Raw genomic sequence first — 48,337 nt, 5'->3', positions numbered from 1 at the left:
TGCCGCGATTGACAAATGGATCATCTTCTACAACAGTATCCGGCGGCACTCCGCCATCGGGATGCTCAGTCCCGACAACTTCGAGCAGTCACTCCGCATGGCTGCCTGAACCCTCGTAAGCCCCTGTTCACCATTCGGGGTGAACCTCATACACCGACCAACATCGCCTGCTAGTCTTCCCTTATGCGACCGCTCCCCTATTCGGGGATGACGCACGTATCTGGTTCCGAGGAACCAAACCCGTTCCACAGCACGGGTTTGAGGGTCTCAATCCCCCCTCGGACACTTGATCGTCGCACTTGTGCGACACGCAACGTACCTGTGGTCAAAGGTACTCCAACACTCTGATTCAGAGTTGTCGTCACACCCCCATCGCTGCCGGTGGGGGTGTTTGTCGTGAGCGGCCCCATCATCACGCCGCTCGCACTCCCAGCGATATCCCAGCGGCAAACCACCGCATCGCCCGCACCGCGCCGCAGGCTGCCACTGGCATCCGTGCCGACACCACGCACCAGCGCCGCCGTATACGGGCTAGCCGCCGTGGATCGTCGCGGACGCGTCGCCGACCACGCCATCCTGCGCGCACTCGGATGGACAGCCGGCACACGCCTCGACATCACGGAAAACTGCGGACTGCTTGTCATCCGCTCCAGCGCCGCGCACGGCATGTTCAGTGTGACCAACCAAGGCCACCTCCGCTTGCCCGCACCCGTCCGGCACTACAGCGGCCTCGTTCCCGGCGACCGCGTGCTCCTGGCTGCCGATCCCGCGCGGGACCTGCTCGTCGTGCACCCGCCCGCGGCGCTCGACGACCTGCTCGCCCAGCGCCATGCCGAGCTCCTCGGCGGTGAACTCGCGTGACGACACAGACCCACGCCGCGTCCCCGGCGGATCTGGACGCGGCTCGTCTGCTGCTGTCCCGGATGGGGCTCTCCGTCGAAGACCTCATCGCCGCGCCGACACAACGGCCGCAGCTACCGACGTTCGCCGAGTACATCCCGATCGTCTCCGCCGCCGTCACCGACGGCACCCGCCGCGTCTACGGCTCCTACTGGGACCGCATTCTCGAACACTGGGGCTACCGCCGTCTCGACGAGCCGACCCCGTCCGAGATCAAGCAGCTCGTCGAACACGTGAAAGTCAACGTCGTCCCCCGGCGCAACGCCAGAGGCGGACGCAGCGCGGGCGAACACCTCATCGCGGCCTTGCGCTGCCTCTACCGCCACGCCGAAGACGACGAACTCATCGACCACGCCAACAACCCGGCCGCCAAAGTCGCCAAACCCCGCCGCCTGCCCTCCACCCGACGCGCCGTCGCCGACACCCGGCTCGACGAGATCAACCAGACCGCCGCCACCACCGGCAACGACCCCGCACTCGACAGCCTCATCCTGCGCCTGCACACCGAAACCGCCTGCCGCCGCGGCGGCGCACTCGCCCTGCGCCCCCAAGACCTCGACCCCACTCAATGCCTGATCTTCCTCCGCGAAAAAGGCGAAACGGTCCGCTGGCAACCCGTGTCCCCGACCCTCATGGCCCCCCTGCAGCGGCACGCCGCAGACCGGCACGCACCCCACACCGGACAGCTGCTGCGCTACACCAACGGCAGGCCGATCACCGGCCGCCGCTACGACCATCTCTGGACACGCCTCGGCAAACACCTCCCCTGGGTGGCAACACAACAGATCTCGGTCCACTGGCTCCGCCACACCACCCTCACCTGGGTCGAACGCAACTTCGGCTACGCCGTCGCCCGCGCCTTCGCCGGACACACCGACAGCACCAGCGACGCCGGAACCACCACCACCTACGTCCGCGCCACCATCCAAGAAGTCGCCGCCGCACTCGCGGCCCTCACCGGAGAGCCACACCCACTCAGCTGACGCACCGATACAGATCACCGAGAATCCACCGCTCGGCTTGGATTCCAACCAAGAACCCTCCGGTTAACAGCCGACTGTGGCCCTGGGTCGTCCTCAGTCGATCTAGCTGCAATGTTTGCATTCGCTCACGCTCTGAATCGGCGTCGATCGGCGTCATTCGGCGTGGTTTATGGACCATAAATGCACCCTCGATGATGATCATGGACGCCGCCACGAACCCGTGACGGACCTCCAGATCGGCCACGAAGGTGGAGCCTGCCCCCAGGCAGCAAACTCCGTCTGCTGACCCCCTAACTGCCAGCGAGGTTCAACCGAGCCCCTGACCTGCGAAAACAGAGAATCCGCAGGAAAACCGCTGCCGTTCAATGCACGTGGATGCCGCCATCTGCGACTTGGCCTGTGCCACCAATGGAACCCCATCCGGCACCGCAACCCCCTTCAACCCCAGCTACGACGCCACCCGACCCGAAACGGTTCCGACGCGAGCACCCTCGCTTATGGCTTCTTCATCGGATCGAGACGCTTCGCCGAGAACCCAGCTGACTGGCCCCGCCTAGGCCGATCGGCGGATATCAAGGCCGAGCCGTAGTCCAACCTTGAGCGGGGGAACACGAAGAGGAGGCCCAGCACCCTCGGCGAGGCGCTCTTCAACTGCTGGGACTAAGCAACGTCCGAGCTCAGCACAAAGATGTGATCCCGCCCGCTCGTGCATGGACATGCGTCCCGGCGCCCGTCCAGACTTCCCGGCCATGTCTCTCAGACTGGAAAACGTAACGTCCGACAACGTCCAAGGCGCTTGCGAGCTGAAAGTCGAGCCATGGCAGGAGAAATTCGTCGCACCGGTCGCGCTGTCTCTCGCCGAGGCGTACGCCCGACCTGAGGCCGCATGGCCCCGGCTGGTCTACAACGACGATCAACTCGTCGGGTTCATCATGGGCGGCTTCGATCCGAACTGTCCGATCGACTACTTCCGTTGTGGCATCTGGCGACTGAACATCGCGGCCGGCCATCAGCGCACCGGCTATGGTCGGTTCGCCGTCGAGGAACTCTGCGCCGAGGCCCGCCGCCGAGGTCATACCAGAGCCACTGTCCTCTGGGTGCCAGGCCCCGGCAGCCCCGAACCGTTCTACTTGCGGATGGGCTTCACTCCGACCGGACAGATCTTCAATGGCCAGACGGTTGCCGAGTACTTCCTCGGCTGACCCACACGGCCGCTCTCAGCTCGCAAGGGAAACGTCTATCAGGTCGCGCGCCCTCTCATGCCGATGAGCGGACGTTCGGCACCACCGTCGGCAGGTTCAGCAGTTGACCGACCTCGCTGGACGACGCTCCCCCACGCTTTCCTCGCCGCGGCCGCCGCCCACTCCCGCGGCACCCCGTCAGTTGAGGGCCTGATCCCGTTGACACGCAACGAAATCAGGCACCTCTACTACAAACTCGTCCTCGAACCCACCCGCGCCCTCATCGACGTCCTGGGCTGGTCAGCCTGGCGACGCCGCCACCAACATCGCGCTCGCCAATGCCACTACCAGAGACGACCAACGACCAGCACTCGATCACGAGCTACAGCTGGAGTACTAGCCCTCACGGAACGAACCAGGGCCCGGCGGTACTTTCTGAAGCCTTCAAGGAACCGCCGGGAGCGGCAGGTCAGGGGTAATACGATTTCACGCATACCGGCGGGGTAGCCCGGTAGTAACCGGAGCCGCCGCCGCCGTCCCTCCAGAAGACCGCGCACCAGAGGTCACCGAACGAGCTGTCCTGGTATCCGGCCCAGTCATGCGTACGGTCTTTCCATTCCCCGTCCAGGCTGTTCCTGATGGTGCCGTGCGGGCCGAACAGCTCCCAGTGGCCAATTCCCGTTCGGCCGGAGGAACGGACGTTCATCCTGATGACGTCGCTCGGAGGGACACCGCTCCCGTTCCCCGAGAAGGTCACGCACACCTTGTGGGAAAAGGCAACCGAGGGATAGTTGGCCTCCTGGCAGCGCTCGTCGGGGTCTGCCGCGGAGGCGGAGGCGGGGCCGGTGACGATTCCGGCCAGGACGGTTCCTGCGGCCAAGGCCATCGCGGCGGCCATACGGCGTTTCATGCTGTTGTACTTCCTTTCGGAGAGGGTGTACGGAGTTCCTCGGCGCATGCGTGCCGGGCTCAGGTGTAGACCGGGCTACAGGCCATGTCCATGTAGCCGCCCCCTTCGAAGAGAACCGCGCACACGCGCGATGCGTCGCGAGGCATCATGACCGGGACCTCGAATACGGCTTCCTCGCTGCGCCGGTTACCGCCCCACGAGCGTTCCCTTTTGAACATCTCCTTGTTCTGCGCGTCCAGGACCCGGACTTCGATGCGCGGGTTGCCCACACCCCAGACGGGGGCATCGAAGTCCCCCGTGATGGTGTTGAGGTACTTGGTCGTCTGGGCGTCCCATTCAACGCACAGCAACCCCGTTTTGTTCTGAATGGTGGTGCAGCCCGCGCCCCTCGCGGCGAGGGCGGGCGTGGCGGACGCCAGGGTGGCCAGAACGGCTCCCGCTCCCGCTAGGGCGAGACCGCGTCGGGTCAGCCGGTTCCTCCACGTCTTCCGATTCTGCTTTTCCTGCAATGACATGCTGCACCTTTCGGATTTCGGTCAGAAAGACCGTCGGTAAATACTGTGGTCTGAGCTCGCTTCCAGCGTATGAGTTACGGATCAACCTCTCTATCCGTTAGCCGCAGAGTGCTCCGCGCGTATCGGACAGCCAGGCCGGCCCAGATCCGTTACCCCGGCGGATGTGACGCCGGAAACGGTCCCGGGTTTGCGGGTCGGTTTCTGAAGCCGTTCTGGGTGTGCCTCGATCCGGTGGGCGAAGAATGTTCTTGAATCGGCTCAGTATTGCGGCACCGCTCGACCGCTGAAGAAACCTCGACAAGCATCGCGCGACGCGTCAAAAGCCGAAACCCGACGTTGATCCCCCATCGCGAACCCCAATGCTCTCGACTAATGCGACGTACATTATCAGGTAGATGTCCATCCCAGCGACGGTTTCAACCTGGGCTGAAACCGATCAGATCGAGCTCCGATGATTGCGTCTCGCCCGAGTGCCGACTCAGCTACGTCGCACGGTCACGCCTGACGCTACGAACCAGACGTCGCCTGACTCATGTCCGTGCTGCTGACCCTGACCTAGCCTGCGCTGAATATCGCGAGAGCTGAGTGGATGAGCCAGTCCGGCGGGCGCGCTGCGGCGGGCGCGCCGGATCGATGCTCGCCGAGCATGCGGAGGCGAGCATCGACGCCCCCAACTAGCCCCGCAGCGCGGCAAGACCCGCCGAGATGATCAAGAGCTCCGGCGGCTAAGACCGCATCTCATTTGGTTGCGTTGCTGTGTGAGCGATGTCTTGATCAGCGATGGCCGCTGGAGGCACGCACCAGCCTGCTGGCCTCGATCGCTGTGCGGTAGGGGAGTTTCATCGGCCCACAGGGTGACCTGGCACCGTACGCACTCGGCTGGACCACCGGGGCAGACCCACACGTCGCTCGCCTGTCAGTCGGGATCGGCGCCGGTAACCTCGGCGGCGGAACCTTCCACGCCGTCATCTTCGACAACGCGGACGGGCATGCGTTCTCGCTGACCGACGAACCGTTCAAACGCGTGCCGCAGGGCGGCCCAGACCTGACCTCGGACCAGGCACGCGCCGATGAGGACCTGCCGTTCATCTGGTGGGTCACCGACCACGTCATGCAGCGCGATCGGACACTTGCACCACGCCATCGACGAAGACCCACGCCTGATCGACTTCCTCGACCTGCCACCCGGCGGCAGTGCGACACGGATCGGCGCCGGAGATCCCTGGAGTTGTCCGCTTCTAGACCATCAACAGCGCTTTCCCGAAAGACATGCTCGCTCATGCCGACGAGAGGTAATCGCGGTCACGAACCGATCCCGGGGCTCACGACTTGTTGCCCCCCTTCTGCCGGCCGCTGGCCAGCCGACTCGTGCCATGCCAGGTCCGCGCCGAGTGCCCGCGTGAACCTGGCGATCGTGTCACGGGTGGTGGGGTCGCTGACACGACCGGGGAGCCACGCGCAGGCGATGTAGGCGGCAACCACGTCGGCGGTGGCGCAGACGGCGGCCAGGCATTCCTCGATCCGGGTGAGGGAGGGGCCGAGGCTGGAGGGGAAGCGGGCGCCGGGGATCTGGGCGCCGTCGATGACGTCGATGTCAAGGTGGAGGTAGACCGGGGCGGGGCCGAGCTCGCCGAGGGCGGAAGTGATGGCGGCCGGGTCGGCGGGGACGCGGCGGACCTGGCTGGTGTCGAGGGCGTCGCGCTCGGCGGGGTCGAGGTCGCGGGCGTCGGCGAGGATGACGCTCGTGTCCGGGATGGGCCGCAGGCCGAGGGGGTCGTCGAAGAGGCCGGGTGCCCGGCCGGTCAGCATGGCCAGCGCCATGCCGCCGATGTAGCCGCTGGCCGTGATGGCAGGGGTGTTGAAGTCGCCATGGGCGTCGAGCCACACCACAGCCAGGTCCTGGTGGCGGCGCTGGATCCCGGCCACCGCTGCGCGGGCAGTGGGGCAGTCGCCGGAGAGGACCAGGGGCCTGGCGGCCTGCGCCACCGCGTCGGCGGCTGCCTGGTGCAGCCGGTTCATGCGGACGGCAACCGGGCCTTCGGGGAGTGGCGGGGGAATGACCTGGGTCGCGGTGACCGGGATGGGGAAGGCCGGGATGTGCTCATCCAGGTGCCAAGGCGTGACGATCAGATCCCAGGCGCGGCCGGTGTTGTGGTCAGTCATGCCGTGCCTCTGTTTCTTTGCGATGAGTGAGTTGGCGGCGCTGGGCGAGCAGGTCGAGCAGCCGTTGCAGCTCGGCGGCGCCGGCGTGCAGGTGCGCGGTGAGTTCTGCCCTGGCCTGTTCCGGGCTGCCGTGCAGCGCGTCCAGTAGCTGGCGGTGGTCGTCGGCGGTGCGGCCGAGTTCACGGCTAGCCTGCTCGGCCAGCGCCAGGGCGAGGCGCTGCTCTTGCTGGAGCTGTCCGTAGAAGCGCTGGAGTCGAGGGCTGCCGGTGGCCGCGACCAGGGTGGCGTGGAAGAGCCGGTCACCGTCGAGCACGGCGGCGGTGTCGCCGCGGTCGAAGGCGCGTTCGATCTGGTCAACCAGGTCGGCGAGGTTCGCGTAGACCGCCGGGTCCCGGTGTGCGGTGAGAGCGTCGGCCGCGGCCAGTTCCACGGCGGCGCGGGCCGCGTAGATGTCGACGACATCCGGCCCGGTGATGGCTGCGACGACAATGCCGCGGTTCATCTGGTAGCGGACCAGGCCCTCGGCTTCGAGGGTCCGCGCGGCCTCGCGCACGGTACTGCGGGACACGCCGAGCTCGGTGGCGAGGGCTGCCTCACGCAGCGGCATGCCCGGCAGCAGCCGACCGGACAAAATAGCCTGCCGGACGGCATCGACGGCCTGCCCGGTGGTGCTCTGCCGTTGGATGCTCGCGCCAAGGCCGGTGATCGGGTTCGTCACGGTCACCGGCCTCCCAGTGGCACATCCCGGCCGGCGCCGTGCACATCGGCGAACCGTCCGACGCCAGCGCTGTCAAAGACCCGGACCACCCAGCCTCCTATCTTGACGCCTCGGCCTGCGGTGAGCAAGATTGTCATATTGTCCGGCAATCTGGCAAGACGCGACACCGCATTGGTGGCCTAGTTTGATCATCGCGATCGCCGCCCAGGAGAGGAAAGCCCATGTCGAGCACTCAGCGGCCGGTCGTGCGAATGTGGCAGGGTTCGGTGCCCGTTGGCGAGGCGGAACCCTTCCACCGGCACTTGCTGGCCAAAGCGGTCGCCGAGATGCGTGATATCGAAGGCTTTCTCGACGCGACAGTTCTGCACCAGCCGGACGGAGACCGCGTCCGAATCACATTGCTCACCACCTGGGCCGACCGCGAGGCCGTGCGGCGCTACGCCGGGGACGACACCGACGCGGCCCGCGACTACCCCGGTGACGATCACTTCGGCCTCGTACCGGATCCACACGTCACCCACTTCGAACTCGCGTACCGGCTCACGGAGCAGGCCTTTCCAGCGACCACCAACTGAAAGCGGACATCACGCCGATGGCCATCGAGATCATCCAGCCAGACGGACTGGACAAACCAGAGACCTACAGCCACGTCGTCATCGCGACGGGCAGCCGCATGGTGTTCGTCGCCGGACAGATGTCCGACGACCCCGATGGCAACCTGATCCACCCCGGGGATCTGGCGGCGCAGGCCCAGCAGGTCTTCGCCAACCTCGGTCGGGCCCTCACCGCCGCGGGCGCGCGACCGGATCAGGTCACCAAGATCACGATCTACGTGGTCGGGCACCGCAGGGAGTACCTGCCCGTCATCGAGCGGGCCAGGGTTGGCCTTTTCGGCGACCACAAACCCGCCGACGTCCTGCTTGGGGTGGAGACTCTCGCCGCGCCCGGCTACCTGATCGAAGTGGACGCGATAGCGGTGGTCTAGTGGCGCGCCTGCGGTCCCCTGTCCGGATCTAATCGGCGGATTCCGGGTCGTCTGGGATTGGTGGTTTTGTTCGTCAGCATCACGAGAAGAAGATCAACTCCACACACAGTGCATACATCCGAGACAGACGGCACTGCAACACAGTTACGGGACACGGCCACCCGCATGGAGACCTATCGAGACACGGCAGCAAAGCAGAGAGAAGGCAGTAGACGCACGCCGACTTGACCCACGCCTGCACCCCGAACGTGTCTTGCAGGAATCGCTGCGTTCGGGCGCGATCCCAGCCCCACTCGCGCAGCGGGTATTCGCCGGTGCGCAGCGCGGTGTTGTACCGGGCGTCGCGATCGGCGCGGCGGCTCTCCCCCAGCTCGTAACCCATGACATGCCGGTAGGGCTGGCCTCGGGTGAGCTCGGCGATGACGGTGTCGAGCGGCCAGGCCTTGAAGTGCTGGGAGCTTCTCTGCACCAAGCAAGCCGACACGCCGGCATAGCTCTGAGGCTGTGAGCAGGCATAGCCGTCAGCCTGGCTGTAAGCACTCGTCTTACTCCAGAACGATCATCTGGTTCGGGATCGTAGCCCCTTGCGGTCGAACATCCGCTATTGTCGATGACCGCGCGCTGAAGATCGCTGAAGCTGTCCAGCTGCGACGAGTGGGTTCGAGCTTTGTCGGGCGGCGGGTTCTCGTGGTGGTGGTGTGGGCACCTGCCTGAACGACGTTTCAGCGGAGCGGGTCGGGGCGTGGGCAGATTGGCGTGCTGCTGGCCGTCGCGGCCGTGCTGTTCGCATTGGCGGCACGCGGCGGTTCGACGTCGCCGACGACCAAGTGCTGCGATGGCAGGTGGGGCATGCATATCGTACCCGGTCAAGCCGGTGTGTCCGCGACGGCAGGCGTCGTGGGCCGACACGCAACAACCACCGACCACAGTCTCAAGCCAGGCCGTCACCCACGCGAAAGATCCGGGCTAACAGTCCTGCTCAGACGGAGTCGCCTCGGTTCCGTTAGCGAGCTCCTCACTCTCGCGCAGCCAGAGATCATCGTTTATCTTAATCACAAGCGCAACCAGTAGTTTGAGCGCGGTGATGTAGGTCCGGTAGTGCTCCTCTTCATCCGCGACGTCAAGAATTGCGCCATGCAGGTACCTGTTGCGCAGGTTCAGGCCATCGCTGAAGTCCTGATGATTGAGGCAGTAGTTGAAGTAGTTTGCTTCAGGCTTAGACAACAGCGACTCGGCCCGCACAAGCCAACCCTTTGTGACCATCTCATCGATTGCTTCGCGCGCACCTTTGCGGTGATGGTAGTAACTTGCCGCTTCCAACTCGTAGAGATCGCGCAGCACCACGAACTGGTCGGCACTTGCTAGCCGGATATGGCCTCCAGCGTTCTCGGCCACGCCGTGCGCGATTAGGTAGTCGACTTGATCCTTCTGGTAGTCATGGAAGTCATCATAAAAAACATCGTGCTCGATGAGTAGCCCCGCCCCAGCCCACGAGAGTCCTCATTGGACCGCTCAGATCACACGCGACCCTCCTCCAAGCCACCTGTAGAGATGTCCAGCGTGTACTGGAGGAGGTCCTCGCTCAGGACCAAGAATCAGACAATGATCAAGAACCCGAAGAGGGCAGGTACCAGCGTGAAGTTGCTCCCGCACAGCCTCGCTGTCAGGCCGCTCGAAAGCCGCCTGCAATTGGGCGGCTCGCGCAGCGGCGTCACGCAACAGCGGAACCGGTCCGTCCTAGACCGCGGGAGGTTGCGGCGACACGATCACCGTCAAGTTGGGCTGCGGCTGATTGTCGCGTTGGCTGATGACGAACAAGCGATTGGTGTTGCCGGCCCAGGAAAGGCCGCGTGGCGCGACCACCTCACCCGATCCGAGCGCGAAGGTCTTGGCGGGCATGCTGGTTCCGACCTTGTAAAGCAGCACATCGTTGTTGTCGCCGGTGATGGCACCGGTCGCGATGTACGTGTTCGCTCCGTTGAGTGCGACGGAGTTCGGTCGCGGGCGCACGCTGTAGGCCCCGCTGCGTGCGAGGTCGACGGATGAGAAGGCGTCCACGCGATCGCGGGAGCCTGCGGCGCTGTAGAGAGCGGTTCCGTCCGAGGTCAGATCGAGGTCGGTCAGGCTGGAGCCGACGACATCCCCGTTCGCACCGGCGGTGAGTACCCCGCCGGTGGGGTTGTAGACCTGGATCATTGAGGAACTCAGCGCGAGCTGTCCGGCCACCAGCGGCCCGGTCTCCGTGCCAGCGGAGCTCAGCAGCGGCGCTCGCTGGAACCGGACGTTGCCCTGCTGGTTCCCGACCGGAACAGGCGTGGCGGCGGCCGAGTCGAGTTTGCCGATCTTGCCGGTGAAGGTGCCGTCGCAGCCGTAGCCGTACCAGAGCACGGGCCCGGTGCGTGCCAGATGCGTCGGGCAGCTTTGCGGACCGGTCGGGTAGCGGGTGATCTCGGCCAGCGTGACGGTGTCGATCACCGAGATGGCGTCGCCTGCGGCGAGCGCGGTGTAGAGCTTGGTGCCGTCGGCGGAGAGTTCGAGGCCGGTGGCGCCGAGTTCGTTGTCGATGATCTTGGTGACCGAGCCGGAGAAGTTGGTAACCAGAATCGAGTTCGCCGCCGGGCCGCCGGTGATGAACACCTGCTGACGGGCCTCGTCGACGGCTATGTCGCCGTAGCTGGGCAGCGGCAGTGCGGCTTCTGTCGCTGCGTATGCCTGACTGGCAGTCGATAGCTCAGCAGCGGTAATCGCCAATGCCACCGACAACGACAGCCGAGAAAGCCATTCGATCATTCTCACTGGATGTCTCCCTCAGAGCTATTTTCCGTCAAGTTGATCAATCTTCTTCAGGTCGCGTTTCAACGAATTTCTGAAATAGTTCAAGGGCTAAATTGAGCGACGACTTATCGCACGAGCACGCGTATTGACGACCGTCCGATTCCGACCAAATCCAACGCCCCAAACCTGGCTCGGTCTTACTTTTCGGCAGGAGTTTCCGCTCAAATGCTGTTCCCGTCAGATCTATTTCGAACCACCATCCAGGGTTGTCCAGGGTTCCAAGACGTATGCCGTACTCATGTTCCCAATCTCCGTCGCATTGGCTCTCATACCAGGCCTGCAGGAACTGGAACGGGTCACCATCGTTTACGGGCATCCTTGCGGCTTCTCCCAGGTCTCAGGTTTGCGTGCGGGGCCGTCGTTGGGCATGTTGATGTGTGGCGTATCGATCTTCGCGCCGTCCGGGTTGGTGTGCTCAGGGCCGTACCGGTCGAAACGCTTCTGCAGGACGATAGGGCGCTTGTCGCGGGGATCAGCCGGCGGTCCCCATTCGGCATACTTCTTGACTTCTCCGGTGTCCCCCTGACGCTGAAAGGTCGTGTGCGGCCAACCTTCGGCATTGGGATCCGGGTACTGCCTCGGCGGACGGCCGTTGTGCACCAAGATCGCAGTCGCGTCGACGAGCACATAGAAGGTGTGAACGCCGGCAACCGTGAGATTGTGAACTTGCTGCCGCTGGGTCCAGCCTCGGACCGAGGCAACCAGAAGTCGTCGGCCGGTGGCGCTCCGCAGCAGGTCGCCTGGGTGCAAGTCCGCCGCGACGATCCAGCGTCCACGATCGTCAACCCAGAACGGGTGGTTGTCGGTGGTTACGACGGTACCGGTAGCCGCACCTGCCTCACCGTCTGTGTCGATGGTGATTTCAACGAGGCTCTTGCTGCCTGTACTGGTGTAAGCGGCAGTAACAGGCTGGGCCTCGAAAGTTCCCGCTCCCGGAGTCGGGTTCGTGGCGGCCACGAGGTCACCGGCTTTGACGTCTTCGATGGGCTTGGTCGTGCCATCGGCCATCACCACCCGAGTGCCGGGTACGAAGCTGTTCAAGAGGCAACGGGGAGCCTTGCCGGTCGCGCTGGTGCCACCGCCGTTGGCGGCGGGGCCGCCTCCCTGGCCTGCCCCCGAAGGGGCGCCTTTGCCTGGCGGCGCGGTGGTGGCCGTGCCGCCAGGTCCTTTTGGCGCAGGCGTTGGCGTTGGTGCGGTTTTTGCGTCGTTGAGGCCCTTGGCGGCGGCCTGGCTGGCGATCTTCTCCTCGCGGATCGCCGCGCTGGCGGCCTTGGTGGCCCCGTTGATCGTCTGAACGGCCTCCGCGCCCTTGACCGCGGCCTTGCCCAGCTTGACCGCACTCGCCACCACGGCGGCTCCAGGAACGGCGGAAGCGAACGACATCACGGAGTTCGCGACGTCGCCCTCGGCCGCGTACCAGGCGCCGTTGATCACCGCGGCCGCCGAGCCGACGACCGGGATGTTGCTGGCGACGTCGAGGATCAGGTGGCCGACGTCGGCGTGCTGCTCGATGAAGCCGACCGCGTCGTCGAACCAGCCGTGCCCGTCGAGCTCCACTTGTGACAGTGGGTTGCCCGCGCCGAAGGTGTAACGGTTGCTGGTCCACGGGTCGACGCTCATGCCCAGGTCGAACAGGGAGCCGTTGTAGAGGTCGAGGGTCAGGAATCGGTTGGTGCCTGGGGAATAGTCGCGGAAGCCCATGTCGTAGGAGTCCGACGACTTGTCGTGACGCGCGGTGTTGAACCGGTAGGAGTTCTTCTCGGGCTTGTCGGGGTTGGCGGGCTCGGTCTTGTCGTCGCCGGTGGACTGCTTGAGGTCTTCCTCGCCGTATGCGGTGTAGCCGTAGGTCGACTTGGTGTTGCCGTTCTTGTCGGTGACCTGTTCGACGTCGGAGCGGGTGTTGAAGCCCATGTAGACGTCCTCGGCGGAGCCGTTTCCGTCGTCGCCGAAGCGGATCTGGCCGAGCATTTCCCCGTCTGGGGAGTACTGGTAGATCTTGCTGAGCTTGTTCTTGACGTCCTCGGTCAGTACCTGCTGGGTCAGGCCGAGGTAGTGCGTGTTGGTGACCCGTTTGTCCCCGGTCGCGTCCTCGGTCTTGCTGGTCTGCCGGTCGAGCGGGTCGTAGGTGTACAGCGTCGTCTTGGCGGGCTGGCCGTCGTCATCCTTGTCTTTGACCAGCTTGGTCTTGCGGTCGAATCCGTCGTAGGTGTAGCGCTCGGTCGTCTCGCCGTTCTGGCTGACGTGATCGAGACGGCCATAGGCGTCGTAGTCGTAGTCGGACTCGGTGCCGTCGCGTTTGCTGCTCTGCAGGCGGTTTCGGTCGTATTCGAACGTCGTGTGGACGCCGTCGACGGTCTGGTCGTAGACGTTACCGTTGTCGTCATTGCGGTATTGCTCGGTGGCGCCGCCCGCAGAGCCGGACTTGGTGACCTTCCGGATACGGTCGCGCGGATCGTAGGTGTAGTTCTTGGTGAACGACATCGAGCCGCCGTTGTCGGCGTTCTGCATGGTGCCGGTGTCGCGGGTCTTGTTCGAGTTGGCGTCGTAGGTGAGCTGGTGGTCGGCGACCACGGTCGAGGAGTTCTTCTTCTTTTCGGTCTGCCGTTTGAGCAGGCCGTCGAGGTAGTAGGTGGCCTCGAGGACGTTGCCGTTGCCCTTAACCTGGCGGGTGACGTGGGCCTGCTTGTCGTAGCTGAAGGTGGTGGTCTTGCCGGACTCGCCGTCGTTGCGCTTGTTGACGATCGAGGACACCAGGTCGCGACTGTCGTAGGTGTAGGTGGCGGAATGGCCGTCCATCCGCGTGCTGATGATGTTGTCGTTCTCGTCGTAACCGTAGGTCGTGGTGTGCAGGACCTTCCCGGCTTTCGACTCCTTGATCGAGTCGGCCAGATCGACCTCGTCGTAGCCGATGTCCCACGTGTCGGCCGGGGCGCCCGGCGACGAGTCGGCCATTTTCGTCATGTTGTCGTTGGGGTCGTAGGACATCGTGAACGTCTTGTTCTCGGTGTCGGGCTCCCCCGTGGTGTCGCGGACAAGCTTCACCGCGTCCGCGGTGACCGTGCCGTTGCTCTCGCCGGCGAGCACGATCTCCCTTGTGTCGCCTTCGGTGAAGGCGAACTTGCCGAGGCTGACCCAGCGGCCCTGGTTCTTGCTCTGGTCGATCACGACCTCGGCGTTGCCGCCGTCGTGCTTGATGTAGTACGTCGCGTTGGTCGCGGTGCCTTCCGGATACCAGACCTGCACGTCGTACCGCCCGCTGCGCGGGATCGAGGCCTTCCAGGTGAAGTAGTCCTCTTCACCCTTGGTAGTGATCGTCGAGTACTGGGTGCCCTGATAGCCCTTGGGCGACTGGGCGACGCTCCAGCCGTCGTCGGCGTAGGTGCGGCGCGCGTCGGCGTTGTCGACGAGCACGGACGCCGCGCCGACCGGGACGCCGGTGTCGGACCGGCTGCGTTGCTTGCCGCTCGGGTAGTACGTCCAGGTCTGCGTCCGGGCGGACGCGCCGCCGGAACCGCTGACACTGCGGACGGTCTGCTGGCCGGTCTCGTTGTAGTCGTAGCTGGTGTCGATGTCGAACGCGTCGTTCGAACTGCGTATCCAGCCGTTGTCGTAGTAACTCTGCCGCGTGACGGTGCGGGCACCGGAGCCGTGTGACGGGGGTGCGCTGATCTCGGTGACCCGGCCGAGTTCGTCGTAGGTGTAGATGGTGCCGACCGCGGCCTTGGCGTCCGCGTCAGCGGGGTCGTAGGGCAGGATCTCGGCACGCTTGCGGTTGAGCTCGTCGTAGATCGTCTCGGCGACGAAGTCGTCGGCGACATTGGGCGTGTCGGCGCCGCGCGGGTTGGTCGTGCGGGTTTTGTTGCCGACCTGGTCGTACTCGTAGCGGGTGGTGAAGTACTGGACCGAACCGCTCTTGTCGTGCGGCGAGCGCACCTCGGTCTGCTTGGCGCGCTCGTCGAGCGTGATGAGGGTTTCGTTGCCGTCCTCGTCGGTATTGCCGACCACGTTGCCGTCTCGGTCGTACCGGGTGCGCGTCGAGTTGCCGAGCGGGTCGATCGTCGAGATGACCTGGTGGTTCTGGTCGAAGACCCACTTGGTGGCGTAGTCGTTGAGGTCCGGCGTCCGATTGGCGCGCGGGTCGTACTTCGTGACCATGTTGCCGACGTCGTCGAACGCGGCGATGATCCGGTCACCGTTGACGTCCTTGGTCTCGACCCGCTGGTTCACCTCGTCGTAGCGGAGCGACTCAGTGAAGTCGTTCGGGTCCTGCGCCGTCAGGTTACCCTTCGGCTTGGTCATCCCGATGACGTTGCCGACCGCGTCGTACGACAGCGTGGTGAGTTTCTCGGGACCGTCCGGCGTGTCCTTGGGCGCGTAGACGGCGACCGTGCGGTCCATCTCGTCATAGACGGTGCGGGTGACCGAGCCGCGCGCGTCGGTCGCCGTGATGACGTTGTCGTTGGCGTCGTACCGCGGACCCGGCGTGGTGATGTAGACGCCCGCCGCCTCGTCCTTGGGCAGTTTGCTGTCCAGCGGGCGCTTGAAGATGTCATAGCTCGTCGTGCCGACCTTACCGCGTGCGTCCATTGTGGACACCGGGTTGCCGACGGCGTCGTACCGGTAGCGTGTGGTGCAGCCCAGCGCGTCGACGATCATGTTCGGGTAGCCGACCGCGTCATAGTCCCCGTAGACGGTCGCGTGGCCGTTGGCGTCGACCTGGTTGATCAGGTGACCGAGTTCGTCGTAGGAGTACCGCGACGTGTAGTCATTCGGGTCCGGGGTGGCGGTGCCCTTGGGGTCGGTGACTGCGACCAGGTTGCCGTTCTCGTCGTAGACGAACTGCCAGCGCCTGCCTTCGGGGGTGGTCTTGCCGGTCAAATCGGCGACATAGCCGTCGAGAGCGTAGCGGTAGGTGAGGACGGTCGGCGGGGTGTTCTGCCGGACGGCCTCGGCGTCGCGGATCTCCAACGGGAACCCGGTTTTCGGGTCGTAGAACCAGGCTTTCGTGGCGCCGTTGTTCTCGGTCAGCCGGACGACATTGTTGTCGGCATCCCAGACCAGCGTCGTGGTGCGATTGAGCGCATCGGTCGACGCGGTCAACCGCCCGTAGCCATCGAGCCGGAACCGGCTGGCATGCCCGTTCCCGTCGGTGACCACGGAGCTGATATCCGGCCCGGCAGCGCCGTCGGGGTCGCTGTAGTCGAAACCGGTCGCCGCGTTCCGGCGGTCGGTGATGACTCGCGCCTTACCGAAGCGCAGGGCATCGGCCTGGTCGGTGAAGTAGTCGATGCCGGTCGAGCGCCCCAGCGGGTCGACCGTGCGGATCAGCTTGTTCACCGTCGTGCCGGTGGTGCCGTAGAAGAACTGGTACGTCTTCTGGTCGGGCGTGCCGACGGCGTCGTCGATCTCGCGAAGCGCCCCGTTGTCGCCGTAGACGAGGTTCACCACCCGTCCGGAGACGTCGGTGATCGACTTGAGCTGATTGACGATCGCGGGCACGGCCAGCTTCGCGACGGGGTGCTTCTTGTCGCCTTCGACGACAGCGGCGGGCAGGCCTTCCTGGTAGTAGTCGAACGTCAGCGTGCGGCGGCCGGCGGCATCGGTGACGGCACGCAGTACGCCGCTGTTGCGGTTCCCGATGATCACCCGGCCGTAGGCGAACGACATCGTGTTGCCGTTCTTGTCGACTGTGGCGGTGTGGTAGCCGTCGGTGTCGAAGAAGAAGTCGGTGCGCTCGGGTGCGGTGAACACCCATTTGCGGTCGTTCGGGTTGTCCGGGAGGTACCGCAGGTAGAGGTTCACCCCGGCAGGCGAGTCATAGACCCAGTTGGCGGGATCGGTGCTGCCTCGCTTGTCCAGGTCCCAGCGGTGACTGGTGCCGTCACCGTCGGTCAGCACCACGGTCTGGGCCCAGCCGGAGCCCGCCGCGCCGTCGAACGCGAGCGGGGTACCCAGCCGGTTCAGCGTGGACGCGGCGATCGACCAGCCAGGTCCGCCGTAAGCGTTCGAGGTGTCCTTGCTGTTGTAGTTCAGCCGCACGAAACTCGAGGGGCCCCGGCTGGGGTTGGTGAACACGTCGTGGCCCCACACCGCGTTACCGGAGAACTGGTTCACCGACGCGGTGCCGCCGCCCCCGGTTTTCACCGAGGAATAGGAGTAGAAGCTCTCCAGCCCGAGCTGGTCGGACGTCGGGGTCTCCACCCGCACGTCCTGATCGAGCGTCGGCACCTGTGCCGTATCGGCCAGCCAGGTCTTGGCCGCGGTGTCGTAGATGTCCCAGCGCAGCGAGAACTGCTCGCGCTCATTGCTGATGTCACCCAGCGCCGGCGCCTGGATCAGGCCGTCCAGTGTGACCGAGGCGCCGGGCGCGAGATCGGCGGGAAGCCGCGTCTCCTTGCGGTTTGCGGCCGTAGTGGCGTCCTCGCCGTTCGGCCGCGTCCAGTGGTACGACAGCACTTTCGTCGCGGCGGGAAACGCCGCCGCGGTGGTATTGGTCAGCGTGACGGCCGAGTGGTAGGCGTTGCTCGGGATCATGCGCCGGGCGGTCTCCGGCGCGGCGTAGGCGGCCGAATCGGTGGCTCTTGCCTTGCGCGCGGCCGCTTTCATCGCCTCCGGCGCCGGCGCTCCGCCCGAGGGCGCGGCAGCCAAGGCCGCGGTAGCGGCACACCGCGGCGACGGCGGTGGCACGAGCGGGGTTGCCGCCGCGGTCGCGGCCATCGCGGGCGGCGTGATTACCGAGAGACCCGCGGTTACCAGCACCGGCAGCAAGACTCGTGCCACGCCCCGTACCCACTGACGACGAATGTCGAACATGCTGCCTCGCCTTTGTCCGCAAATGCCATGACGTACTTTCACCGGCCCCAGCCGGGCGAAATTAGAGCAGTCATTCCGGGGGACCGGTCCCATAGCTGTTCGACAACGATGACCGGTTACGGCCGATGGCATGCATGATGAGCCGGTCAGCGGGAACTAGAATGGCATCAAGCGCTTCGAGGGCATCGGTTCGGCGATGCCGAACCATGTTCTGACGACTGCGTCTTCCACGCGATCGCTACGTGACCCTGCGTCTACGTCCCCGGTCTCTCCGGGCACACGGCCGTTCGGCCGCACCGAGCCGACCTCTCGACCGTCGCGGACCTGATACGCACAGCTCGCCGCCCCCTGGGTCCGCTCCCCCGCTTCGTCGATGAGCAAGGCGTCGCGCGACGGGTAAACCCCGCCGATCGGCACCACACCGTTGATACACTCCGCTGGCGATCGTCCGGGAACCCAGCGGTAGCCGCTGCACGCGATGATGAGCTCCGTCGGCCCGTCCAGGTTCTCCACGACGGAGTTCGGCGCGGCACCCTGCCACGCCTCGGCGTCCGCGAAATGAGACCGGGACGAGCGGCTCAGTCGCCGTCGGCGGCTGAGCCGCTCTGAGGCTGGCGATGATGCGTCCGGCGGCGTGGGGGCAGCTGTGGTGGCCGCGCGGCTGCAATCTCACCGCCCAGACCGGGCCGGTCCGCTGCTGTGCCACTCTCGTGCCGATCGTGTGGGCGAATTTCGCTGGTGCGGCCGGGCATACTGAAAGTCATGCACGAACATCGGGATTCGGACACGGCCGTTGGGGATGCGCTGGTCGCCCGGCTGGTCAACCTCGAACCGATCAAGCCAGAACGCGCGCAGGCGCACACCGAGGCGCGCCAAGCGCTCCGCCAGCACGCGCACGCGGTCATGTCCGATCCGGCCGGGCTGACCTGGCTGACCACCCTGGCGGCCCACCCGAACAGGCTGGTCCGCGTCATCGCGGTCAGCGTCCTCGGTTCCGGCCGCGAGTCCGCCCATCAGCCCATCCTCGTGCAGGCCCTGTCCGACCCGGACGCCCACGTCGTGTACGCCGCACTGGAAGGCCTCACCGCACAGTCCACGGACGAGGTGTTCGACCTGCTGGTCACGCTGATGAACGAGACGGACCCCGATCGGGCCTGGATCAGCCGCTACGCCGCCCAGCGCATCGCCGAGACGGCTGGACGTCCTGGCCGACGCACTGGGGCAGGTACACGACAGCGCCACACACGACATCACCCGCGCACTGAGCCGGGCAGGCGACCCGCGGGTCGGGCCGGTGCTGATCGAACACCTCCGCCACCGCCGCCCAGGCCGCTTCGCGGCCGCGGAAATGCTCGGCAACCTGCGCGTCGCCGAGGCGACCGGCCCGCTCATCGATGTCCTGCGCGAGTCCGACGGCCTCCAGTCGCTGCCCGTGATGGAAGCGCTCGGCAAGCTCGAAGCGCTGGAGGCCGCGCCGTCGATCGTGGCGCTGCTCGGCCACAGTTCGCACTATGTTCGCCATGGCGCACTGCTGGCACTGAACCGGATCGGCGGGCCGTTGGCGACTCCCGCCGCTCTCAAAGCCGCCGACGACGTCCACCCCGTCGTACGTACATGGGCCTTCCGAGTGCTGGCCAAGCACGGCGATCACCGCGCTCTCGGCCGATTGGCCGCCGCCTGCGACGGCTGGCACGTCCACGCCGCCCTCACCGGCCTGGTTCGCCTGGCCGACGACTCACTCGCGCCTACCTTGGCGCAGGTGCTGGTAACCACCGAGGAGGGGCGTGTCCGCAAACTCGCCGGACGAATCCTCGCCCGCATCGACCCACGGCATCACCTGCCCACCTACGATCCCGACCCGCTCGTCCGCCGCGTCATCGTCTGGGTCATCGGCCAACGACCCGACCCGGCCAACATACGGACGCCCAGCCGACTGTCCTCGGTGGACAATTAGCTCAGCTCACCGGTTTGTCAGAATCAGCGTGGTGTACACGGCCGACTCGGACAAGCAGCCCACTCTCACCCTCGCGAGGAAATGCCACGGACTTGAGACTGATCATGGCAACAATGCCGTGAGACGGCCAAGAACGCCCAAGTCACGCAAGACCGGCATGTCACGCGCTGCGAACCCCACAGCCGCGACTATCTACCAGGAAATGTCCGCTATGCCGCGATGACAAGATCGACATGTCAAGACCGGCGAGAACCTACATCGACGCTGTAGGGTCTCAAATCTCGCTGCGCTTTCTCATTTAGAACTGCACTTGAGCTGCACTTTATGCAATGGAAGTGAGACTGGGCCGACCGGGTGGAGTCACCCTCGGCGGCTCACCCGCAGCCGGTTCCGCGCCGATGTGTAGGTCGTGGCGTCGACCCGAGCGGCAGGCAGCGCCTCGAGCGCGGTGTTGTTGGATGTTCCGCCGCCGGGCTCGATACTTTGTGAGCCGGCGCCCGCTCGGTGCCGACTCACCGGTGGATGGCTGCTGGGACCAACGCGTCTGCTGCTCGCCGACTTCGACGCCGTGGTCCGGCGGACCACGCCACTGCCGTTCCTAATCCGGACCGTGATCGCCAGCGTCGAGCGCAAGCACGTTCCGGACTTCCTGCTGATCACCGACTCGGGTCCGGTCGTGGTGGACGTCAAGCCTTTCGGCTCGGTCCTTCCGGATCAGTCGAGGACGGCCACGACCAGTCCGGCCAGCAGCAGCACCGCCGCGGCGATGCCGGCCAGGATGAACAGGCCCTGGCCGTCGCCGCCATCGCTGCCGGCCGAGCCGATGGTGACACCGACATGAGACACGGCCGGAACGCGCAGGCAACGTCAACGCCGCCGCCGCGGCACTTCGCAACTGGGTGCTCAACCTCCACAAAGGACTCGACGGCATCGGCATCCAGGCCGCCCACATCGCCATCGACGTGTCGATCGGCGACACCGGCAGCGTCGTGTCCGAGAAATTGTAGATCGCGAACTGAACGATCTTATGCGACTTCCTGATGACGAGAGGGTCCCGCTTTCCGGCTTCGTCCTTGCTGAAACTTTCACGCCATCAACTATAAACAAACTACACAAGAATCTACTTGACAAACCTTGGCGCAACAGTGATCGAGTCTCTGAACTCAAAGGGAGCTAATACAGCGAAGAGGTCACCCACAGCAACCAAACCGGTTACCCGGAAAGGCTCAATGTGCGGAATGCCCAGCTAGCCGCCGCTAGCCGACGTCTCCGGCGCCGCAACTAACGACTGGGCACAAGTCATCCAGTGGACCGTCGACGGCGGTGCACCCAGTCGCGGCTTTGAAAGTTTCACGGGATTGCGCTCTTCCTTCGTCGCAAGCAAGCCATAGACATGTTTGACACCACGAGTCGACCCCGCTTATCGTCCTGTCGAACCGGTTCGAACACGATTGTTTACCGACCGATGCCCTGCTCCGCGGGCATGGAGCCGGTAGACGAGTCCATAGTGGACCTCTATTTTGGCGGCCCCGGCGGTAGCGACGATGGGTCCGATGATCGGTATATCCCCGTAGACGCGACACCCGCGAAAGGGATTTCTTGATGCGTCAGAACAGCCCTCGCACGCTATCCCGGCGCTTCGCCCGCGCAGCGCTGGCCGGCGCCACATTCCTCGCGATCATCGACACGGTACAACCCGCCGCCGCAGGACAGCCGGCCGCCGCGACACAGCCAGCGCCCGCGGCCGCAGCTGCCGGCGCCGCCGCGATCGCCTCGGTCGACCTGGCCGGGACGTGGAGTTTCACGCCGACGGGTCGAGGGGCGACCTCGATCACCGTGCCCGGCGGCGGCTGGTACAAGCAGGGCTTCACCGACGTGAACGCGGCGGTGTACTCGCGCACCATCACCGTGCCCGACTCGGGTCAGCCGCAGTCGACGTGGATCGAGTTCGGGGCGGTCAATCACCAGGCGACGCTGTCGGTCGACGGCCGGGTGGTGGCGACGCAGACCACGGCGTTCACGCCGTCGAATTTCGACATCACCGCCTACGCGGCCCCCGGCAGCACCCACACGATCAGCGTCGCCGTGAAGGGCCGCGGCGCGTTGAAGGCATCCAACGGCCGGTACCTGGTGCCCGATGCCGCCGACTGGTCCGAGGCAGTCCCCCAGGGGATCTACCGTTCGGCGTTCCTGCGGACGTACCCGGCGGTGTACGTCAGCGACACATTCGTGCGTACGTCGGTGGCGGGCAAGACGTTGAGCTACGACGTGTCGGTGCGTAACACGTCGGACAGTTCCCGGTCGGTGACGCTGACCGGGTCGCTGTCGTCCAACAACGGAGCGGCTTTCAGCTACCCGGAACTGCCCAGCCGTACGGTCACCGTGGCGGCCCACTCGACCGCGACCGTGACCGTCGGGCCGGTCGCGTGGAACCTCGACAGCACCTCGTACTGGTGGCCCAACGTGCCGTACCGGTCGGGGTACCGGGCGCAGCTACACCGGCTGGCGGTGCGTGCCGTCGCCGATGACGGGCACACCAGCGACGCCACGTACCGGTTCGGGTTCCGGGAGGCCACCCAGAACGGTGACTACTACTACCTCAACGGCGTGCGCGTGAACTTCCGCGGCGACAACCTCCAGGGTGCCGACTACGACCGGATCAACAACGGCGGCAAGGGCGACGCCTACGACACCCTGCCCGGCTTCCTGCCCCCTTCGTCGAACAACGGCGGCTGGCCGCAGGCGGTGGACAACTACCAGCGGCTCAACTACAACGTGCTGCGCATCCACCAGGAGCCCGCGAGCCCGTACATGTTGGATGTCGCCGACGAGATGGGCCTGATGATCATCGGCGAGACCGCGATTCGCGGCTCCTCTGGCAAGCAGGACTGGATCGCCGGGCACGACAACATGGTCAACCACGCCCGTGCGCTGGTCCTGCGCGACCGCAACCACCCCGCGGTCATCCGCTGGAGTCAGGTCAACGAGCCGAACCAGAGCGGCCAGGATTCCGAACAGTTCGAGAAGGACCTGTACGCGGCGATCAACGGCAACGATGGCACCCGGCCGGTCATTGCCGAGGTGGGCGTCGACGGGAATCTCAACGGGTATCCCGGGATGACGTATGCCAACTTCGCGGTGATCCCGCACTACGTCGACGGCTTCGGCAGGTACGGGGAGGGCCTGAAAACCGTGAATGGGCGGCCCGACGGCGAGGGCGAGTACATCTGGCCGGCATGCAACAACAAGCAGGGCTTCGAGTGGTTCGCCACGGCAACCCTGGCCAAGCGCGGCAAGAACGCCACCGACCTGCGTCCGTACACGCTGCTGTCCGCCTGGGCCAGCGTCGTGCCCGGAGTGCGCACCGGCGACTTCACCCCGGAGGAGGGCGGTCGCCCCATCTACGGCGCGGACAACCTCCCGGCCCCCTGGAGCAACCCGCAGATCCAGCGCGTGCAGGCGGCGTTCAACCCGGTGGCCGCGGTCGACCTGCCGTTCTGGTCGGCCTCCGGCGCCTCGGACTCCAACGGCACCTTCCCTCTGCCGCAGGCCGTGCCCAACTACGCCCGGAACGCCACGGTCACCCGCAACATCACCGTCTTCAACGACGACTTCGCCGACACTTCGGTGGGCTTCACCTGGACGGCGCGGCTCGACGCGCCGGACGGCGCGGTCGTCGCGTCCGGAAGCACGACCCTGACCGTCCCACTCGGCTCGCGGGTCACCCAGCCGGTGTCCTTCACCACCCCGGCCACCGGCAACCGCGTGTACCTGCAGCTGTCGACCACGAAGTCCGGTAGCCCCGTCTTCACCGACGCGGTGGCGTACTTCAACCTCGCAGGAAGCGGCGGAGACGGACCCGCGCCGGGCAACTACCGCATCGTCAACCGCAACAGCGGCAAGCCGCTCGCTGTCGCGGGCAACTCCACCGCGGACGGTGCCAAGGTGGTCCAGCAGAGTGGCACCGGCACCTGGACCGTCGCCACGGCCTCTGACGGCTCCTACACCCTCCGGTACGTCGCGAGTGGAAAGGTGCTCGACGTCGACGGCAGCAGCAGCACGGCCGGGCTGCAACTGCAGCAATGGACGGCCAACGGCGGCACCAACCAGATGTGGTACCTGCGGCCCACCGGCAACGGCTACTACACCATCGTCAGCCACGACAGCGGACTGGTGGCGGACGTCTACGGTGCGGCGACGAGCGACGGGGCGCAGGTCGTGCAGTGGGCCGCCAACGGCGGGGCCAACCAGCAGTGGCAACTGAACCGGGCCTGACCGGACGACCCGGTTCTCGCCTGCTGCCGCGGCGTCGACCGCTCCCCCTGGCCGCTCGGCCCTGCGGCCAGAGGCGGCGGCGAGATGTCAACTCCGAACGTCGGCAAACGACCACCACCGAGTACGGGTGGCGTTGACCGACTGTGTCAGGTAGGACGATACGAGGACGAAGCGCTCCGGCGAAGCGGGCACGCGCTCCAGCGGAACTAATCAGGTCAAATCATCCACCGGCCTCGGGTTTCGCTCCTGCGGAACGTAGGCCACGCCATCGAGCGTGGTGTCATCGAACCGGATGTCCCCGGTGAAGGTCGTGCCAGCAAAGGTCGTGAAGCTGCTGAAGCTGACTTGGCTGAACCAGGCATCACCGGCGAAGGTGGCCGCGACGAAGCGGGCGTCCCGGCCGAAGTTGACTCCTGGCAGCCAGGCGTCATCAGAGAAGTTCGCGCTGGTGAAGTTGGCGTCACGGGCGAACTCGGCACCGCTGAAGACCGCCTTCCCGCTGAAAGTCGTCTTGTCGAACCGTGCGTCACGACTAAACCGCGCGTCGCGGAATGAGGTGTTGCCGACGAAGGTTGTTTCGTCGAACCGCGCATCTCGGCAGAAGGTGACCTTGTCGAAACGCACGCTGTCGTTGAATGACGCTTCGGCGAACCACGCGTCGCGCTCGAAAGTCGCTCCATCAAAGCGGGTGCTTCCATTGAACGTGATTCCCAACAGCAATGTCTCACCTGTGAAGGTCGCATTGATGAAGCGAGCACCGTTGAGTTCGCAGTCGTGCAGCATGAGGTCGATCAGCAGCGCGCCGCTGAGGTCCAGGTCGATATCCGCCCAGAACTGCGTACCGTCGCTGTGGTCCGGCGCCAGGTGGTCGGTGAGGATGCGCTGAGCGGTGATTCGGACCTCGCGCTCCTGAAGCTCGCTTCGATACTCGTCGCGCGCATCCCTGGCTGCGTCCTGGGCAACGGGTTGCCCTGGCAGCTCGTAGGGCATGCGGAGATAGGCACTGATGACGTTGACGATCGTCTGGCGCCGCGGCGGATTATCTTGCGCCAGGCGGTCGAGTGCATACAGGCCCGCAAGCCTGGCTGGGGCCTTGTCCGAGCCGAGCTGTTCGACAGCCTTGTGGTACAGGTCGGTGATCCGGCGCTGCTCGGCATCATGGCGCGCGTCGTCGTTCGCCCTCTCCCTCAACACGAGGTCGTGGCGTTTGGTCGCGAGGTCGTGCTCGGCGGTCTGCTGGCGACGCGCCGCCAGCAGGAGGGCGATCGCCCCGCCCGCCCCGAGCACGATGGTCCCTACCGTGCGGATACTTTCCAGTCGCGCATTCTCGGCCTCGCCGCCGTGCCCATACAAGCCGAGCAACAGCCAGCAGGCACCCACCGCGAGACCCACCAGGCCCGCCGCGCACACGGCGATTGCGCGATTCGACAGCGCTCGTTGTCCTGATTCTCCCCCTGCCATCTTTCCAGGATCGCACTTTTCGGGCCCGCCAAAGAGAATCGGGCGGCCGCCTGCACGTTAAATGCGCCCAACCGAAATCTCGCCACCGATCGGAATCCGCCAAGCTGGTGAACACGCCGCGCATTAGCGTGAACCGCACACCACCTGAGTCACAGATCGAAACTGCCATAGCCAAGGCTGGCGCAACGTCTTCAACGAAGTCCTCGCCAGACACCCGCGGATCAGGCATTGATCGACAAGCTCGCAACAGAGACCCCGGAGCTGGTGGTGTCGACGATGACCAAAGCGGGGCGGCCGGGCAAGGTGTTCATCGACTGGAACCAGGACAATCCCGCCAAAACCACCATTGCCCCGTACTCGCTGCGCGGCCGCAACCGGCCAACGGTGCCCACCCCGATCACCTGGGACGAAGTCCACGCCTACCGCCACCCCGAACAGCTCGCGTTCACCGCCGACGACGTACTCGACAGGGTCGAGCGACTCGGGGATCTGTTCGCGGTGCTCGACGACAGCCGGGTGCCGCTACCGCAGCGCTGCCCCTGGCCCGATCAGCCAGGAACGTTGCGCAGGTCGTTGCCGTAGCTGTTGCGCTCGCCGATCGTGCCATCCTTCTTCCGGACGATGTGCTCGACCTTGCGTTCCTTAGCCGGTCGTGGTCGGCGGCACCACGCGCACCATCGCCGCGGCCGAAGTCGGCGGCCGGATCACCCTGCGCTCCATCGACAATCCGGAGCGCGCTGCCTCCCTCACTTTCGCGCTCCCGCTCAGGGATTCCGACGTCACCGATCTGCCCTACTCCGAGAGCACACAGACCGTCATAGCTTCTGTCCTGCTCCGGACCGACGAGGTGCCGGGGTGCAGGGGGCTGAAGCCGCCGAGCGGGAGGTACGGCACGAACGTGATGCCCTGGTTCGCGGTGAGGTCGACGCGCAGCGGTTAATCCGGTTCTGACCAAGCGATTTGTACGAGCTGACGATCGTTGAGGCGATCGACGGCAACAGCCCTGCCTGGCATCAGCGCGGACGGCCAGACCGACCGCAACAGCGGCCCTTCATGGAGGTCGCCGTTGCCTACCAGGCCGGGCGCGGCGCAGTCGAGGAGAGCGTTGAGCGTGGCCTCCTCAGTCCCGGAACCCGCCCCCTCGGTGGTGCGGGCGAGCACGATGTGCAGACCAACGTCCTTCGCTTGAGGCACGAACTTGCACAACGGTTCGAGTGGGTCGAGGCCTCGATGATGGATCGTGTCGTAGTCGTCGACCACGATGAACAGTTCGGGGCCGTTCCACCAGCTGCGATCCCTGAGCTGCTCCGCTGTGACGTCTGGGCCGGGCAGGCGCTTCTCAAGCGAGTCGCGAACGTCAGAGATCATCGAGCTCAACTGGTGGTGCGCCACCGCGTAACCAAGGAGATGCTCGGTCCCGAGGTAGCCGGTCATGGTGCGTCGGAAGTCGACCACGATGATGACCGCCTCTGTCGGACTGTGGCGATCTGCGATTCCGCGGACAATGGTGCGAAGAAGGTTCGTCTTGCCCGATTCCGCGCCCATGAACGCCACGAAGTGCGGATCGTTGTCGAACCGCCAGCACACCGGTTGTCCGTCCTGATCACCGATACCGAAAGGTACGAGCCTCGAGCCCTGCTCCGGGTCGTTGGGAACGATGTCGGCGTAGGGCACTAATGCCGGAAGAGCCGTCAGCGTTCGGATGATGTCCGACGGCAACTTGTCGAAAGGCACCTGCCGGGGCGCCTCGCCAAGGGTGAACATCGCCGATTCGAACCTGGCGTGCGTGGAGAATATCGCGGAGTCGAACCGAGCTTTCCCGGTGAACACCGCTGCGGTGAATGCGGCGTCGCTGCTGAACGTCGCCGACTCGAACGAAGCAGATCCCTCGAATACCGCTTCGGCGAACTCTGCCGTCCCGGTGAACCGCGCGAGCGCGAACGTGACGTCGCTTCCGAAGGCTGTCGAACCGAAAAGTGCGTCGCCGACAAAGGTCGCGGCCCGGAACGTCGCGGATCGAACCCTGCACTGGCTGAGATCGAACTCGAGGACACTCGCACCGGACAGATCCAGGTCCATGTCGCGCCAGAACCTCTCGCCGTCATCGGGGCGCAGGTGCGTCCGCAGGATTACGGCCGCCGCCTGACGTGCCCTGCGTTCGCGCTGCAACCTGTGGCCGTCGATGTGGTCCGCTGTGACGTCATCGGCCGCGTCGGTGAACATTCGCAGGTAGGCACACAGGACGTTGACGATGGTCTGCCGCTGGCCCACGTTGTCCTGGGCCAGTCGCTCCAGCGCGTACAGACCGCCCAGCTGCACCGGGATCTTGTCTGAGCCGAGTTGGTCGACAGCCTTCGTGTAGAGCTCGGTCAGCCTCCGCTCGCCGGCGTCGAGACGAGTGTCCGCGGCCATCCGCTCTTGCAGAGCGTGCGTTCGTTCCACCGCGAGCTGGTCGAGATCCTTCTGCTTCAAGGCGATCTCGGCCGAACGTTGACGTCGCGCGGCCAAGAGCAAGGCCGCCGCTCCTCCAGTGCCCACCACGATGGTCCCCGCGGTCTTGATCGCTTCGAGCTGGTTACGCTGCTGCGCGTCGCCGTGCCCGTACGCCAGCAGCAGCCACACAGCCACCCCGGCGCCGAGCAACACGATCACCACAGCCGCCGCCCAAATCGCCCTTACCGACAAGACCGTGTACGACACGGCATGACGTTCGGCCGACGACGCCGCCGGCTCCGTCACGTCGTCGCCGCTCCCCCAATGATCAACCATGACATCGACCCTAAGCCCGGATCCCTATGTGACGCCAGCGCACCCGACGTCACATAGGGAGCTCACGCAAGATCGATATGTCACGAGCAGCGAGAACCTACATGATCCGCCGCGCGTCGCTTCAAATCCGCCGCCCGCCGCAGACGCGACAACCGTCAGCCGAACATCCAGGTGATCACGGCACATTACGCCAACTCTGATAGCGGCCATCCGCGCACAAATGACGAAACTCCTGAATTGACCAAGATCAACATGTCAAGCCGCCGCGAGTGTCGGCAGCCGACGACAACTCCGGGTGCGCCCGAACCGCCGCCTGGCAGTCCGGCCGGTTTCGAGATTCGGGCGGATCCGAACCCGCTGAAATCTGGCATTGCCCCGGTGATCGGCACATTCGCGTGAGCTTTCCACCGCCGCTGCCAGTTACGTGTTGTCCGGAGCCAATGTTCGGCGGTCTGACCTCGGCACCGAACAACGCCACCCCGCTACACATACGGCAGGGCATTGATCCCCGAGGTTGTCCAGACGACCTTTCACGCCGGTCATACGCGCCGATCAACGCGCAGCCACCATCAAGAAGAAGGAGTACCTGTCATGCTCATACAACGCACCCGCCCAGCCACCCGACACCGCGGAAAGGTCGCCGCCGCGATCGCCGCGGCGGCCGTGGCCACGCTCGTCTCAGCGGCACCATCCGCGGTCGCGGCGGATCCCAGCACCCAGTTCGGCCCGCTCAGGTACGGCGCGAGCTACGCCCTCGGCCACATCCGCTGGCACCTGCGGTCCGTCGACGTCGACTATTCGATCAAAGCCTACGGCTGCCGCACGTTGTGGGCGTTCGGCTACGACCGCAGCGGCCTTCCGCAGGGAGCGGCGAGCGCGACGGTCTGCGACCGCACCTACACCGGCACTATGAACGTCCCGGTGGACGTGCCGGGCGGCGCGTCCAGGGTCTTGCTCCAATTCGACGACGAGAACGGAGTCACCCGCGCCCAGGAAACCAAGACACACCCGTGATCATGGCGCCGCATATGGCTCGGGGACAACGCACCTGACGAGGCTAACCCAGCACGTCGGGACCTTGAGCTAACCACCGAGCAGGCACGACGAACACCTGTGTCGGCCGCGGAGACCGCGGCCGACACAGGCTCACACCCAGGCTCGCCACTGACTCTGAGCACATTCCGATCAGAACGCGGTCAGCATAGAAACAGGTGAATGCTCATCATGCACACGTTCCACGCCCGCCCAGCCACACGCCGGCGCACCGCAGCCTTGCTCGCGGCCGCCGCGGCCACGCTCATCTCAGCGGCACCGTCCGCAGTCGCGGCGGATCCCACTCTCCCCTTCGAGATCATCAAGGGCACGGCCCACCTGCAGGGAACCGTGAGATGGCACCAGCGCTCCGTCGACGTCGATTACGTCCTCAAGACCAGTTCCTGTCTTCGGGTGTCTATAACCGCGTACACCGCGAGCGGCGTGCCAGGAGGAACCAGTACGACTTCCCCGCTGTGCAACGGCACCTTCTCGGGAACCGTGAATGTCTCCGCGCCTGGCACTCCGGTCTCCGTGCGCGTCTGCCTCAGTGACGACGTCACAGCCGACGCGTGCAGGGACCTCAAGCACCCATGACCGTCACATGACGCCACACCACGCTCGAAAATCAGGCACGCTCTGACGACTAGGGGGCTGGTTCGGGTGCTGCATCTACGCTGCCGCTACAGGCTGTCCGTCACGGACGTGGAGCCGCCGGTTTTCGCAGCAAGGACAATGTCGCGATCTCGCGCTGGACGAGGGGAAATCATGAAACGCACACTGAAGGCATTCCTGGCCGCCGCGGTGGCACTGCTCCCGATGGCGACGATCACCCCGGGCACCGCCGCGGCCCGCGGCGTAGGCGAATGCTCGTGGACGCAGGCCACGCTGCCGCTACCCGCTGGGACGTCCTGGGCCGACGTCTCGGCCGCCGCGAATGGCGGCTGGGTCGCGGGCAGCGGGTCCCACGGCAACGCGATCCGCTGGCACAACGGTGTGGCCGAAGACCTTGGCCGGGCATTCGGCCAGCAAACCGAGGTAAACGACATCAACGCCTCGGGCACCGCGGTCGGAATGACCTATGCCGACAGCTTCGAAGACGACGCGGTCGTCTACCGGGACGGCCGGTTCACCGCTCTTCCCATACCGCCGGGCCACCGGACGGCACGAGCACTCGCCGTCAACGACACGGGTGACATCGTCGGGACCGCACGCGGCGACGGTAGCAGTTTCGACATGACAATCTGGCCGGCCGCCGCGCCTGGCACAGTGCTGACAATCAACCCCGATCCCACCCTCTACGGCGATGTCAGCGCTGTCGAGATCGACGAGCAGGGCCGCATCCTGCTCCGCGCGTCGACTTTGCGGACCGACTACTTCGTGCGGTACCCGGACGGGACGATGACCAAGCTCGCGCTCGGTACCAGCTACGTCAACGGGTTCCGCAACGGCCGCATCGTGGGTGATTGGTACGAGAACGACGACTTCGTGACCGCCGAATGGGACCTGACCGGCACCGTCGTCAGGCGACTGGACACCTGGACGAACGAACCCGCCATCGATTCCGGCACCCGCACCACCGGCATCTACCGGACCGCCGACGATGACTACGCGCTCGGGGTCTGGGAAAGCGGGGTCCGCACGCACACCCTGCTCACCAGCCCGGACTCCAACGACGTCCGGCGGCCGGTCCTCACCGACGACGGCGTCATCGCGACCACGATCGGCTCAACCGGTGCGACCTTCCGCCACAGCTGCCCCGCATAGCCCGGAATTCCTTCCCACCGTCGGTCGAAAGCCCGTTCCTGACAAAACGACAGCACCCACACCTGGAGCCAACCGAAATGATGGTGGCCTGACCGGTTCCGGCAGGCCATCGCGTGGTCGGCTCGAGAACGCCATAACGGGGCCAGCCCACAACGTTCGACGCCTCGGGTGGCTGTATCGGCTGCCGCACCCACACAGCCACAGGCCCCACGCAGCAGCAGCGACGAACCATGCAACAGAGGTGCACCGCAAGCTCGACCCTGGACAGCGGACCGGCACCTCCGGAAAATCGGCAACCGGACCTGAAGAAACCTGGGGGCAGCTTTGCCACGCGCTGAACAACCGCTGGACATGAACGGCTCCCCGCTCGCCGAATTCGCGGCCGACCTGCGGCATCTGCGCGAACAAGCCGGCAGCCCGCCCTACCGCGAACTCGCCCAGCGAGCAGGCTTCGCCCCCTCGACGCTGTCCGATGCCGCGGGCGGGCGGCGCCTGCCCAGCCTCAAAGTCACCCTCGGCTACGTCCAGGCGTGCGGAGGCGACACCGACAGCTGGGAACAGCGCTGGCACGCCCTCGCAGCCGACCTGAGCACCGTGGCCTCACCCGACGAAGACGACGGCGCCGATGCCCCGTTCATGGGGCTGCGTGCCTACAACACCGCCGACGCCGAGTGGTTCTTCGGCCGCGAACGTCTCGTTGACGATCTCGTCGGCAGACTCCAGCGGCAACGCTTCCTCGCGGTGTTCGGCCTTTCCGGGGCGGGAAAGTCCTCGATCCTGCGGGCGGGCCTGATTCCTCGGCTAACCGGTCCCGTTGCCGCGTTCACGCCCGGCGCCCACCCCCTCGATGCCCTAGCTGGCCAGCTCGCCGCGCTCTCTGGAAGCGCCGAGGCCGATGTCCGCGCCGAACTCACCGCCACAGGAGCCCTCCGCTGGCTGCTGGCGCACGCTGACGCCGAGGTCGTGCTTGTCGTCGACCAGTTCGAAGAGCTGTTCACCCTCTGCCACGACGAGAGCGAACGAGCGCAGTTCATCAAAGCCCTGCTCACCGCGACCACCGACCCCGTCACCCGCTGCCGGGTCGTGCTCGGCGTTCGCGCCGACTTCTATACCCACTGCACGCTCAACGCCGACCTCGCCGTAGCGCTGCAGGACGCCCAGATCACAGTCGGCCCGATGACCACCGACGAACTCCGCCGCGCCATCACCCACCCCACGCGGCAAGCCGACTGCACCATCGAAAGTGCGCTCCTCACCACACTCATCGCCCAGGCCAACGGCCAAGCCGGAGTATTGCCGCTGCTTTCGCACACCTTGCTCGCGACCTGGCGCCGACGCCAGGGTAATCGGCTCTCACTCGCCGGATACATCGCAACAGGTGGCATCGACGCCGCGCTCGCGCAAACCGCAGAAGCCATATTCAGCAGCCTGTCCGAGCACGAACAGCACATCGCCCGGGATCTGTTCCAGAGGCTGACCGCACTCGGCGAAGGCACCGAGGATACCAAACGCCGCATCAGCCTCAATGAAGTCGACACCACGCCCGCCGTCCACGCCGTCGTCGAACAACTCACCAACGCACGGCTGATCACTCGCGACCATGACTCGCTCGAACTCACTCATGAATCGCTGATCAAAGCGTGGCCACGATTGACTAGATGGCTCGCCACCGATCGTGAGGGCCAGCGGCTGCACCGCGAACTCACCAACGCCACAACGACCTGGGAGCAACACGACCGGGACCCCGGCACACTACTCCGCGGCACACGACTCGCCCTGCTACATGACTGGGCCACTAACAGTAGAAACCTGAGCGCCGCAGAACGGATATTCGTCGACACGAGCGCGGCTACGGAGGAGCGTGAACGCGCAGCAAAAACACGCCGTACCCGTCGACGGCGACAACTCACTAGCCTGTTCGTCATCGTGGTTCTGTTGGCAGGCGGTGCAATCTTCTACGCAATCAGCGCGGAAAAAGTCGCCACGCAGCAGCGCACGACCGCGCAGATACTTCAAGTTATCAAGGACATGCCGGAACTGAACCGGACCAATCCAGCACTGGCCGCTCAACTCAGCCTGGCGATCCATCAACTCCAACCCTCAGCAGTCACAAATGACGTCCTCACCTCTGCTGCGGCAGCGATCAGCCCCACCACGCTAGCAAGAGGTCCCGCCGCCGTTGGTCCAAACAATTACGCACTCGCTCAGAATGGTCAGGTTCTCCTGGTTTCCAATCCTTTCCAAATATGGATCAGATCCGAGAACCAGATGTCCTTGGCATACTCAGGCAAAACCATTAGCGAAGTTAGCATTAACCGCGACGGAAAGATTGCAGCAACCCGCGATGGCACCAAGGTGACGATCTGGAATCTTACCGACCCTTTCAAGCCTCGCGAACGTGACACCATCGACATAGGCGACCACCCAGGACGCATCCACTTGAGCCCCAATGGAAATATACTCACCACTCCATCGAGAACCGCTATCTCTCAATTCGCTTCGAAATTTTGGAATATATCCGAAAGCGCAAGCGCTCGACAGATCGGTGAAATTGAGTCCGCGCATGTAATTGCGCTCTCCGATAGCACTGCCACAGTCAGCCTTGGGTCGTGGTCCTCGAGCCTCACAGAACACGTGCAACTATGGAACTTTGACCAAGGCAGTCTCCATGCAGCCGGCAGACTGCCTGATACAGGAACACTTGGTAGATACAACATGACAATGACGCCTGGCACGCCAAGTCTTGCCACCACATCATCAGAGCCCAATAAAACCATCATCTGGGACATCGTCAACCCTGACCATCCGCGCGAGATAGGCGCATTAGAATTGGATTCCTCGCCCGCCAATGTTATAAGCGGGACCGAGTATACGCTAGCCATGCAGACAGGCGGTGGTCAAATCGCCATCCGAGATCTGAAAAATCTATCAGCGCTTCCTCGGCACACCCTCGACTTCCCACGCCAAACTGGCGACCTGATATCGCTAGCATACGAATCAGAAAACAGAGCACTCATCGGCGTTGCAGCCATCAACCCAGACTCGACCCTGACGGTCTACCGATGGCCTCTCATCTCAAACGAAGCGGCCGCCGTCGTCTGCAAAGCAAAAACAACAACTATTACAACCTCAGACTGGAGCAGATACCTCCCCGGCATCCCCTACCGGCGGCCATGCGGTTGACCGATGCAGCCACGCACCATTACCGGCACAGATTAATCGACGTCAGAACCTCAATCCCGTCGGTGAACTACTCGATCAACACCGCAACCTCATATTACTCGGCAAGCACCAGCCCTGATCCCGACTCGGGACTTCTCCTCGACATGCCCCGCAAGCAGATGCGCGAAATCGCGGAGTTCGCAGCGCTCAGCGACTACCTACCTCCGCCGGCATGCGGGTACGGCTCGCACTCGGCGTCGTGACCGCCATCGAGCCTGAGATCCTCATCAGGATTGAACACGGCCAGGTCCTTTGCTCGCCTCGAGGAGAGACCTCGAGGTCGCGATGACCAGGGGATGCCATGCCAGCGCAGCGCCCTCGTGGGCGGCACACAGCGGAGCCCTGGTCGCGGTCAACTGAAGTTGACGAGGATGGCCCACTTAGGCCGCAGAACGAGGAGGACGTTGATCAACCCATCAGCAGCGCTCTGATGGCGATACTGAGTACGCGCGGGAGCAGAAAAGGCGCTGGGGCGAAGCGAAAGCAGTCGCAGCAACACACATGACGATGGCGACAATCCAGGCGCTCACGACGAACAGAAGGGGCGAGAAGCGAAGATCGTTTATGGTGCCTGCTGGCCGCGGGCACGACCATCGCGGTCCGCATAAATACCGTTGCCCGTGTACAGATCAGACTGAACGCTGCAGCGGACGTAACTCGGTTGGGGCTGACACTCCGACGGCCTCTCGGCGCTTCGCTAGCCCGGCAGGGTGAGTTCGTCGATCGCTGGCTCCGGACCGTCATTCGCGACCGGTCTTACGGGCGCTGTGCGAGGTTTGCGAGCGGCGCTGTTCACCCCGACTCGTCTTCGAGCGCCGTGTGGATCCACCACCCGTGCAACCCCTGGATCGGCTCGTCGGAGCTATCGGACTCAGCCTCCGGGGCCGCCCGCTCTGCGGCGAAGCGAGCGTCGTCGGGCCGGTGGGCGGCTGTGTATATGCGTTCCAGTTCGCGCCACATCTGGACTTCAGCTCGCCGGTCGCCGACCTTCGCGAAAGTCAAGCCGGCAGCGACGAACGCTGTCACGGTGTCGTCGAACCAGCCCGCCTCCCGGAACACCACACCCAGGTTGCGCCACGTTTGCGCCTCGCTGCGCCGGTCACCGCGTTCTCCAAAGGCGGCGCGGACAGCCAAGAAGACGTCGATCGCTTCGCCGGGCTCGCCGATCCCGTGTAAAGCGATCGCCAAGTTGCCCCGCGCCATGGCCTCACTGAGCCGGTCACCGATGTCACGGAAAATCTCGACCGCGGCAGTGTGCGCGCCGATGGCCCGTCCATGATCGCCCAGTCGATGGAGCGCGGTTCCCGCGTTGCTCTGCGCCGCCGCCTCGCTACGCCGGTCGCCGAGTTCCCGGAACAGGTCGATCGCGCAGTGATGCTGGTACACGGCTCCCCTGAAATCGCCCATTCCCTGCATCGCCAAACCCAGGTAGTCGTACACCCACCCTTCAACGGCCAAGTCGTCGAGGAGGATACGGCCGGCCAACCGGGCGGTGTCCAGGTTGCTGACAGCCTCCTTGAACCGGCCGGCCTCGATCAGGGCGGCTCCCAGGTTCACGATCGCCTGCACTGTCCCTCGCCGGTCGCGCAACCGTCGGACCGCCCGGTCGGCGATCTCCGCAATGGCGACCCAGTCGGCCACTTGACGTCGCCAGGCCAAGAAGCCCGACAGAGCGGAAGCCAGATCCACCGCACGGCGGTCCCGCGAGGTTTCGTCGGCCACGGCCACGGCGGCGACCAGACACGCCCGTTCCGCGTCCAGCCAGGCCAGTGCACTGCTCCACCCATCGAACGGGCTTTCCACCGGGGACGACGCGTGCGAGCGAACCGTTGCCATCCAGCCCAGAGCGGCCCGCGTCGTGCTGAGGTAGTGGCCGAGCACCCGGTCGGTCGCCGCGGCAAGGTCGACCTCCTCGATCCCGAGGTCGGCGACGGCGTACCGGGTGACGGCGAGCCGCAGCAGGTCGTGGAACTCCCAGCGCTTCGGGCCGCCAAGCAGCAGGTGGGCGCGGGTCAGCACGCGCAATCGCACCCGTGCCACCGCCTCGTCCGCGCCCAGCACCGCCGCCGCAGCGGGCAGGCTGGTGTCCGGGCCGGGTGCGATGGTCAGCAGGCAGAGCAGCCGGGCCGCTTCCAGGTCGCGGGTGCGCAACCGCTGCCAGGACGCCAGAAACGCGGCGGGCACGCCGCCGGCACCGTCGTCCAGCACGGCCAGCCGGGTTCGTGTGTCGGCCAGGTCGGCGGTGAACTCCCCGACGGACAGGTCCGGTTCCTCGGCCAGGACACCCGCGGCGATCACTACAGCCTGGGGCAGCCGACCGCACCACCGCAGGACCTCCGCGACCGCGCCGGTCTCGGCAGCGGACCGGGGATCGGTCGGCAGTCCTCGGTCGCGGGCACCTTTGTCCAGCACCGCGTGCACCAGCTCCGTCGCCTCGGCGGGCGCCAGCACGCCCAGGTCGACTCGGCCGACGCCGGTCAGCGGCAGGGTGTCGCGAGACGTGATCAGTACCCGGTGGACCCGCGCAGCCATGGGTGTAGGCAGCAGGTCAAGGACCTGCTCGGGGTCCGCGGCGTTGTCCAGCAACAGCAGCACCCGTTCGTCCCGGGCGGCCAGCTCGTCGAGGTGCCGGTGGTAGGCGGCGGGCTACTGGGCGGCGTCGGACGGAATCCCCTCGGCCGGCACGCCCAGCGCCCGCAACACCGCCGCGAACACTTGACCGGGCCGCACCCGGTTCGCCGCGACGAGCTCGTACCCGCGCAGGTCCACGGACACCGCACCGCCCCGAAACCAGTCCCGGCCCACCGCTTCCGCCGCGGCTTGCCGGACCAGCGCGGTCTTGCCGATGCCGCCCATTCCCTGAACGACGCTGGTGGGCGGGCCAGGAGCGCCGTCGGCCAGAGCAGCGGCCAGTCGCTCGAGGTACGGCCCCCGGCCCACGAACACGTCGGCGCCGGGGTCGGCGTGGATCGCGGTCACCACCGCGCTGCTCCCGGCGGCAGCCAGCAGGTGGATGTGCTGAATGTTGTGGTCGCCGACTTGAACGCCGCGCCCAAACCGGGCGTCGACCGCCGGTCGGTCCGGATCCTCGGTCGGTCCGGTCACCGCGGTGCTGGCGGACGGAGGTTCAGCGTCATCGAGTTGTGGTCGCCGACCTGTACACCCTGCGACTCTCGGACATCGACGATGAACTTCCCGCTGGCCCGGTCGAGCAGCGTGCGAGCGGCGGCGACCAGCTCGTCATCCGGTTCGAGCACCGCTCCGTCGAGGGCCCGGGCCAGCTCGTCCCGGATCCGCTGCTCCTTGCCCGGCGCGGCGTCATCGTGGGCGGCCTCCTCGAGTTGCTCGGCTACTTTCGCCCCGAACCGTCGGCGCGCCCCGTCGACCAGGCCGGCGTAGGCGTCCTTCACCGCCAGCGAAGCGGTGTCCTTCGCCCCGGCCGCCGCACCCGCGGCCAGCGCGGCGGCCACCACGTCCAGAAGATCCCCCAGCATCGCGCCTCCCTACGCTCCAACGAGGCTCCAATGTGCCGGGAAAACCACCCCTCGACCAGGCCGCTCTCTCGAGGTCACCACTCGTCAATCACTGCTCCCGCAGGTCTGCGTAGTTCAACAGCGCGTGGTCAACCTCGGGCGTTCATCAGCATGACAGTGCATCAGGTGTCAGGTTGCGGATGTCTAGGCTGGGGCCCGCGGCCACTACGCGGATCTTGAGCAGTCCTCACAAACCGTTCATGATCGAGTAATGGCTGCACCCGTCTTCACCTGCCCTACCAAGCCAAGATCACGAGCCTGCCACTGGAGTACTAGGCCAGTTCGTTGACCGTTTTGCCGTCCCCGTCCAGGATCTTGATGGTCGGCCGGTCGTTCTCGTCGACCTGGAGCACGATTCGCGGACGCCCTTGGGAATCGCACAACGCCAGCTGCGCGCCGAAGGTGGTGTGGCAGCCGAAGAGCGCGCGCGGCGTGGCGCGGACGCTGGGCCCGGCGTCGGGATCCGGAATGCCGTTGATGGTCAGGCCCGCGCCACCCACGCCGTCCTTCGCGGACAGGCTGAGGGTGATCCCGTCCACCGCGTGCGGATAGTCGAAGGCGATGCGGCCGCCGGTGGGATGGACGAGCAGGCCGCCCTTTTCGTCACCGGTCTCGTCGTTGAAGATCAGATAGGAGCCGTTCTCCGGCCCGGAGCGCCGCTCGGGCGGGTAGGTCTGGCCGTCGATGATCAGCGGCGGCTTACGGCTGTCGAGCAGGAACCGCTGCCGCCCTCGCTTGTCCACCACAGTGAACGACGGGCTCACCTGGCGCTTGTCCTCCACCGTGGAGTCCACAGTGGACTCCGCCGCGCCCGCGGTTCCACCGGCCAGCAATGCGCCACCAGCGGTCGCCGCCATTCCGAAGGCCGCCCGTCGCCCGAGATCCCCTGCCATCGCCCAGTCTCCTCAAGTCGGTTGCCCGGACGCTAGCAAAGATCATCACGCGATGTGACAGATAGCCAATACCTGTCACTCGCCTGGAGTAGTCTGGTGGCAGGCACGGAGCGAGGGTTGTGGTGACCAGCGCTTTCTTCTTGATGGTCATCTCGGCGTAGCGTCGACACAGTTTTCTCATCGTCTGTCAACGCATACGTCGGAACACCGCCGATCCGCCGCAGCGTCGTGTCCGAACAGGCCACGATCGTCGCCAGTCCCGACCGACGCGGAACGCACGGCGAAGCGGCATCGACAGTTCGTGCGGGACCGGCTCGGTGTGAGGTACGAGGCGGCGACACGGGTGCGGGAGGTTGCCGAGCAGGTCATCGGGGTCAGGATCCGGTCGCCGCCTGAGCCGCCCGTTCACCGGTAGCACGGAACACCGACGCGGAACACCGGAAGTTTCCTCTGTCGGTGCGGCCGGAAGGTGGTGGAGGGTCGGCTACTCGGCGGGGTTTCGCGGTGTCCTGGGGAGGAGAGCGCACGGTGGGGTTCGGGGTCGCGAAGAGGCAACAGGCGATGGTGTCGCACCGGATGAGCTTCTGGGGACGCCTGACCGAGACCTCGACTGTGTCATGGAAGTACCAGGGCCGCGCTTGGGAGGTGGTGCGGCCGGACGACGGGCAGCCTGCCGTGCGGAGTTCGATGGAGTGCGCGGTGTGCGGGAAGCGCCTGACGTTCGCCGTGCGCAGCATCGCGGCCACCATGCGCCGAAGAGCCTGCTGGCGGGCATTGGTCTGGATCGCCGGGCCGCTGGTCCCTCTCGGTTTCGTCGGCGTCGTCGTCGGTCCGGACACCATCGGCCTGACCCTCACTTTTGTCGCGATCGCGGCCTTGTTCGTCGGCGGGAGCCTCTGGTGGGTCGGCGGTGAGGGCATGAGCAGCGACGTGGGTGTCACCGGGCACCGCAACGGGTGGCCCGGAAACCTGGCCAAGCACCAGATCGTGCTGGCCGAGGCACGCCCGGACGACCAACCCGAACTCGTCTGCCCGAAGTGCGGGCACGAGGAGGAGTACCGGTGGGGCGGCCACCTGCGGCCGAGCTTCGTGAAGGAGCAGTACGAACAGGCCCGGGCGCGGTTCGAGCGGCACACCTGCCGGTAGTCCACGCCGGGGTCGGGCGCTACCCCAGCGGCGCGCCGGGCGGGAGACGATCGGCACCTCGCTGAACCCCGAAGCTCTGCCCCGTGGCCCCGTTGGTTACGCAACACGTTCAACGGGAAGTACCCGGCGTTCCACAACAACCTGGGACGCTGGTTCACCGAACATCCCCTGCACGACGGTGAGACCATCTGGCTGCTGTCCAAGATGTGGGGGCGGCAGACCGGCCACACCCTGGATCGCCTGCTCGAGTTAGCCCCCACCGGACTGTTCAGCGACCGCGCTGTTACCTGACGTTGAGGAAAGTCGGCCGCGACTGGCAGGGCAGCTATGCGCTCAGCGGCATGTGCGGACGTTCGACGTGGCAGTTCGCTGATAGCAGGATGTGTTGCTGACGGCCGGAGCGGTCCTGCAGGCTGTGTCCCATGGTTGGTTCGGTGGCGGTGTTGTCCGATATCCACGGTGTTCTCCCGGCCCTGGAGGCTGTGTTGGACGACCCCGATGTGGCGGGCGCCGAGCGAATCGTGCTCACCGGCGACATCGCCGCCGGGCCACAACCGGTGGAGGTGCTCGACCGGCTGCTTGACCTCGGCGACCGCGTCACCTGGGTGCGCGGCAACGCAGACCGGGAACTCGTTGCTCTCGCGCGTGGAGGCACCACGGACATCCCCGACCCCATCGCCCCGTGGGCGGCGGCGCAGCTCAGCCGTGACCACGTCGACTGGCTCGCCCAGCTGCCGCACCCGGTGACTCTGGCTCTCGATGGCTTCGGCGATGTCGTGTTCTGTCATGGAACACCCCGCGACGACGACGAAGTCGTGCTCGTCGACACGCGCCTCGACCGCTGGGCTGAGGTGCTCGCCGACCTGCCCGACCAAATCACGACCGTCGTCTGCGGACACACCCACATGCCGTTCCAACGACTCGCTCACGGGCGCCAGATCGTCAACCCCGGCAGCGTCGGCATGCCCTATGGTCGTCAAGGCGCGCACTGGGCACTGCTCGCGGATGGCGTGGTGTCACTACGACGCAACACATTCGATCCGCACGCGGCGTGCGCCGCCATCTGCAGCCGGTCGTCCTACCCCGATGTCGCCGAATGGGCCGACTACTTCATCCACGCACGCGCGAGCGATGCCGAGGCCATCAAGACCTTCGGACCACGAGACGGCCGCTGATACTCCGTTGCCCGCCGTCGACATCCCCTATTCGGCATGAGCGGATATTCCTGGGAGATAGTCGCGGCAGCCGGCGCTTCAGCCAGCCAGCACCAGACACGACTGCGGCGATGAGACGCATGTAGGTTCTCGCCGCTCGTGACATGTCGATCTTGTGCGAGCTGGGTGTTCTCGGTCGTCTCACGGTGACGTCACCATGATCATTCTCAAACTCTTGGCATTTCCTCGGCGGGGGGCCTGACGGCTGCGGCGACCGGGCAGCGTGGTCTGGTCCAACTGCCAGCTCGAATGTCCTCATCGCGGCATGAGCGTGCGTTCACAGGAGTCATCGCACGCAACGTCCTTCTGCGTTGGCTACCTCGATCCATGCCGTACGCATCGACGAGTGGTTGCGGTGTCGCTGCTCGTGGCAGCACGGACAGGACGCCGCCGCGGCCGACGTCACCTGCGCCGGCAAGTTCGCATGTCGCGTTCAGCCACGGCGTGCACACTGCCTCGGCGTGCCGTTGGCCGGGCTGGAAGCGGCGATCGCCGTGCCCGCTGTGTTCGAGCGGTTCCCGATGACCGTCGCGACCTCACCGGATGCCTTGGGGCACCTCGATTCCAGCATCTTCAACGGATATCGCACGCTGCCGGTCTCGTTGAATGAGGATTGACCCCGCTCACCGTTCCTCGGCCGCGGGGGCTTGCCCTGGAGCCGGGGTGAGCAGGGTGTTCACAATGGTGTCGGCGTAGTCGCTGGTGATCGGCTCGCCGGTCACCAGCAGCCGGTACCAGAGCGGGGCGACCAGCATGTCGTCGTAGAGTGCGGGGTCGCAGGCTCCCAGCTGCCCGGCTTCCTGTGCCTTGACGAGCCGGGCACGGTTGATCGTGGCCAGCGCGGTGTGGACCTTGCCCTGGATCATGGTGGCGAGTTCCGTGTCGAGCTGGGCCGAGCCGATCACGCCCGAGACGATCTGGCCGTGCCGTTCGTCGGCGAAGACCTCGGCGAGGATGCGCAGCCAGGTGCGCAGGTCGGCCGGGGCGTTGCGTGGCACCTGGTCCGCGGTCAGGCAGCTGCTACAACGGCAGGGTCAGCTGTGCTGGCTACTACGGCACGTTCAAGGCTGGCTCGTACGCCATGGTCGCCACGTGGGACAACAGCGGCGACGCATACGAATGCTTCGGCATCGCCACCGATCGCACGATCTGGCACGCCTGGCCCGGCTCGGGTGGCTGGAAGCCGATGCCTGGTAACGGCCACGCCGACGATGCCTACAGCATCTACCAGGACTCGTTTAGACGCATCGTCATGGTCGCCATACCGAACGCCCCTCGGCCGTTGTGGTGCCAGGATTACACCCGAAGCACCGGCTGGACCGGGAAATGGTACGAATGCCCCTGACCGAACGGCCGGTGCCACCACGCTGGGGCACCAGGTGCCGCATCGCCACGGCCGGATGCTCGCGCCGAATTAGCGATACCATCGAGTCGGCATAGTGCAACAGCGGGTCAGGCTGAGCACCTGCCTCGAGCTGTTGTTCACGACCGATGAAGTCCCGCGCGACAGGAGCAGCTGACGCGGGACCGGAAACCCACTCCCCTGTACGCCGTTGCACCTATCAGGCCATCTGTTCTCACGCCGTCGCTCCCCTCCGCACCAACCAAACGTGCTCGGCTGGCTCGACCAGCCGTGTACTTGCGCAGCAACCTCGTCGAGGTTATCCACACCCACACACGGACAGGTCGCCTCGGTGTCGTGCGCGCATCGGGATGCCAGGCTCACCGCCGTGCATGACGGCTTGCTCCGAATTGTCAGGATTCAACTGCCCCGCCGTCACGATCCGGATGCCAGCACGCAGCAGCCGCGTCGTACATGGTGAGTCCTGGTCTCAATGAACTTGTAGGCGCGACGTGGACGTCCGCTCATGCCGACGAGGGAGTCACGCTGAACGCCGCCGGGTTTGAGCTAACGGCTCCCGTGGTACTGACCACCATCATTGCTGTCCCGCTTTGGAGGGTGCTCATGCAGATCCAGGTCAACACCGACCACAACATCCATGGTGGCGAAGGGCTGGCCACCTATGTGACCACCGACCTGGAGAGCGGCCTGTCCCGGTTCAGTGGATGGCTGACCCGGGTGGAGGTACACCTCAGTGAGGACGGGAACGGCAAGCCGGAAGACAAGAAGTGCACGATCGAGGCGCGGCCCGGAGGTAAACAACCGGTCGCGGTCACCCACCATGCGACTACCGTGGACGACGCGTACGCCGGAGCGGCGCAAAAATTGGAGAGGGTGCTGGAGTCCCAGTACACCCGTGCCCATGACCACAAGGGCAGCGACAGTATCCGTCACATGCCCGCTCCGGACGACCCGGAGCAGGTCGGTGTGATCGAGGATCAGCCTCGGATCTGAACAAGGCGACACCGAACCCCGAGCGACCGGCCAAGATTCCCGGGTCGCTGAATCTCGTGCCATAGACGTATTCTTGTGCCGAACAGGTCACTTCCGTTGTGCTGTAAGCATCTGCGGGTGGCGGGCCGCGCGTCCAAAAATCAAATCCGCGTCAATATGGCAGCACCGAGTTCCTCGGGTAATGCCGGAGCTGGTGGCGGCTACGCTCGGGAAGCCGGACAACCTGCGGCTGTGCCGCCCCAACCTTTCCCACCGATCCGGTATCCGGTCACCATGTCGGTTCCGATCCGCACGAGGTAGCCGCACTGGGTCCCGCGGCTGCGGCCAAGCGGCCGCCAATGCCTCCATGTCGTGCGCCTGGTAACCAGCTTGGAACGCGGTCCCTGCGGTCAGCAGTTCATCGGGTTCACCTCGTCGTTCTTGTTCTCCGTCGCCGGGCTGGTGCAGAACGAGTAGCCGCCTTTGAGGTCGTCGATCGAGGTCTGGTCGCGGGTGCCGATCGTGTACGACTCTTGGATGATGCTGCCGAGCACGGCGGTGCGCGGGTAGCGGTAGATCTCCCAGGCGGGGAATTTGTCCGCCTGGAGCGTCGCCGCGTAGGTATTGCCGGACGGCCGCAGGGTGACCTTGCCGTTGATGCGGCCGAGGAAGTTCGACCACGAGTTGACCGCGGACACGGAGACCTCCAGCGAGCCGTCGGACTGCTTGAGCACCGAGACGTAGTTGACCGGGGTCTTGTCGGTGTCGCCGTAGGCGAGTGCGTTGCCGACGAACTGGATCGGGTGCGCGTCGCGGCAACCCGCGACCCACGGGCTGGGCAGGTTGGACCCGCCGATGACGCAGGACTGGTGCACGTACACGCCGATCTCGCCGGTCTTCGTGTCCCAGGCGACAGCGATCTTGCTCGACGCGTAGGGGTTGTTGTCGAAGCCGCGGTGGTCGCCGATCAGGTCGGTGAACGTGTCCTTGTTCCTGATGTAGCCGCGCGCCACCACGATACCGCGATCGGTCGACGGGGACACCGAGGTCTCGGCCCGTTTGTCACCGTCGTCGGGCGCGGTGTCGAAGTAGCGGTTGCGGGCGAGCAGGTGCCCGTAGTTGTTCTCGTAAGGCCAGGCGCGAATGCCCGCCCACGGCCACTTGCTCTCACCGCCGTAGCGGGAACCGGCCACGATGTAGTTGGTGCAACCCCCGAAGACGTACTCCTGCGTCCAGGTGGTCTTCGTGCCCAGTCCCCATTGCTGGAGCTTGTAGTCGCTCAGCGGCGCCGGGTCCTCGCCGCACCCTGGCGCGGCATAGACGTGATAGTCGTCCGCGCCGGGCACCGGATCCCATTTCAGGGTCACTGCGTATGGCATCGCCGGATCGGTGGTGATGACCAGGTTCTTCAGCCCGGGCAACGCGGCTACCGTGGCTCCTGTAACCGGCGATCCAGCGCTGATATGGCCCTCGCCACGCATGGTCTTGACGTAGAACTCCATCCGATGGCCCGCAGGCAGCAGGTCGGAGATCCAGCTGTCGGCGCCGATCGGCAACATCGCAGGCGCGAACGCCTGGCCGACTGTGGCGTCGCGTTGAAAGAACTGGTAACCCGCCGCTCCGAAGACGTGAGACCAGCTGATCTTCACCTTGTCGCCCACCGGGGTCGCACTGATTGTCGCGGGCGCACCGGGCGTCAGGTTCGCGGGCAGCGAGCTCGGGATCGCTCCGTATGCGCTGCCGACCGAGAACCGCGTCGCCAGTGCGTCGCCGAAGGCTTTGGCGATCACGTACTCACCACGCACGTTCGGGTGCAGGCCATCGTAAGTGTCGCGGTTCTCGTCGTACGGAGTGTCGAGATCGGCGAGAGCGACCGGCGAGGCCGTTGTCGAAATGTTTGCGATCTCGGCGGCCAATAGCGAGTTGTACGAGGAAATGATCTGCGGCAGCGTTGGCGAGGACCCCAGCGGCGTACGGTGAACGACGTTCGCGACCACGACCCGGATACCAGGCTTCGCGGACCGGGCGTTCGCGATCAGCCACTTCAGATCGTTCAACACGCCGGCTGGCCCGTTGACACCCCACCCGAGGTCATTGAATCCGAGTTCGACCAACAGGTAGTCCGGCGTATGGGTACGAACCTGGGCCGCGATCACGTCCTTCGCCTGGTGCATCTGCCAGCCCCATTGCGCGAGGTGCTGGCTATCGAAGCTCACGCCGGGCCGGTACGCGCCGTCGCGCGACGGAGGGTTCGGCACGTCCGGCCAACCGGGCGGATAGGACGCGGGCAGCACATCCGTGCCGGTCCACGGTCCAACGAAATCGACCCCAGCGCTTGTTCTGCCTAAGTGCTCTGCCAGCCGGTACCGCCAGGTGTAATCACCCTCGTGCCCTTGGCTGATCGAGTCACCGACCACCATCACCCTGGCGCCTGTGGCACTGGCGACGGGAACCACGGCGGACAACATCACGGCGACCACGCTGAACATCAACACCAACCGTCTGAACATGGTGTCCCCCTTAGCTCTCGTGCGTTACCTGGGGTGGAAATACCGTGCTCTGCCAGTGCACTCGCCGCGGTGCTGCACACTCAGATAGCCCGCCACCAGGTCGTCCAGGACGACGGCGCCCGGGCACACGCACGAGGGTGGGCGCTGTGGAGGGCGTTGATCACCCTGGACGATCCGCGCCAATCGCAGACCAGCGCACGGGTGATCAGCGAGCTCCTCGCCGAGCGGGCTTAAGGATTCTGGCAGTACGCCAGCGAGCTGGCGATGTTCTCAAAGTGGTACCTGGGTCCCCCTGACGTGCCCATGTAGTCGCCGACCGGCCAGCTCTTGCCCGCCAGATCGCGGTTGAAGTTCTTGTGCTCGTACAGGCACCAGGTGTACCCCGTGCGGTTCCACACCGAGGAGATCTGGTCGTTGAACACATAGCCGCCGATCGCCTTGCTCAGATCGGGCGAACCCCACTCGAACTTCGCGAAATGCCCCGTCCCGTCGTTGTTCTCCCACACGCAGAAGTAGTTGTTGGGACACTGGCCATACGACTCCACGGTCGCCGCCGCGACCCCCGGCACCACGCTCGCCGCCACGGTCGCGAGCCCTGCGGCCATGGCCATCCGCTGCCAAAAACGCATCTTCTTGCCTTCCTGTCAAAGTCTTCCGCCGCGACAATGCCAGTGCACCCGCCCAGATTCCGCCCAGGCTGTGACCTGCGGGAAAACCGCCCCGAACCAGCCCAACGCGGAAGGCCGGCAGCTCAACCGACGGCGCGAACATCCGCTATGCCGCAGGTCGCGCGGTGTCGTGCCGAGGGAAGCGGGGTCAGCCGAAGTCGTAGACCGTGGTGGGGATGTCGTTGGCCAGCAAGGTGCAGGCGATGATGGGTTCGATGCGTTCCCAGCGTCCGCCGGCGAGGCCGCAGCCGATGCGTGGCATGTGCACGCTGGTTCCGAGTCGTCGTGCGTGGCCGGCGACGTCTGCCAGGCAGCCGGCGACGGCGTCGTAGCGGATCGGTGGACCGCTGCTGCCGGTGCGCATGCCGTGCTGGGCGACCATATTGGCCACCCACGTATCGAGGCGGACTTGGATCAGCTGAGTGGCACCGAGTCCGAAGTCGTTGGCGGCTCGCGCGCGATGCCAGGCCCGGTAGGCGCGTTCGGGTTCGGGCCACCGTGTCGAGATGGCCAGCACGAAGCCCTTGCCCCATCCGCCGAGATCGTTGCAGACATGCGCGATGATCTTCGGCCCCGCGGCCTGGGGACTCGTCGCGTCACCCTTGATGACCCGTAGCGCCTGCACCCCGTGATGCTTCCAGCGGCACGCGCACCTGTCGACCGGGTTTCGCGCTGGCCGTCAACGCGTTCTCGCCCGCGACGCGGATGCCGGATTCGCTGGTGTGGCTCAGTGCCGGTTGAACGCGCAGGTGCAGTCGTGCTGCCACGGTGTCGACGAACCAGGACATGAACTCGTCGTTCCTACCTGGGTTCGCGTGGACGGCATCGCACCAGTCCTGCCGGTTGAGCACGGCCAGATACCGGCGCACGATCTCGTCGCGCTCTTCGGTGGTGTATCCGCAGCGCTCTGTGGGCTTGGTCGCCATGTGGTCGGTGATGAGCGCGGTAGTGAGGTACCTGTCCGTGGTCGGTGCCTGCCTGCCGAGGCGTGTTCCGTGCGCGGCGAGGACGGGGTGGGAGGAGGGGAAGGCAACGCACACGAGGGTTTCATTGGGATTTCATCGCTGCTCACTACGTTCGCCGGAGATCTCGGCTGATATGGGGAGTGGTCATGGCTTCTGCGGGTCGGAACCACATTGGGCGGCGGTTGTGGACGCTGTTGCGGGTGACGGCGGTGGTCGTGCTCGTAGCGTTGGTCGCGTCGCTGACGCGGGCGGTGGCTCTGCCACCGTCGTCGGAGGCGGCACCGCCGAAGGAGGTGCCACGCGACCTGCCGGTGTTGTCGACACCGTCGGTGCCATCGCGGGACAAGTCCCATCAGGTGCCTGAGGCGAAACAGCCGAAGGCCGACTTCAAACGCCTGGCACCAGCCGGGGCGGCCGCCCGAAGATCGGCCGCGGCGCCCGAGACCAGCTTGGTCGGCCCGGTCGACGACGCCGTGGTGGGCACCGAAACGCCGATGCTGCAGGTCGCGGCGGTCGGCGACGAGGTGCTGTACTGCTTCAAAGTGTCCACCGGGTTCGACGGCCGTTCGGGCAGCGTGGTCGACTCGGGC

General features: G+C 65.6%; 42 protein-coding genes and 2 pseudogenes. 20 read left to right on the top strand and 24 right to left on the bottom strand.

Annotated elements, in window-relative coordinates:
• Positions 1-396: 396 nt before the first annotated feature.
• The 3 genes from ACFV15_RS31730 (at position 397) to ACFV15_RS31720 (ending at position 3,085) form a co-directional block, all read left to right on the top strand.
• Positions 397-861, top strand: a complete 465-nt coding sequence (locus ACFV15_RS31730; protein ID WP_378354911.1) for an AbrB/MazE/SpoVT family DNA-binding domain-containing protein — start codon at positions 397-399, stop codon at positions 859-861.
• Between the two features lie 62 nt (positions 862-923).
• Positions 924-1,883, top strand: coding sequence for a tyrosine-type recombinase/integrase (locus ACFV15_RS31725; protein WP_378354915.1), 960 nt, complete (start codon positions 924-926; stop codon positions 1,881-1,883).
• Between the two features lie 749 nt (positions 1,884-2,632).
• Positions 2,633-3,085 carry a GNAT family N-acetyltransferase gene (locus ACFV15_RS31720; RefSeq protein ID WP_378354909.1) on the top strand — a complete coding sequence of 151 codons (453 nt, stop codon included), beginning with the start codon at positions 2,633-2,635 and terminating at the stop codon, positions 3,083-3,085.
• 448 nt (positions 3,086-3,533) lie between these two features.
• Here the strand turns inward: ACFV15_RS31720 and ACFV15_RS31715 are convergent, their stop codons facing one another.
• From ACFV15_RS31715 to ACFV15_RS31695, 5 genes are all read right to left on the bottom strand, one after another.
• Entirely contained in the window at positions 3,534-3,974 is a 441-nt protein-coding gene (locus tag ACFV15_RS31715; protein ID WP_378354907.1) for a hypothetical protein, read from the bottom strand.
• A 59-nt stretch (positions 3,975-4,033) separates the two neighbouring features.
• Positions 4,034-4,489 (bottom strand): hypothetical protein, encoded by a 456-nt coding sequence (locus ACFV15_RS31710; protein ID WP_378354906.1) that lies wholly within the window; start codon positions 4,487-4,489, stop codon positions 4,034-4,036.
• Between the two features lie 916 nt (positions 4,490-5,405).
• The gene (locus tag ACFV15_RS31705; RefSeq protein ID WP_378354904.1) at positions 5,406-5,633 is read right to left on the bottom strand and encodes a hypothetical protein; all 228 of its coding nucleotides are present in this window, start codon (positions 5,631-5,633) and stop codon (positions 5,406-5,408) included.
• A 158-nt stretch (positions 5,634-5,791) separates the two neighbouring features.
• Positions 5,792-6,652: an arginase family protein gene (locus ACFV15_RS31700; protein WP_378354902.1), complete on the bottom strand. Its 861-nt coding sequence runs from the start codon at positions 6,650-6,652 to the stop codon at positions 5,792-5,794.
• A complete protein-coding gene (locus ACFV15_RS31695) occupies positions 6,645-7,376 on the bottom strand; it encodes a GntR family transcriptional regulator (protein ID WP_378354900.1) in 732 nt (243 codons plus the stop codon). Before ACFV15_RS31695 ends, ACFV15_RS31700 begins: the two co-directional genes overlap by 8 nt.
• Positions 7,377-7,591: 215 nt before the next feature.
• Between ACFV15_RS31695 and ACFV15_RS31690 the strand changes: the two genes are divergently transcribed.
• Positions 7,592-7,945: an antibiotic biosynthesis monooxygenase family protein gene (locus tag ACFV15_RS31690; protein ID WP_378354899.1), complete on the top strand. Its 354-nt coding sequence runs from the start codon at positions 7,592-7,594 to the stop codon at positions 7,943-7,945.
• Positions 7,946-7,962: 17 nt separating this feature from the next.
• Positions 7,963-8,355, top strand: coding sequence for a RidA family protein (locus ACFV15_RS31685; RefSeq protein WP_378354897.1), 393 nt, complete (start codon positions 7,963-7,965; stop codon positions 8,353-8,355).
• Positions 8,356-8,434: 79 nt separating this feature from the next.
• Here ACFV15_RS31685 and ACFV15_RS31680 read toward each other — a convergent pair whose 3' ends face one another.
• The 6 genes from ACFV15_RS31680 to ACFV15_RS31655 all read right to left on the bottom strand — a co-directional run bounded on the left by ACFV15_RS31680 (position 8,435) and on the right by ACFV15_RS31655 (position 19,017).
• Positions 8,435-8,824 carry a hypothetical protein gene (locus tag ACFV15_RS31680; RefSeq protein ID WP_378354895.1) on the bottom strand — a complete coding sequence of 130 codons (390 nt, stop codon included), beginning with the start codon at positions 8,822-8,824 and terminating at the stop codon, positions 8,435-8,437.
• A 497-nt stretch (positions 8,825-9,321) separates the two neighbouring features.
• Complete coding sequence (locus ACFV15_RS31675) at positions 9,322-9,750, bottom strand: hypothetical protein (RefSeq protein WP_378354893.1); 429 nt, start codon at positions 9,748-9,750, stop codon at positions 9,322-9,324.
• A 342-nt stretch (positions 9,751-10,092) separates the two neighbouring features.
• Positions 10,093-11,151: a hypothetical protein gene (locus ACFV15_RS31670; protein ID WP_378354892.1), complete on the bottom strand. Its 1,059-nt coding sequence runs from the start codon at positions 11,149-11,151 to the stop codon at positions 10,093-10,095.
• A gap of 37 nt (positions 11,152-11,188) precedes the next feature.
• On the bottom strand, positions 11,189-11,506 hold the full coding sequence (locus ACFV15_RS31665) for an Imm53 family immunity protein (RefSeq protein ID WP_378354891.1): 318 nt from the start codon (positions 11,504-11,506) through the stop codon (positions 11,189-11,191).
• Positions 11,497-17,970 carry a polymorphic toxin-type HINT domain-containing protein gene (locus tag ACFV15_RS31660; protein WP_378354890.1) on the bottom strand — a complete coding sequence of 2,158 codons (6,474 nt, stop codon included), beginning with the start codon at positions 17,968-17,970 and terminating at the stop codon, positions 11,497-11,499. Before ACFV15_RS31660 ends, ACFV15_RS31665 begins: the two co-directional genes overlap by 10 nt.
• A gap of 702 nt (positions 17,971-18,672) precedes the next feature.
• A complete protein-coding gene (locus tag ACFV15_RS31655) occupies positions 18,673-19,017 on the bottom strand; it encodes a hypothetical protein (protein ID WP_378354888.1) in 345 nt (114 codons plus the stop codon).
• Here ACFV15_RS31655 and ACFV15_RS31650 point away from each other — a divergent pair.
• Both ACFV15_RS31650 and ACFV15_RS31645 read left to right on the top strand, forming a co-directional pair.
• Positions 18,943-19,098: pseudogene (locus tag ACFV15_RS31650) on the top strand (HEAT repeat domain-containing protein); the annotation flags it as partial. The gene ACFV15_RS31655 and the pseudogene ACFV15_RS31650 overlap by 75 nt on opposite strands.
• Before the next feature lie 199 nt (positions 19,099-19,297).
• Positions 19,298-19,957 carry a HEAT repeat domain-containing protein gene (locus ACFV15_RS31645; RefSeq protein WP_378354886.1) on the top strand — a complete coding sequence of 220 codons (660 nt, stop codon included), beginning with the start codon at positions 19,298-19,300 and terminating at the stop codon, positions 19,955-19,957.
• Positions 19,958-20,317: 360 nt separating this feature from the next.
• Here the strand turns inward: ACFV15_RS31645 and ACFV15_RS31640 are convergent, their stop codons facing one another.
• Together ACFV15_RS31640 and ACFV15_RS31635 are read right to left on the bottom strand one after the other, a co-directional pair.
• Entirely contained in the window at positions 20,318-20,473 is a 156-nt protein-coding gene (locus tag ACFV15_RS31640) for a hypothetical protein (protein WP_378354884.1), read from the bottom strand.
• A gap of 198 nt (positions 20,474-20,671) precedes the next feature.
• On the bottom strand, positions 20,672-20,803 hold the full coding sequence (locus ACFV15_RS31635; RefSeq protein WP_378354883.1) for a hypothetical protein: 132 nt from the start codon (positions 20,801-20,803) through the stop codon (positions 20,672-20,674).
• 756 nt (positions 20,804-21,559) lie between these two features.
• Here ACFV15_RS31635 and ACFV15_RS31630 point away from each other — a divergent pair.
• Complete coding sequence (locus tag ACFV15_RS31630) at positions 21,560-24,232, top strand: RICIN domain-containing protein (protein WP_378354881.1); 2,673 nt, start codon at positions 21,560-21,562, stop codon at positions 24,230-24,232.
• A gap of 210 nt (positions 24,233-24,442) precedes the next feature.
• Here ACFV15_RS31630 and ACFV15_RS31625 read toward each other — a convergent pair whose 3' ends face one another.
• Entirely contained in the window at positions 24,443-25,693 is a 1,251-nt protein-coding gene (locus ACFV15_RS31625; protein ID WP_378354880.1) for a pentapeptide repeat-containing protein, read from the bottom strand.
• A 177-nt stretch (positions 25,694-25,870) separates the two neighbouring features.
• On the opposite strand from ACFV15_RS31625, the gene ACFV15_RS31620 reads away from it, so the two are divergent.
• Positions 25,871-26,275, top strand: a complete 405-nt coding sequence (locus tag ACFV15_RS31620; RefSeq protein WP_378354913.1) for a hypothetical protein — start codon at positions 25,871-25,873, stop codon at positions 26,273-26,275.
• 354 nt (positions 26,276-26,629) lie between these two features.
• Here ACFV15_RS31620 and ACFV15_RS31615 read toward each other — a convergent pair whose 3' ends face one another.
• Entirely contained in the window at positions 26,630-28,462 is a 1,833-nt protein-coding gene (locus ACFV15_RS31615) for a pentapeptide repeat-containing protein (protein ID WP_378354878.1), read from the bottom strand.
• A gap of 591 nt (positions 28,463-29,053) precedes the next feature.
• Between ACFV15_RS31615 and ACFV15_RS31610 the strand changes: the two genes are divergently transcribed.
• The 5 genes and pseudogenes from ACFV15_RS31610 to ACFV15_RS31590 form a co-directional block, all read left to right on the top strand.
• On the top strand, positions 29,054-29,476 hold the full coding sequence (locus ACFV15_RS31610; protein WP_378354876.1) for a hypothetical protein: 423 nt from the start codon (positions 29,054-29,056) through the stop codon (positions 29,474-29,476).
• A 201-nt stretch (positions 29,477-29,677) separates the two neighbouring features.
• A complete protein-coding gene (locus ACFV15_RS31605; RefSeq protein ID WP_378354874.1) occupies positions 29,678-30,091 on the top strand; it encodes a hypothetical protein in 414 nt (137 codons plus the stop codon).
• 171 nt (positions 30,092-30,262) lie between these two features.
• Entirely contained in the window at positions 30,263-31,261 is a 999-nt protein-coding gene (locus ACFV15_RS31600) for a hypothetical protein (RefSeq protein ID WP_378354872.1), read from the top strand.
• A 351-nt stretch (positions 31,262-31,612) separates the two neighbouring features.
• Positions 31,613-34,444, top strand: a complete 2,832-nt coding sequence (locus tag ACFV15_RS31595; protein WP_378354870.1) for a helix-turn-helix domain-containing protein — start codon at positions 31,613-31,615, stop codon at positions 34,442-34,444.
• A 128-nt stretch (positions 34,445-34,572) separates the two neighbouring features.
• Positions 34,573-34,712: pseudogene (locus ACFV15_RS31590) on the top strand (ABC transporter ATP-binding protein); the annotation flags it as partial.
• Positions 34,713-35,275: 563 nt separating this feature from the next.
• On the opposite strand, the gene ACFV15_RS31585 reads toward ACFV15_RS31590, so the two are convergent.
• From ACFV15_RS31585 to ACFV15_RS31570, 4 genes are all read right to left on the bottom strand, one after another.
• Entirely contained in the window at positions 35,276-37,078 is a 1,803-nt protein-coding gene (locus ACFV15_RS31585; RefSeq protein ID WP_378354869.1) for a tetratricopeptide repeat protein, read from the bottom strand.
• A gap of 51 nt (positions 37,079-37,129) precedes the next feature.
• Complete coding sequence (locus ACFV15_RS31580; RefSeq protein WP_378354867.1) at positions 37,130-37,462, bottom strand: ATP-binding protein; 333 nt, start codon at positions 37,460-37,462, stop codon at positions 37,130-37,132.
• A gap of 122 nt (positions 37,463-37,584) precedes the next feature.
• Positions 37,585-37,977 (bottom strand): RIP homotypic interaction motif-containing protein, encoded by a 393-nt coding sequence (locus tag ACFV15_RS31575; RefSeq protein ID WP_378354865.1) that lies wholly within the window; start codon positions 37,975-37,977, stop codon positions 37,585-37,587.
• A 311-nt stretch (positions 37,978-38,288) separates the two neighbouring features.
• Entirely contained in the window at positions 38,289-38,909 is a 621-nt protein-coding gene (locus ACFV15_RS31570; RefSeq protein WP_378354864.1) for a hypothetical protein, read from the bottom strand.
• 528 nt (positions 38,910-39,437) lie between these two features.
• On the opposite strand from ACFV15_RS31570, the gene ACFV15_RS31565 reads away from it, so the two are divergent.
• The 3 genes from ACFV15_RS31565 to ACFV15_RS31555 all read left to right on the top strand — a co-directional run bounded on the left by ACFV15_RS31565 (position 39,438) and on the right by ACFV15_RS31555 (position 41,886).
• Positions 39,438-40,055: a hypothetical protein gene (locus tag ACFV15_RS31565; protein ID WP_378354863.1), complete on the top strand. Its 618-nt coding sequence runs from the start codon at positions 39,438-39,440 to the stop codon at positions 40,053-40,055.
• A gap of 422 nt (positions 40,056-40,477) precedes the next feature.
• Positions 40,478-41,230: a metallophosphoesterase family protein gene (locus ACFV15_RS31560; RefSeq protein WP_378354861.1), complete on the top strand. Its 753-nt coding sequence runs from the start codon at positions 40,478-40,480 to the stop codon at positions 41,228-41,230.
• Positions 41,231-41,730: 500 nt separating this feature from the next.
• Positions 41,731-41,886: a hypothetical protein gene (locus ACFV15_RS31555; RefSeq protein ID WP_378354859.1), complete on the top strand. Its 156-nt coding sequence runs from the start codon at positions 41,731-41,733 to the stop codon at positions 41,884-41,886.
• A gap of 6 nt (positions 41,887-41,892) precedes the next feature.
• On the opposite strand, the gene ACFV15_RS31550 is transcribed toward ACFV15_RS31555, so the two are convergent.
• Complete coding sequence (locus tag ACFV15_RS31550) at positions 41,893-42,267, bottom strand: TetR-like C-terminal domain-containing protein (protein ID WP_378354858.1); 375 nt, start codon at positions 42,265-42,267, stop codon at positions 41,893-41,895.
• Between ACFV15_RS31550 and ACFV15_RS31545 the strand changes: the two genes are divergently transcribed.
• The gene (locus ACFV15_RS31545) at positions 42,261-42,614 is read left to right on the top strand and encodes a hypothetical protein (protein ID WP_378354856.1); all 354 of its coding nucleotides are present in this window, start codon (positions 42,261-42,263) and stop codon (positions 42,612-42,614) included. The two genes, ACFV15_RS31550 and ACFV15_RS31545, sit on opposite strands and share 7 nt — an antisense overlap.
• A 621-nt stretch (positions 42,615-43,235) precedes the next feature.
• Positions 43,236-43,625: an HPF/RaiA family ribosome-associated protein gene (locus tag ACFV15_RS31540; RefSeq protein WP_378354854.1), complete on the top strand. Its 390-nt coding sequence runs from the start codon at positions 43,236-43,238 to the stop codon at positions 43,623-43,625.
• Between the two features lie 389 nt (positions 43,626-44,014).
• Here the strand turns inward: ACFV15_RS31540 and ACFV15_RS31535 are convergent, their stop codons facing one another.
• The 4 genes from ACFV15_RS31535 to ACFV15_RS31520 all read right to left on the bottom strand — a co-directional run bounded on the left by ACFV15_RS31535 (position 44,015) and on the right by ACFV15_RS31520 (position 47,822).
• Positions 44,015-46,114 carry an SGNH/GDSL hydrolase family protein gene (locus tag ACFV15_RS31535; protein WP_378354853.1) on the bottom strand — a complete coding sequence of 700 codons (2,100 nt, stop codon included), beginning with the start codon at positions 46,112-46,114 and terminating at the stop codon, positions 44,015-44,017.
• A gap of 230 nt (positions 46,115-46,344) precedes the next feature.
• Positions 46,345-46,743 carry a peptidase inhibitor family I36 protein gene (locus ACFV15_RS31530; RefSeq protein ID WP_378354852.1) on the bottom strand — a complete coding sequence of 133 codons (399 nt, stop codon included), beginning with the start codon at positions 46,741-46,743 and terminating at the stop codon, positions 46,345-46,347.
• A 187-nt stretch (positions 46,744-46,930) separates the two neighbouring features.
• Complete coding sequence (locus tag ACFV15_RS31525) at positions 46,931-47,407, bottom strand: macro domain-containing protein (protein ID WP_378354850.1); 477 nt, start codon at positions 47,405-47,407, stop codon at positions 46,931-46,933.
• Positions 47,379-47,822, bottom strand: coding sequence for a hypothetical protein (locus ACFV15_RS31520; RefSeq protein ID WP_378354849.1), 444 nt, complete (start codon positions 47,820-47,822; stop codon positions 47,379-47,381). Before ACFV15_RS31520 ends, ACFV15_RS31525 begins: the two co-directional genes overlap by 29 nt.
• A 71-nt stretch (positions 47,823-47,893) precedes the next feature.
• Between ACFV15_RS31520 and ACFV15_RS31515 the strand changes: the two genes are divergently transcribed.
• A partial coding sequence (locus tag ACFV15_RS31515; RefSeq protein ID WP_378354847.1) for a hypothetical protein occupies positions 47,894-48,337 on the top strand: 444 nt, incomplete at its 3' end.

This window comes from Amycolatopsis sp. NPDC059657 (assembly GCF_042734395.1).
Classification (GTDB): Bacteria; Actinomycetota; Actinomycetes; order Mycobacteriales; family Pseudonocardiaceae; genus Amycolatopsis.
This window is presented reverse-complemented; position numbering and strand designations above follow the sequence as displayed.

What these genes read in the sequence shown, in the direction of transcription:
- ACFV15_RS31600 (WP_378354872.1), top strand. Translation starts at nt 30,263, where the DNA reads ATGAAACGCACACTGAAGGCATTCCTGGCCGCCGCGGTGGCACTGCTC.
- ACFV15_RS31700 (WP_378354902.1), bottom strand. Translation starts at nt 6,652, where the DNA reads ATGACTGACCACAACACCGGCCGCGCCTGGGATCTGATCGTCACGCCT.
- ACFV15_RS31605 (WP_378354874.1), top strand. Translation starts at nt 29,678, where the DNA reads ATGCTCATCATGCACACGTTCCACGCCCGCCCAGCCACACGCCGGCGC.
- ACFV15_RS31725 (WP_378354915.1), top strand. Translation starts at nt 924, where the DNA reads ATGGGGCTCTCCGTCGAAGACCTCATCGCCGCGCCGACACAACGGCCG.
- ACFV15_RS31655 (WP_378354888.1), bottom strand. Translation starts at nt 19,017, where the DNA reads ATGGGCGGACTCGCGGCCGGAACCGAGGACGCTGACCGCGATGACGCG.
- ACFV15_RS31595 (WP_378354870.1), top strand. Translation starts at nt 31,613, where the DNA reads ATGAACGGCTCCCCGCTCGCCGAATTCGCGGCCGACCTGCGGCATCTG.
- ACFV15_RS31530 (WP_378354852.1), bottom strand. Translation starts at nt 46,743, where the DNA reads ATGCGTTTTTGGCAGCGGATGGCCATGGCCGCAGGGCTCGCGACCGTG.
- ACFV15_RS31615 (WP_378354878.1), bottom strand. Translation starts at nt 28,462, where the DNA reads ATGGTTGATCATTGGGGGAGCGGCGACGACGTGACGGAGCCGGCGGCG.
- ACFV15_RS31710 (WP_378354906.1), bottom strand. Translation starts at nt 4,489, where the DNA reads ATGTCATTGCAGGAAAAGCAGAATCGGAAGACGTGGAGGAACCGGCTG.
- ACFV15_RS31720 (WP_378354909.1), top strand. Translation starts at nt 2,633, where the DNA reads ATGTCTCTCAGACTGGAAAACGTAACGTCCGACAACGTCCAAGGCGCT.
- ACFV15_RS31575 (WP_378354865.1), bottom strand. Translation starts at nt 37,977, where the DNA reads ATGCTGGGGGATCTTCTGGACGTGGTGGCCGCCGCGCTGGCCGCGGGT.
- ACFV15_RS31705 (WP_378354904.1), bottom strand. Translation starts at nt 5,633, where the DNA reads ATGGCGTGGTGCAAGTGTCCGATCGCGCTGCATGACGTGGTCGGTGAC.
- ACFV15_RS31715 (WP_378354907.1), bottom strand. Translation starts at nt 3,974, where the DNA reads ATGAAACGCCGTATGGCCGCCGCGATGGCCTTGGCCGCAGGAACCGTC.
- ACFV15_RS31630 (WP_378354881.1), top strand. Translation starts at nt 21,560, where the DNA reads ATGCGTCAGAACAGCCCTCGCACGCTATCCCGGCGCTTCGCCCGCGCA.
- ACFV15_RS31610 (WP_378354876.1), top strand. Translation starts at nt 29,054, where the DNA reads ATGCTCATACAACGCACCCGCCCAGCCACCCGACACCGCGGAAAGGTC.
- ACFV15_RS31690 (WP_378354899.1), top strand. Translation starts at nt 7,592, where the DNA reads ATGTCGAGCACTCAGCGGCCGGTCGTGCGAATGTGGCAGGGTTCGGTG.
- ACFV15_RS31625 (WP_378354880.1), bottom strand. Translation starts at nt 25,693, where the DNA reads ATGGCAGGGGGAGAATCAGGACAACGAGCGCTGTCGAATCGCGCAATC.
- ACFV15_RS31540 (WP_378354854.1), top strand. Translation starts at nt 43,236, where the DNA reads ATGCAGATCCAGGTCAACACCGACCACAACATCCATGGTGGCGAAGGG.
- ACFV15_RS31570 (WP_378354864.1), bottom strand. Translation starts at nt 38,909, where the DNA reads ATGGCAGGGGATCTCGGGCGACGGGCGGCCTTCGGAATGGCGGCGACC.
- ACFV15_RS31685 (WP_378354897.1), top strand. Translation starts at nt 7,963, where the DNA reads ATGGCCATCGAGATCATCCAGCCAGACGGACTGGACAAACCAGAGACC.
- ACFV15_RS31560 (WP_378354861.1), top strand. Translation starts at nt 40,478, where the DNA reads ATGGTTGGTTCGGTGGCGGTGTTGTCCGATATCCACGGTGTTCTCCCG.
- ACFV15_RS31535 (WP_378354853.1), bottom strand. Translation starts at nt 46,114, where the DNA reads ATGTTCAGACGGTTGGTGTTGATGTTCAGCGTGGTCGCCGTGATGTTG.
- ACFV15_RS31665 (WP_378354891.1), bottom strand. Translation starts at nt 11,506, where the DNA reads ATGCCCGTAAACGATGGTGACCCGTTCCAGTTCCTGCAGGCCTGGTAT.